We start from the raw sequence: 57,671 nt of genomic DNA on the forward strand, positions 1-57,671 counted from the left end.
ACTGGTCGAGTCACCCACCTACCCCAACGCGCTCGCCGCGCTGGCCGGGCGGCGGGCCCGGATCACCACATACGGGCTGTCCGCGGACGCCGGCGGTTGGGAGTCGGACCTGCTGCTGGGCAGCCTGCGGCAGACCCGGCCCAAGTTGGCGTACCTGATCCCGGAGTTCCAGAACCCGACCGGACACCTGATGCCCGCCGCGTTGCGCGAGCGGGTGGTCGCCGCCGCCCACGCCGTGGGCACCGACCTGATCGTCGACGAGTCCTTCGTGGACCTTCCGCTGGACGGAGCCGAGCTGCCCCCGCCCACGGCCACGTTCGACAGGCACTCCCGGGTGGTCAGCATCGGGGGGATGAGCAAGCCGTACTGGGGTGGCCTGCGGATCGGCTGGGTACGCGCCTCCGCGCCGCAGGTGCAGCGGCTGGCCGCCGTGCGGGTCGGCGTGGACATGTCCAGCCCGGTGCTCGACCAGTTGGTCGCGGTACGCCTGCTCGCCGACGCGGCAGCCATCGTCGCCGACCGCCGGGCGCAGCTCGCCGCCCAGCGCGACGCGTTGCTCGACGCGCTGGCGCACCGACTCCCGGACTGGCGGGTGACAGTGCCACGCGGCGGTGTGACCCTCTGGGCGGAGCTGGACGGCCCGGTCTCCAGCGCGCTCGCCCGGGCCGCCGAGGAGGTCGGCGTCCGTCTCGCGCCCGGCCCCCGGTTCGGTCTGGACGGCACCCTGGAACGCTTCCTGCGGCTGCCGTTCACCCTGCCGGCCGCCGAGCTGGTGGAGGCCGTGGAGCGCATCGCCACGGTCCGCTACGACCTGGACCGCAGCGGCCGGCAGCGATGGCCGGAGCCGTCGGTCATCGCCTGAACACCGGCGGACAGCCGATCGAGACGCCGATGGCCCCACACCCGAGCGGGTGCGGGGCCACCGGCGGTCCGTTGCTACAGCTCGGCGAGGGTGCCGGCGTACATCTTGTCGATCTCGGCGGCGAAGTTGCTCTCCACGCCCCGCCGCTTGATCTTCAGTGACGGAGTGATCTCGCCGTCCTCGATGGTCAGGTCACGCGGCAGGATCGCTACCTTCTTGATCGTCTCCCAGCGGTTCAGCTTGGCGTTGAGCTGGGCGACGTACTCCTCGACCATCGCCTGCGCCTCCGGCGAGGCGACGATCTCGGTGTAGTCGCGGCCCTCCAGCGGACCGCCGGCCACCCAGCCCCGAATGGCGTCCGGGTCGAGCGTGACGAGCATCGTGCAGAAGTTGCGGGCCTGCCCGACCACGACCGCCTGCGAGGTGTACGGGCAGATGGCCTTGAACATCCCCTCGATGTGCGACGGCGCGATGTACTTGCCGCCCGAGGTCTTGACCAGGTCCTTCTTGCGGTCGGTGATCCGCAGGTATCCCTGCTCGTCGAGCGTGCCGATGTCGCCGGTGCGCAAGAAGCCGTCCTCGGTGAAGGCGGCGGCGGTCTCCTCGGGCAGGTTGTGGTAGCCACGCATCACCGGCCGACCGCGGACCAGGATCTCGCCGTCGGTGTCGATCCGACACTCCAGGTCGCCCATCGCCTGCCCGACGGTGCCGATCCGCAGACCGGCGGGCGGATTCACGAAGTTGCCGGCGCTGGTCTCGGTGAGGCCGTAGCCCTCCGAGATGGGCAGGTTGGCGGCGGCGAAGAAGGTGGCGATCTCCGGGCTGAGCGGCGCGGCGCCGGAGACCAGCACCCGCATCCGACCACCGAGGCGGGCCTGGAGCTTGCTGAACACCAGCTTCTCGGCCAGCCCGTAGCGTAGCTTCACCCCCGCCGGCACCGGCTTACCGGCCTGCTCCAGCGCGACCTTCTCCTTGCCGACCTGGACACCCCAGGCGAAGATCTTCGCCTTCGCGCCGCCGGCGCCCTGCGCGGTTGTCACCGCCCGGTTGTAGACCTTCTCGAAGACCCGGGGAGCGCCGCACATCAGCGTCGGTCGGATCACCGCGAGCAGGTCGACCAGCCTCTCCACCCGCCCGTCGACGTAGGTCGGCAGGCCGACGTGGATCGCGCCGCAGAGCAGCGTCTTGCCGAACGAGTGCGCCAGCGGCAACCACAGATATTGCAGGTCGTCGTCGCGCAGCAAACCGACGTCGGCCTGCGCCACCGCCTCCCAGCACCAGCCGCCGTGCAGCAGCTCGACACCCTTGGGCTGGCCGGTGGTGCCGGAGGTGTAGATCAGGGTGGCCAGGTGGTCGGGACCGATGCCGCCGACGAGCATGTCGATCAGGTCGGGCTCGGCGGCCAGCGCCCGGGTGCCCCGCTCTTCCAGCTCGGTGAGGGTGAGCTGGGGGATCGCGGCGTTCGGGTCGGGGGTGCCGTCGAAGAGCACCACGTGGGTCAACGCCGGCAGGTCCGCGCCCGCGATCTTGGCGGCCTGCGCCGGGTTCTCGGCGAAGAGCACCCGCGAGGCGGAGTCGGCGATGATGTACGTCGCGTCCGCCGGCTCGGTGGTCGGGTAGACGGTGGTGGTCGCCCCGCCTGCGCACATGATGCCGAGATCGGCGACAACCCAGTCCAGCCGGGTGTTGGCGAGGATCGCGACCGGGTTCTCCTGGCCCACGCCGAGCGCGTGCAGGCCGGCGGCGACGGCCTTGGCGCGCTGGCCGACCTGCTCCCAGGTCAGCCAGTCGGGCCCCGAGTCGTCAGGGGTAGGGGACGCGAACGCGTGCCGGTCGGGGGTGGCCGCCACGCGCTTGAGGAACATGTCCGGGATGGAGCGGTACGGTACATCGAGAGCCATCGCTGTAGCCGCCTTCGGGGGTGGTGGCGTGACGGTCGTCACGTCATAGTGGTTACCGAAGAGTATTGCCTGATACCGGGCATCGGCTAGTGCCGGTGATCGTCCGGCGACCCCGTCGCGCCGACCGGCGCGATTGATCAGGCGTAGCGGGCGGCCACGACTGACCAGTCGTAGGTGGCCCGGACCCAGTTGCGCCGCGCGGCCAACGGCGAGCGCAACGCCTCGACACCGCTGGCCAGCAAGCCCTCCTCGGCCGCCAGGTACGCCGCCAACCCCCGGTTGAAACGGTCCGCCGCCGCCCGCAGCGCGTCCGCCTCGTCGAGGCCGCCCTCCTGGGCGATGACCGTCACCAGGTTGTGCGCGTCCGGGTCGGACCGGCTCTCCTTGCCGTACGAGAAGAGGTCGTTGCACCAGCAGACCAGGTCCACGGCCAGCAGGTCCAGGGCGGTCAGCGCCGGATCGGTCCGCCGGTACGGTCCGAGCGGCTGCTCCGACGCGAGGTCGGTCAGGGTGAGACAGGGGTGTACGCCGCCGATGTGTCGACGTAGTTGGACGTACTCCGTCACCCCGGGCACCCGCCGGCGTTCCCGGTTGGTGGCCTCCCAGAGCAGCGCGAGCAGATACTGGCGTACCTGGCTGACGAACCGCAGCAGCATCGGCGCCCGGCCCTCGGCCCGGGTCCGGCGGCACAGGTCGTGCAGCGCGACGCCCAGCGGGCCGGCCTCCGGCGGCAGCAGGGCGCCCGGGGCGCCAGCCCGGTCCAGCACGTCGAGCAGGGCGGCGATGACCGGTGCGAGCCGCTCCGGATCGGCCCCGAGACCGTCCTCGTCGCAGGCGTCGTCCATGACGAAGAGCCAGGAGATCAGATCGGTGAGGAGCCGAAGGCCCCGCACCGGCCCGTCCGGGCAGGCTCGGCCCGCCAGACCGGCGGCGTCCGCCCGTTGCAGTCGATGAATTTGACCGGAGTTGACCAGCCCGAAAGCGCGCGCCCACTCGACGCTTTCGTTGGCTACCCGATCCGTGGACTTGTGGCGCCCCGCCGTGAAGGAGGGTTCCCGTAGCGCCGAGATTGCGAAACTTCGCATTCGTGTGCCCCCACATCGTGCCGCCCCGGCGCGGAACGGCGCGCTGAAGCGTACGGGAGGAGGTATCGGCGCGCATCGCTGGGACTGGGGCATTCGTCCCGCTTGCTGTGACCGATTAAGTGCAGTAAGTCACATGCCCAGGTTGGCGTTGCGCAACTGTCGAGCGGACGACACCGAGCCGTCCAGCTGGACCCGGGCCACCCGCTGGCGTCCGGAGAGGAACAGGGTCAACTCGGCCGGGGCGCCCACCATTCGCAGCCGTTCGCCGCCCCGGCCGACGGAGACCTCGCCGTACCCGGGCGCCTGGACGTAGAGGTCCGCCGGGAAGCGTCGCAGCGTCAGCCGGGCCATCGGGGCGGCCCGCTTCCACAGGGTGGCCTGCAGGTCGCGGGACAGCTCGCGGGGCTGCCATCCCGGGACGGCCCGCCGCACGTCCTCGTGGTGGATGAAGAACTCCATCGTGTTGACCAGCTCGTCGGTCAACGGGTTGCTGATCGGGCTCCACAGCGGCGGCCGACGTACCTGCGCCACCAGCTCCGGGTAGGGACCGGCGGCGAGCCGGCGGCGGACCCGCTCGGCGTACCCCCGCAGTGGCGCCAGCATGATCCCGGCGGCCGCGTCCAGACGGCGCTCGCGCAGCACCAGGTGCGCGGCCAGGTCGCGGGTCGCCCAGCCCTCGTTGATCGTCGGTGCGTCGGGCCCGAGGGCCAGGAGGAGATCGGCCAGCGCCTCGCGCTCGGCTCGGGCGTACCGCGACATGGGCCGATCGTAGGCCCGGACCTTCGAAGCCGCGCGCCGAGCGGGACCGGGTCGTTCCGTGGCGCCCGGACGCCCGGTACGTGATGGTCGACATATCCCGTCCGGGTCGGCAGTGCCGGCCCGCAACGGTAAGGATGAGGTAGATAATTGTGGCTTACGGCGGGGGAGAGCGTGGCGAGCAGGACAAGCCGGGACGTGCTCGGCAGAGGGCTGGGGGTTCTGCGGCAGGCGATCCGGGAACAGCCACGGATCTTCACGGTCGCCGTCGTCGGCAGCGTGCTGTTCGGCTCGATGGTCATCGTCAGCGCGTACGTGGTGGGTGCGGTCGTCGGCGACGTGGTCGTGCCGGCGGTCGCGCGCGGCGAGGTCGGCGTCGGCGCCCTGACGCTGGCGGCGGTCGCGCTGTTCGGGATCAGCGTGCTGCGGGTGGTCGGCATCTTCGGCCGTCGGCTCGGTGCCGGCTACATGCAGTACCGGCTCCAGGCCGCCTACCGTCGCCGGGTCACCCGCCGCTACCTGGACCTGCCGCTGTCGTGGCACCACCGCAACGCCACCGGCACGCTGCTGTCGAACGCCAACTCCGACGTGGAGGCGGCCTGGTATCCGATCGCCCCGCTGCCCTTCGCGGTCGGCACGCTGGTGATGCTGGTCGGCGCGATCATCTCGCTGTTCGTCACCGACTGGGCTCTCGCCCTCGTCGGCCTTGCCGTGTTTCCCGCGCTGTTCGCGCTCAACGTGGTCTACTCCCGCCGGATGGCGCCCCGCCAGGCCCGCGCGCAGCGGTTGCGCGCCGAGGTCAGCGGCATCGCGCACGAGAGCTTCGACGGCGCGCTGGTGGTCAAGACGATGGGCCGCGAGGCGCAGGAGACGACCCGGTTCGCCGGCCGCGCCGGTGAGCTGCGCGACGCCCTGATCGCGGTCGGCCGGCTGCGGGGCGTCTTCGACCCGCTGCTGGAGACGCTGCCCAGCCTCGGCATCCTGGCCGTCCTGGTGGTCGGCGCGTTCCGGCTGCGCCAGGGCGCGATCAGCGTCACCGAGTTGGTCAGCGTGGCCTTCCTCTTCACCGTGCTGGCCTTTCCGGTGCGGGCGATCGGCTGGGTGCTGGCCGAGCTGCCGCGCAGCGTCGCCGGCTGGGACCGGGTGCGCCGGGTGCTCGACGCCACCGGCGAGATGCCGTACGGCCAGCGGGTACTCGACCCGGCCACCCCCGGCCCGGCCACCCTCACGTTCACCGACGTGCACTTCTCCTACCCGCCGGCCGAGGCCCACCAGCCCGGTGCGCAGGTGCTCGGGGACGTCGCCTTCACCGTCCCGGCCGGCCGCACTGTCGCCCTGGTCGGGCCGACCGGCGCGGGGAAGTCCACCATCGCCTCGCTGGCCGTACGCCTGGTCGACCCGGACTCGGGCACCGTCGCGCTGGACGGCGTGGACGTCCGCGACCTGACCGCCGCCTCGCTGGCCGGCACCGTCGCGCTCGTGGCGCAGGTGCCGTTCGTCTTCGACGACACCGTACGGGCCAACATCGCCCTGGACCGGGACGGCATCGGGGACGAGGACGTGTGGGCGGCGCTGCGCCTGGCCGAGGCGGACGGGTTCGTCGCGGCGCTGCCCGACGGGCTGGACACGATGGTCGGCGAGCGGGGCACCTCGCTCTCCGGCGGGCAGCGGCAGCGGCTCACGCTGGCCCGCGCGCTCGCCGGGCGGCCGCGCCTGCTGGTGCTCGACGACGCGACGAGCGCCGTCGACCCCCGCGTGGAGGCGGCCATCCTCGCCGGGCTGCGCGCGTCGGCCGGCGAGCCGGGGGTGCCCGCCGCGTCGATCCTGGTGGTGGCGTACCGCCGGGCCACCATCGCCCTCGCCGACGAGGTCATCTACGTGGAGCAGGGGCGGGTGGTCGCGCGGGGCACGCACTCCGAGCTGCTGGCCACCGTGCCCGGGTACGTGGACCTGGTCACCGCCTACGAGCAGGCGGAGGTCGACCGCGCGCAGGAACGCGCGTACGACGACGAGGTGGCGCCGCTGCCGTCGGGCCTGGAGATCGAGGTGGACCATTGAGTACGACGGTGACGACGACCGACGAGCGTGACGCACGGACGGAGACGACCTGGCAGACGCTGCGGCGGGGGCTGGCCCTCTCACCGGAGCTGCGGACCGGCCTGGCCGCCACCCTGGCCCTGGCCCTGGTCTACATGGTGGGCCGGGTGGCCGTTCCGGTGGCGGTGCAGCAGGGCATCGACCGCGGCATCGTCGGTGGCCTGAGGCTGGACGTCGTCTGGTCGGTGGTGGTGGTCACCGCGGCGATCCTCGTGGTCACCACGGCCTGCGGCTACCTGATGATGCGCCGGCTGTTCACGGTCAGCGAGACGGCGTTGGCGAACGTGCGGACGCGGGCGTTCCGGCACGTGCACGACCTGTCGATGCTGCACCAGCAGTCGGAGCGGCGCGGGTCGCTGGTCTCGCGGGTGACCAGCGACGTCGACCAGATCACCCAGTTCCTCCAGTGGGGCGGGGTGATCCTGCTGGTCAACCTGGGTCAGTTGGTGGTGACGACGGCCGTGATGCTGGCGTACTCCTGGCAGTTGACCCTGGTGGTGCTCGTGGCGTTCCTGCCGGCGGTGCTCGTCATCCGCCAGTTGCAGCGCCGCCTCGGCGCGGCCTATGCGACGGTGCGTCAGCGCACCGGCGCGTTGCTGGGCACGATCGGTGAGAGCGTGGTGGGCGCGCCGGTGATCCGGGCCTACGGCATCGCGGGGCGTACCGAGCGGCGGCTGGACGAGGCCATCGACGCGCAGCGTGTGGCGCAGCAGCGGGCGATCCGGATCAGCATCGTGGGCAGCTCGGTCGGCGAGCTGGCCGCCGGGTTGGCGCTGGCCGGCGTGGTGGTGCTCGGTGTGACGCTGGGCGTGGACGGCACGCTGTCGATCGGCCAGCTGACCGCGTTCCTCTTCCTGGTGACGCTGTTCATCCAGCCGGTGCAGATCGCCACCGAGGTGCTCAACGAGGCGCAGAACGCGATCGCGGGCTGGCGGCGGGTGCTGGACGTGCTGGACGTCGCTCCGGACGTCGCGGACCCCGGGGAGCAGGGCCGGAACCTGCCGATCGGTCCGCTGGACATCCGGTTCGCCGGGGTGCGGTTCGCCTACCCGGGTGGGCCGCCGGTGCTGCACGACATCGACCTGGAGATCCCGGCGAAGAGCCGGGTGGCGGTGGTCGGCGAGACGGGCAGCGGCAAGACGACCTTCGCGAAGCTGCTCACCCGACTGATGGACCCGTCGGCGGGGGCGGTGCTGCTGTCCGGCGTGCCGCTGGCGCAGGTGCGCTTCGACTCGCTGCGCTCGCGGGTGGTGATGGTGCCGCAGGACGGGTTCCTCTTCGACGCGACGGTCGGGGACAACGTGCGGTTCGCCCGGCCGGAGCTGACCGACGAGGAGTTGACGGCGGCGTTCACGGAGTTGGGCCTGGCGGACTGGTTGGACGGTCTGCCCGCCGGCCTGGACACACCGGTCGGGGAGCGTGGCGAGGCGCTGAGCGTGGGGGAGCGGCAGCTCGTCGCGTTGGCCCGGGCGTACGTGGCCGACCCCGACCTGCTGGTGCTGGACGAGGCGACCAGCGCGGTTGATCCGGCCACCGAGGTGCGGTTGCAGCGCACGCTGGACGCCGTCACGCGCGGGCGTACGACACTCGCCATCGCGCACCGGCTCTCCACCGCCCAGGCCGCCGACGAGGTCATCGTCGTGGACCGGGGGCGCATCGTGCAGCGCGGCCCGCACGACGAGTTGGTCCGCGACGCCGACTCGGTCTACGGGCTCCTGTACGCCTCCTGGCTGGAGCAGACCCGGTAACAGGTCGGTGTCCGCGGGCATTCGCTGGTGGACGGGGTGGTCCTGGTGCTCTACGCTCCGGTTAGGTAAGGCTAACCTTTGAAGGAGGTTGCGCCATGCGGCCCAGCCCCGCCGAGATCGTCCGTACCCTCGTCGCCGGTCGCCTGCCCGGCCTCGTCCACCTGGCGCGCCGCCCGGGCCCGCACCACGCCCGGCACGTGACCGACCCCGACGGGCGGGTTCTGCTGCTCGTTCCCGTGGCCAGCCACCTGGGCGCCGCGCTCCAGCCCGTCGCCGGGGGCGCCGACGTCGCGGTGGTCCTGGACGTCCTCGACCTGCCGCCCGCGGCCGGCGCTCCCGGTCTCGGACGGGCCTGGGTGTCCGGCTGGGCCGCCGAACTGCACGACGACGAGGCACGCCGGGCGGCGGTCGACTTCGCCGCCGTCGAGCCGACCGGTGACCTGCTCGACGTGGGCACCCGCTTCCGGCTGTTCCGCTTCGAGGTGGCCGAGGTCCGCTGGGAGCGCGCCGGGGTCGTCCACCGGATCGACCCGGGGGAGTACGCCGAGGCGGAGCCCGACCCGGTGCACCCGTTCGAGTCGCTGCTGCTGGCCGACTTCGCCGAGCGCGAGCCCGCCGCTGTCACCGACTACCTGCGCCGGCAGCTCGGGCTGACCGAGCAGACTCTGGACGGACCGCCACGCGTGGTGCGTGTCGACCGGTACGGGCTGGTGGTGGCCCTCGGCCGACCCGGCGCGCGACGACGTGTCCGGCTGGCGTTCCCATGCCCGCTGACCGGCCCGGACGAGTTGGGCCGGCTGCTCCCGCCGCTACGCCGCCCCGCCGACGCCCAGCCGCCCCGCTGAGCGGCCACGCTCGGCCGCGTTCGCCCGCGCCGGACGCCACGTGCCACGCTGGTCGTGCGCTGCCGGCCGCGCGGTGCCAGCCGCGCGCGCCGGCCGCGTGACAGCGCCCGTCGGTCGGCTAGGCCGGCAGCGGTCCGGTCAGGTACCGCTGGACGGTGGGACCGATGGTCGCGACCAGGGTCTCCGGATCGGCCGACGCCACCGGCTCCAGCCGCACCACGTGCCGGATCATGGCCAGACCGATCAGCTGGGTCGCGACCAGCGCCCCGCGCAGCGGCAGCTGGGCCGGATCGACGTCGAGCTGGTCGAGCACCCGACGGAGCACCTGCGTGGTGACGAACTCCCGCAGCAGGCGCGCGGTCCACTCGCTGCTCACCGCCGAGCGCAACAGCGCCACGCCCGCACTGCCGGCCGGAGAGTCCCAGATGCCGACGAAGGTGCGGACCAGCCGCTCGCCGACCGCGTCCTGGTCGCCGGCCAGCACGGCCGGGAGCAGCGCGGCCGGGTCCACGGGGAAGTTCATGGCGGCGCGGAAGAGCTGGTCCTTGGTGCCGAAGTAGTGGTGCACCAGCGCCGGATCCACCCCGGCGGTCGCGGCGATGGCACGGATCGGGGCGGCGTCGAAACCCCGCTCGGCGAACGCCGCCCGCGCCGCCTCGAGAATGGCCTCCCGGGTGTCCGGGTTGCCGGGTCGCCGACCGGTACGCCGCGCCATCGCCGCCCCTCGCTCGTCCGCTGACACCGCCGGTCGCCCCGACGGTGGGTGGCGGCCCGCGCCACGCGGGCCGCCGACCGGTCAGCCGGTGCGCCGCCGCAGGGTCGCCGCCGCGAGCACCAGCGCCAGCACCACCGCGCCGAACACCACGCCCACATCCCGCCACATGGTCGCGGTCGGCTCGGCGTGGGCGCCGACCTCCTGCAACGCCTCGATGGCGTACGTCAGGGGGAGCGCGTCACTGAGCCCCTGGAGCCAGCCGGCCATCTCGGCGCGGGCAACGAACAGCCCGCAGAGCAGGAGCTGGGGGATCACCACGACCGGGAGGAACTGTACTGCCTGGAACTCGGTGCGGGCGAAGGCGCTGCACAGCAGGCCGAGGGCGACCCCGAGCACCGCGTCGAGCACCGCGATCCCGATCACCAGACCGCTGCTGCCGAGGGTTCGCAGATCGAAGACCCAGTACGCCAGGCCGGCTGCCAACGTGGCCTGCACGGCGGCGGCCAACCCGAACGCGATGCCGTACCCGAAGAGCAGGTCGAGCTTGCCCAACGGGGTGGTGAGCAGCCGCTCCAGCGTGCCGGACGTGCGTTCCCGCAGCATCGCGATGCTGGTGACGAGGAACATGATCACGAACGGGAAGGTCCCCAGCATCACCAGGGCGACCCGGTCGAACACCGACGGCTGCCCGGGCAGTGTCGGCTTGTCGGCGTACATGTAGTAGACCAGCGTGAGCAGGACCGTCGGCACCACCACGAGCAGCGCGATCGTCCGCCGGTCGTGCCGGAGCTGGCGCAGGACACGGCCGATGGTCGCCGCCAGAATTCGTACGTTCATGACGGCATGCCTCCCGTCGACGCCTTCTCCTCGCCGGCCCGGATCAGCCGCAGGAACGCCTCGTCGAGGTCGTCCACGCCCGCGGCGGCGCGGATCGCGTCCGGGCTGTCGTCGGCGATCAGGCGACCCTCCCGGATCAGCAGCAGCCGGTCGCAGCGGGCTGCCTCGTCCATCACGTGGCTCGACACCAACAGGGTGGTGCCGGCCGCGGCCATGGCGTGGAACCGGGCCCACAGGTCGGCCCGCAGCACCGGGTCCTGGCCGACGGTCGGCTCGTCGAGGATGACCAGCTCCGGGTCGCCGACCAGGGCGCAGGCCAGCGAGGCCCGACTGCGCTGACCACCGGAGAGGGTGGCGACCAGCTGACCGGCCGCCTTGGCCAGACCGACGGCGGCTACCGCCTCGTCGGCCTCGGCCCGACCCCGCCCGTACAGGGCCGCGAAGTAGCGGGCGTTCTCCCGTACGGTCAGGTCGGCGTAGACGCTCGGCGCCTGGGTGAGGTAGCCCACCCGGTGCCGCAGCGTCGGGCTGCCCGCCGGCTGGCCCAGCACCGTGACCGTCCCCGAGGTCACCACCTGCACGCCCACCATCGCGCGCATGAACGTGGTCTTGCCGCTGCCGCTGGGCCCCAGCAGACCGGTGACGGCGCCGCGCGGGACGGCGCAGCTGATGCCGTCCAGCACCCGCCGTCCGCCCCGATCGACCACCAGGTCGTGGACGCCTATGGCGTCGTCCATCGCGCACCTCCGAGAAACTCATCATCCGTTGAATTCCACGCTAGAGGGGTCGGTGTCGCCCGCGCAACGCCCGCCCGGCCGACCGCGCCCGCCGTCGCGCCAAGTGTGAGAACGGGCAGTAGGCTTCGGACCGGACAGCAGGTCCGGCAACGGGCATTGCGCGCCGATCGGGCGTACGGCACGATGGCGCCGTGGGTCACGCTCCGTTACCGCACAGCGGATTTCTCGAGGACTGGGCCGCGCGGTTGCGAGACGCCGCCGAACGGCCGGTCGTCGGCATCCTGCTGCGCGGCAGTCACGCCCGGCGGGCGGCCACCGCGCACAGCGACGTCGACCTCGACGTGCTGGTCGGTGGCTCGCCGTACGCCGCCCGTCGCGCCTACCTGGCCGAGACGGCCGGCCGGCTCACCCACGTCTCGGTGGCGGCGCGCGACGTCCGCTCCTGGGTGCACCGGCTCGGCGAGCCGGCCGACTGGGCGTTCGGACTGCCGGTCAGCGCACCGGCTCGGCTGCTCTGGGCAGACCCGCACTGGCGGCCCCGGATCGACCTCCCGGTGCTCTGCCAACCCGCCGAGCCACCCCGGCTGGAGGAGCTGATCGCCCTGCTCGGCAAGGCCGCCGCCGCGCGGGCCGCCGCCGACCGCCTCGGGGTGCGGCTCGCGGTGGCGGACCTGGCCCGCCTCTGCCCGTCGGTGCTGCGCCCGGCGAACCCGTCGGTGCGGGTGTCGTCGCGTCGGGCGGCGTTCGCGGCGGCCCTGGAGCTGCCGGTCGCCCCGGCCGGCTACCGCGAGGACATGCTGCTCTGCCTCGGCCTGCGTCCGGGCGCCACCGGGCAGCTCTGGGCGGCTGCCGTGCGGCTGGTCGCCGGCATCCTCCCGCTGATCCGCCCGTACGCGGGGGAGATCGCCGACGTGTCCGGCGCCGACCTGGCCGACGCCCTGGTCGACGGCCGCCTCGACCGTTACGTGGCCCAGCTGGCGTCGCCCGTGGGCCATCGGCCGAAGCCTCGGCGGGAGTCGTCACCGGTGCCCACGCCGCGTGCGGGACAATGGGAAACTGTGCCCGTACCTGACGCGCCGGTGACCGGCGTACCCAGCGAACCGAGTGGCCCGGTGGCGTCGGCGCCGGTCCGTCCGTCCCGGCTCGACCCGGCCATCGCGGCCCAACTGCGCCGCAGCGCCGACGGCCTGGTCGCCGCCGTGGTGCGCGCGCACGACTCCGGCGAGGTGCTGATGGTCGCCTGGATGGACGACGAGGCGCTGCACCGCACCCTCACCACCGGCCGGGCCACCTACTGGTCGCGCAGCCGGCGGGAGTACTGGGTCAAGGGCGCCACCTCCGGGCACCACCAGTACGTGCGCTCGGTCGCCCTGGACTGCGACGGCGACGCGCTCCTGGTCAGCGTCGACCAGGTCGGCGCGGCCTGCCACACCGGGCACCGGACGTGTTTCTTCACCGAGCTGCCGGTGACCGGGGCCGGCGCATGACCGACGGCGCGGTGAGCCCCGACCTGGCCACCTTCACCGAGCTGGCCGCCCGCTGGCGCGTCGTACCGGTCACCCGACGGCTGCTGGCCGACGCCGAGACCCCGGTGGGGGTCTACCGCAAGCTCGCCGGCGGGCCCGGCACGTTCCTGCTCGAATCAGCCGAGCAGGGCGTCGGCTCGGCGGGCACGGCCTGGTCGCGGTACTCGTTCATCGGCGTCCGGAGCAGCGCGACCCTCGTCGAGCGCGACGGCGCGGCGACCTGGCTGGGTCAGCCGCCGGCCGGGCTGCCCATCGACGGCGACCCGGTGCGGGTGCTGCGCGACACCGTCGCCGCGCTCGCCGGCCCGCCGCACGGCCCGGGCGACGGCCTGCCGCCGCTGACCGGGGGCATGGTCGGCTATCTCGGGTACGACCTCGTCCGCCGTTTCGAGCGGCTGCCCGAGCTGACCGAGGACGACCTCGGCGTGCCGGAGCTGGGCATGATGCTGGCGACCGACCTGGTGGTGCTCGACCACTACGACGGCTCCGCGATCCTGGTCGCCAACGCGGTGCTGCCGCCCCTGGACGCCCCGGGCCGCGACGCGCACGTCACCGCCGCGTACCACCACGCGGTGGGCCGGCTCGACGCGATGACCACCGCGCTGTCCCGGCCCATCCCGCCGATGATCTCGACGGTCGAGCGTCCACCGGCCGGCGAGGTGCTCTGTCGTACGCCCGAGGGTGGTTACCTGAAGGCGGTGGACGCGGCCAAGGAGGCGATCCGGGCCGGCGAGTGCTTCCAGATCGTGCTGTCCCAGCGGTTCGAGCGGGCGACGCGCGCCGACCCGCTGGACGTCTACCGGGTGCTGCGCACCAGCAACCCCAGCCCGTACATGTACCTGCTGCGCTTCGACGGGTTCGACATCGTCGGCTCGTCGCCGGAGGCGCACTTGAAGGTGACCGCCGGTGCGGACGGGCGGCGACGGGCGCTGCTGCACCCCATCGCGGGCACCCGGCCGCGCGGCGGCACCGCCACGGCCGACGCCGGGCTCGCCGCCGAGCTGCTCGCCGACCCCAAGGAGCGGGCCGAGCACGTGATGCTCGTCGACCTGGGCCGCAACGACCTGGGTCGGGTCTGCGAGCCGGGCAGCGTCCAGGTGCCGGAGTTCGCGACCATCGAGCGGTACAGCCACGTGATGCACATCGTCTCCACCGTGACCGGCACGCTGCGTGACGACCGTTCCGCGTTCGACGCGCTCGCCGCGACCTTCCCGGCCGGAACGCTCTCCGGCGCGCCCAAGGTCCGGGCCATGGAGATCATCGAGGAGTTGGAACCGGTTCGCCGGGGCGTCTACGGCGGCACGGTCGGCTACTTCGGCTTCGGCGGCGACCTGGACATGGCGATCGCCATCCGGACCGCGCTGATCCGCGACGGCCGCGCCTACGTACAGGCCGGCGCGGGGGTGGTCGCCGACTCGGAACCGGCGGCCGAGGAGCAGGAGACCCGCGACAAGGCCGCCGCCGTGCTGGCGGCGATCGCCGCGGCCGAAACGCTGCGGGCGGCTCGGTGAGCGCGAGGAGTGCAGCGCAGCGGAGCCCCGCAGTCGCGAACGAAAGGCAAGTCCGGTGAGCGCGAGGAGTGCAGCGCAGCGGAGCCCCGCAGTCGCGAACGAAAGGCAATTCCGGTGAGCGCGAGGGGTCGGCGTGAGCTGACGTACGCGATGCTGCTGTGTCTTGCCGGCGCGGCCCTGGCGCTGTGGGCGGCGACCCGGGGCTGGTCGGTCGAGGTGACCGCGCGGCCGGCGCCGCTGCCGCCGGTGCGCGCGGCCCGCAGCGGCGCCGCCCTGCTGCCGTGGCTGCCGGCGTTGGCGCTGGTGGCGCTGGCCGGCGGCGGCGCGGTGCTGGCGACCCGGGGTCGGGTACGGCGGCTGCTGGGTGTGCTGCTCGGAGTTCTGGGCCTGGCGGTGGCGGCCGGCGCCGCCTACGGGCTGGTCGCCGATCTCGGGGGTGTGGTCAGCCGGCAGTGGCCAGCGCTCTGCCTGGTCGGCGGTCTGCTCGTCGCCCTGGGTGGCGGGTGGACGGCGCTGCGGGGTGGCGGGTGGCCGGCGATGGGTGCCCGGTACGAGCGGCCGGCGCGGACCGTCACGGAGAGTAAGCCGACGACGGCTACCGCTGCGGGCCCGATGGCCGGCCGGCGCACCACCGAGGCGTGGGACGCGTTGGACCGGGGTGAGGACCCGACCGCCGGCTGATCAGCCGACCGGCTGTCGTTCGCGCTGCGGACGGGTGGCGTCGGCGCGGGCGGCGGTCAGCTCGGACACCAGGCGGTCCAGCTCGGCGCGTCGGTCGGCGCGGGCCCGGTCGGCGCAGACCGCCTCCCAGGCGTTGCCACGTGCCGTGCGCATCCGGCCGTCGCCGACGACGGCCCGCTCCAGGGTGTGCACCACCCCGACGGCGAGCGAAGCCATGGTCCGGGAGATGGTGGTCAGTCCGATGCTGGAGTTCGACTCGGCAATGTTCATGGCTCACTCCGCACGAGGAGTTCGGCGACGGTCGGGCAGGCGCTTCGTCGAGTCTGCCCGAGGACGATGGTCGACGGCCGACGTTTCGCCGGGGTGACCGCCCGGTCAACTGTCCCGCCACACCCGCGACCTGGGACCGGCCGTTCGGCCTTGAGCTTGCTCACAGCATCGACCGCTGTCGCTCCCGACGAGCGGCGATCCGCGAGGGGTGGCATGATCGATGGGTCGGCCCGGTTCGACCGGAGTCGCCGGGCTCTCGTCGTGTGACGGCGATCGATACCGGAGGTGGCGCTGCGTGACATCCCGTTCACGGCAAGTCGGCCATTATGCCGCAGCCCTTTTCGTGAGCAGCGCCATACCCCCGGCTCCCGGCCTCGGTCGGCTGCCCCTAGCATCGGCCCATGACACCCGGAGAGGGGAGTCCGTTGGTGACTGCTGAGCATGCGCACGCGGAGGGGGACGAGGCCGGTCAGGCAGCGTCCGTAAGCGTGCTCGACGAGATCCTGGCTGGCGTGCGCGAGGACGTCGCCCGTCGCCAGGAGCAGGTTCCGTTGGAGCGGATCCGTGAACTGGCCGCGGCCGCGCCGCCGCCGCTGGACGCGTACGCGGCGTTGCGTAAGCCTGGCGTCGCGGTCATCGCCGAGGTCAAGCGCTCCTCGCCGTCCAAGGGCCGGCTGGCCGAGATCGCCGATCCGGCCGACCTCGCCGTCGACTACGCGGCGGGCGGCGCGCGGGCCATCAGCGTCCTGACCGAGGGGCGCTGGTTCGGCGGTTCGCTGGACGACCTGGCAGCCGTCCGGGCCGCGGTCACCGTGCCGGTGCTGCGCAAGGACTTCGTGGTCTCCAGCTACCAGGTGCACGAGGCGCGTGCGCACGGCGCCGACCTGGTCCTGCTGATCGTGGCCGCCCTCGAGCAGAACGTGCTGATGGGCCTCCTGGAGCGGATCGAGTCGCTGGGCATGACCGCGCTCGTCGAGGTCCACGACGAGGAGGAGGCCGACCGGGCCCTGGAGGCCGGCGCGCAGGTGATCGGGGTCAACGCCCGTGACCTGCGTACGCTTCAGGTGGACCGGTCGGTGTTCGAGCGGATCGCGCCCGGCCTGCCCAGCAGCGTCGTCAAGATCGCCGAATCCGGCGTGCGGGGGCCCCACGACCTGATCCGGTACGCCTCCGCGGGCGCGGACGCGGTCCTGGTCGGCGAGGGACTGGTCACCCAGAAGAGCCCGCGGGAGGCGGTGGCCGAGTTGGTCAACGCCGGCAACCACCCGGCGACGCCCCGGCCGGTGCGCTGACCGCGCCGGTGTGACGCCCCACCGAGAGGATTTCCGATGAGCGCCGATGCGCTGGCCCCGGTGGCCGGTTCGCAGCCCGACTCCGCCGGCCACTTCGGCCGCTTCGGCGGTCGGTTCGTGCCCGAGGCCCTGGTGGCCGCGCTCGACGAGCTCGACGGGGCATGGCGTACGGCGATGGCGGACGAGTCCTTCCGGGCCGAGTTCGGCGCCCTGCTGCGCGACTACGCCGGCACGCCGTCACTGCTCTACGAGGCCCGACGGTTCTCGGCGAAGGTCGGCGCCCGGGTGCTGCTCAAGCGCGAGGACCTCAACCACACCGGCGCGCACAAGGTCCGCAACGTGCTCGGCCAGGCGCTGCTCACCAAGCGGATGGGCAAGACCCGGGTGATCGCCGAGACCGGGGCGGGCCAGCACGGCGTCGCCACCGCGACCGCCGCCGCCCTGTTCGACCTCGAGTGCGTGGTCTACATGGGCGAGGTCGACACCGAGCGGCAGGCGCTCAACGTGGCCCGGATGCGGATGCTCGGCGCCACGGTCGTCCCGGTCACCACCGGCTCGCGCACCCTCAAGGACGCGATGAACGAGGCGATGCGTGACTGGGTGGCGAACGTCGACGCGACCCACTACCTGATCGGCACCGCCGCCGGGCCGCACCCGTTCCCGGCGATGGTGCGGGACTTCGTCCGGGGCATCGGTGACGAGGCCCGCCAGCAGTGCCTCGACCTGACCGGCGCGCTGCCGGACGCGGTCACCGCCTGCGTCGGCGGCGGCTCCAACGCGCTGGGCATCTTCCACGCCTTCGTCGGCGACGAGGACGTGCGGCTGTACGGCTTCGAGGCCGGCGGGGACGGGGTCGACACCGGTCGGCACGCGGCCAGCATCACCGGCGGGTCGGCAGGCGTGCTGCACGGCACCCGCACGTACGTGTTGCAGGACGCCGACGGGCAGACCCTGGAGTCGCACTCGATCTCCGCCGGTCTGGACTACCCCGGCGTCGGGCCCGAGCACGCCTGGCTGCACGACAGTGGCCGGGCCAGCTACCTGCCGGTCACCGACGACGAGGCGATGGCCGCCTTCGAGCTGCTCTGCCGCACCGAGGGCATCATCCCGGCGATCGAGAGCTCCCACGCGCTCGCCGGCACGTTGACGCTGGCCCCGAAGCTCGCCGCCGAGCTGGGCCGGGAGCCCACCATCGTGGTCAACCTCTCCGGTCGGGGCGACAAGGACGTGCACACCGCCGGGGACTACTTCGGCATCCTCGACAAGGAGCGCTGAGATGAGCCGCATCGGGGTGGCGTTCGACAAGGCCCGGGCCGACGGACGGGCCGTGCTGGTGGGCTGCATGCCGGCCGGGTTCCCGACCGTCGAGGGCAGCATCGCGGCCATGACGGCGATGGTCGAGGCCGGCGTCGACGTCATCGAGGTGGAGATCCCGTACTCCGATCCCGTGATGGACGGCCCGGTCATCCAGAAGGCCAGCGACATCGCGCTGGCCGGCGGCGTCCGTACGGCCGACGCGCTGCGCATCATCGAGGCGGTCGCGGCGACCGGCGCGCCGGTCGTCACGATGACCTACTGGAACCCCGTCGAGCGGTACGGCGTGGACGTGTTCGCCCGCGACCTGGCCTCCGCCGGCGGCACCGGCCTGATCACGCCGGACCTCATCCCCGACGAGGCGGCCGAGTGGCTGGCCGCCTCGGAGGCCCACGGGCTGGACCGCACCTTCCTGGTGTCGCCGTCGTCCACCGACGCCCGGCTCGCGATGACCGTCGAGCACTGCCGGGGCTTCGTCTACGCCACGGCCGTCATGGGGGTGACCGGCGCGCGTGCACGTACCTCCGATGCCGCTCCCACGCTCGTGTCCCGGGTTCGTGGGGTCACCGACCTGCCCGTCGGCGTCGGTCTGGGGGTGGGCACCGGCGCGCAGGCCAGCACCGTCGCCGGGTACGCCGACGGAGTGATCGTCGGCAGCGCGCTGGTCCGGTGCGTCCTCGACGCGTCCTCCGAGGCCGAGGGGCTGGCCGCGCTGCGTGCCCTGAGCGCCGAACTCGCCGAGGGCGTCCGCAACCCCGCCCGCTGAGTCCGCGCCGCTGGTCGTCGGGCCTGCCTCCCCACAACGAGCGTGATGCCTGTGAGTCATCTTGATGACTCACAGGCATCACGCTCGTTGTGGATGTGCGTCTCCGGGGCGTAAGTCACCCCGCATGCCGGGCCCGCGGCTGTGCCGTCGGGCGGTGCGGAGTCAGGGCAGCAGCGACGGGTCGCTGGCCGTCTCACCGCGCTGCTCCGGCGGCGCGGGGGTGGCGGTGTCGAGCGTCGAGGCAACAGCACGGAGTACGCCGGAGCGTCCGGCGAGCGCGTCGGTGACGGCTGCCCGGGTCAGCGGGGTGACCGCCTCGGGCAGTGCCGAGGGGTCGTGCCAGGAGAGCCGGCAGCCCGCCGGTGGGTCGGCGTCCGGCCGGCCCTCGGCGACACGGGCGCGGAACACGTGCACCAGGATGTCCGGCAGCGGCCCGGCGCGACCGGCCGGTCTGATCGCCGTCGGACCGGTGAGGTGGTAGACGCCGACCAGGTCGACCAGGTCGATCTCCCAGCCGGTCTCGGTGCGGATGTCGCGCAGCGCCGCCCGCACCGGGCTCTCCGCCGGACGGAGTCGGCCACCGGGCAACGCGTACCGGCGCTCGCCCCGGCCCTGCCGACAGAGCAGCACCCGGCCGGCGGCGTCGGCGACGACCGCGGCGACCGCCCAGGTGAGCGCGCTCATGGACAAAGAGCCTACGGCGGCGCAAACCAGAAGTCATTCCGATCGCGGCGCGGCGGCCCGGGGTGCCGCCGCAGGGGTGCGCAGCGGTAGCGTGTGCACCCGTGACCATCGCCTCGCTGTCCCCCCAGGCGGCCCTGCCCAGTCCCAGCACCGCGGTCTGGCAGCTCGGGCCGGTCCCGATCCGGGCCTACGCGCTGTGCATCATCGCCGGCATCGTGCTTGCCTGCTGGGTGACCGAGCGCCGGATGCGCCAGCGGGGCGTCGCTCCGGGCGCGGTGCTCGACATCGCCGTGTGGGCGGTGCCCGCGGGCATCATCGGCGCCCGGATCTACCACGTGATCACCTCGCCGGAGAAGTACTTCGGGGCCGGTGGCGAGCCGCTGAAGGCGTTTGCCATCTGGGAGGGCGGTCTCGGCATCTGGGGCGCCGTCGCCGGCGGCGCGATCGGCGCCTGGATCGCCGCCCGGCAGCTCGGCATCCCGTTGAGCGTGGTGGCCGACGCGCTGGCCCCCGGGCTGCCGCTGGCCCAGGCGGTCGGTCGGCTCGGCAACTGGTTCAACAACGAGCTGTTCGGCGACCGGACCACGCTGCCCTGGGGCCTGCAGATCCACCGGATGGACCCGGACAACCCGGGGCACGCGCTGCGGGACGACGCCGGCCAGCCGATCCTCGAACCCGGCCTCTACCACCCGACGTTCCTCTACGAGGCGCTGTGGAACCTCGGCGTGGTCGCGCTGGTCCTCGTCCTGGACCGGCGGTTGCGGCTCGGGCGGGGCCGGGCTTTCGCGCTGTACGTGATGGGCTACACCGCCGGCCGGTTCTGGATCGAGCTGATGCGCACCGACGAGGCGAACCACATCCTCGGCGTACGGCTCAACGTCTGGACCGCGGCCCTGGTCTTCCTCGGCGCGCTGGCCTACTTCGTGCGGGTCCGCGGCCCCCGGGAGTTCCTGATCCCGGTCGGCGCGGCGGCCACCCCCACGCTGCCCACGACGTCCGATCTGTCCCAGGTCGACCTCTCCGAGCACGAGACCAGCGCGCGTGCCGCCGCCCCGGACGGTTACCGGGTGGTCAGCGAGGAGCAGTACGAAACCTGGCGGGACACCGGTGTGGCACCGCCGGAAACCGCCGACGAGGTACGCCGCGACGGCGCCGAGCCGCTCGACGACGAGGCGGCACCCCACGAGGCGGGCGACGACGAGACCGCCGACGGCGACCGCGCCGACGGGTCGACGGACGGTACGCCCGAGGCACGCGACGAGGCCCGGGCCGACGCCACCGGCGCGCGCCCGGCCGACCGGGACAGCTGAGCGGAGGCGGCACCGATGCGAAGCGCGGTGGTGGTCGGCGCCGGGGTCGGAGGCCTCGCGGTCGCCGGCGCGCTGGCCCGGTCCGGGTGGCAGGTCACCCTGCTGGACCGCGCTGAGCGGGTCCGTCCCGAGCCGACCGCCGTGGTGCTCTGGCCCAACGGTGTCCGCGCGTTGCAGGCCCTCGGTCTCGGCGCCGGTCTGGCCGCCATCGCCACGCCGCTGCCCGACGGCGGGGTACGCCGCCCGGACGGGCACTGGCTCGTACAGCCCCGGCCGACGCCGGCCGACCGGATGCCGGTGGTGGTGCACCGGGAGGACCTGCACGACGCCCTGATCGCCGGCCTCGGTGACCGGGTCGAGTTGCGCACCGGGGTGACCGTGCGCCACGTCCGCGTCGATCCGGGTGAACGGCCGGGCGTGAACGACGGACGGCACACCATCGAGGCCGACCTGGTGGTCGCCGCGGACGGCACGGACAGCGTCATCCGTCGCCAACTTGCCCCGGAAGCGGGCGTGGTCAGCTCCGGCTGCGCCGCCTGGCGGGCCGTCATCCCCTGGTACCGGGCACCCCGGCTACCCGCCGACCAGCCCATCGCCGGCGAGGTGCTGGGCGCGGGCTACCGCTTCGTGGCCGCCTCGTTGGGCGAGCGGGGCTCCTCGGGTGGCTCCACGCGCGGAGGTATCTACTGGGTGGCCACCGCCGCCGGCGCTCCCCGACCGGAGCCGCCGGAGACCCAGCTCGCTCTCCTGCGCCGCTGGTACGCCGGCTGGCCCGCGCCGATCGCCGCGTTACTCGACGCCACCGACCCGAGCGACCTCGTCCAGCAGGAGGTCCGCGAACTCCGTCCACTGCCGCGCGCCTACGGCTTCGGGGTCGGGCCGGGTGGGGTGGTGCTGCTCGGGGACGCGGCGCACGCCATGCCGCCGCACCTCGGGCAGGGCGCGTGTCTCGCGTTCGAGGACGCCGCCACCCTCGCCTCACTGTTGCGCGAGGCCCGGCTGCCGGACGCCGTGCAGACGTACGACCGGGTGCGTCGTCCGCGGGCGGCGACCGTGGTCCGGCAGACCCGCCGCATGTCCGCGGTGCTCCAGACCCGGGGCCGGTTGGCGCTGCGGGCCCGCGACGCCGCGCTCGGCACGATCAACTCGCGGCTGCTCTCCAGCGCCGCCGCGTCCGCGGCGCAGTGGCGTCCGCCGGCCTGACCGGTCGCGCGTGGCAGGGCCTCAGCGCGGTTCAGGGGATCAGGGCGGCGGGTTCGGCGATGCAGGCGGTGCCGATGCGGCGGAAGCCGACCCGCAGGTAGACCCGGGCGATGTCCTCGCTGCCCGCGGAGAGGAAGACCAGCCCGGTGCCGGCGGCGAGCAGTTCCCGGGCGAGGGTGGCGGTCAGCGCGGCGCCCATCCCGCGACGTCGGGCGGCCGGCAGGGTGGCCACCCCGGCGATCTCCGCGACGTCGTCCACGCGCATCGCCATGCCGCTGGCCAGCGCGCCCTCCGTCGGCGTGCCGGCCAGCGCCGAGATCCGTCGGCCGTCGGCGATGCGGGCCCGCTCCTCGTCCAGTGCGGCGAGCTCCAGCTCGGTGACCGCCGCGTCCCGCTGGGCCGGTCCGGCCTCGCCGGGCGCGGTGCCGGGGACGCCGAAGGCCACGGCCGCCACGGCCCGCCGGGCGGCCACGTCCGCGGCGAAGTCGGGCGAGTCGGCAGCCAGCACCCGCACGGGTACGTCGGAGAGCGTCGCCGGGTCGGGCAGGGCGGCCGGGTCGAGGACCATCAGCGGGGCCTCCAGCACGGACAAACCGGCCGAACGGGCCACCGCCAGCAGCTCCGGGGCCGTCTCGTGCACCCACTCGAAGGCCTCCGGCAGGCCCAGCTCCCGCTGGCGTTCGCGGACCGAGGCCACGTCGGCCAGCGACGGCGTCTCGGTGGCGCCGATCCGGGGGCGGGCGTAGAACGGCCAACCCGCTCCGCCACGGACGAACAGCACCAGCGAGCCATGCTCCTCGACACGGGCGACGTCCCGGGGCACCGAGTCGTAGAAACGTTCCAACCGGTCGAAGACGTCCTTGCGCACCGAATCCACCGCGCGAGACTACACGTCCCAGACTCTGGACGGTGTGATCAATCTTGAGTGGCCTTGCGACCCCAGCCCTAACGTAGACTCAATAGACCCACGGGCCGACGTCGTCCCCACCATGATCCAACCTGAGTGACGACAGGAGGCCCGGTGGCTCAGCCGTACGCGGATTCGACACAGCCGCACCCGCACAGCCCGCAAGCGTCCCCGACGCCCGGCCCCCGCCCTGAGGCCCAAGGCCTCTACGACCCGGCGCAGGAGCACGACGCCTGCGGGGTGGCCTTCGTGGCTGACCTGTACGGCCGCCGGTCCCATTCCGTCGTGGCCAACGGGCTCGGTGCCCTCTGCCGCCTGGACCACCGTGGCGCCCGGGGCGCGGAGCCCAACACCGGCGACGGCGCCGGCATCATGATCCAGGTGCCGGACGCGTTCCTGCGTGCGGTCGCCGACGTCCCGCTGCCGCCGGCCGGCGAGTACGCCACCGGTCTGGTCTTCCTCCCGGACGACGACGCCGCCGAGGCCCGCGCCCGTCGGGTGGTCGAGAAGTACGCGCTGGTCGAGGGCGCGGACCTGCTCGGCTGGCGGGACGTGCCGGTCGAGCCGGAAGGGCTCGGCGAGACCGCCCTGGCGGCCATGCCGCGGGTCCGGCAGGTCTTCGTGGCCGCCCACCGCCTCACCGGCTCGCCCGCCGGGCCGGCCGGCACCCCGCTGCGCGGCATCGAGTTGGACCGGGTGGCGTTCTGCCTGCGGAAGCAGGCCGAGCGGGAGACCGCCGAGCGCGGCGTACCGGCGTACTTCCCGTCGCTGTCCAGCCGCACCATGGTCTACAAGGGCATGCTCACGCCCGACCAGCTGCCGGCGTTCTACCCCGACCTGCGTGACGAGCGCGTCGACAGCGCGATCGCCCTGGTGCACTCCCGCTTCTCCACGAACACGTTCCCGTCGTGGCCGCTGGCGCACCCGTACCGGTTCATCGCCCACAACGGCGAGATCAACACGATCCGTGGCAACCGGAACTGGATGCAGGCTCGCGAGGCGCTGCTGCGCTCGCCGAACGTGCCGGGCAACATCCGCCGGGTCTTCCCGGTCTGCACCCCCGCCGCCTCCGACTCGGCCAACTTCGACGAGGTGCTGGAGCTGCTGCACCTGGCGGGCCGGAGCCTGCCGCACGCGGTGCTCATGATGATCCCCGAGGCGTGGGAGAACGACCCCGGCATGCAGCCGGACAAGCGGGCGTTCTACCGCTTCCACGCGAGCCTCATGGAGCCGTGGGACGGGCCGGCGTCGGTCGCCTTCACCGACGGCGAGATCGTCGGCGCGGTGCTGGACCGCAACGGGCTGCGCCCGGGGCGTTGGTGGCAGACCGACGACGGTCTCGTCGTGCTGGGCTCCGAGGCGGGCGTACTCGACCTCGACCCGGCCCACGTGGTCGCCAAGGGCCGCCTCCAGCCGGGCAGGATGTTCCTGGTCGACACCGTGGCCGGCCGCATCGTGCACGACGACGAGATCAAGTCCGAGTTGGCCGCCGCCGAGCCGTACGCCGAGTGGCTGCACGCCGGGCTAATCGAGCTGGACGACCTGCCGGCCCGCGAGCACACCGTCTACACCCACGACTCGGTACGTCGTCGCCAGCAGGCCTTCGGCTACACGCAGGAGGAGCTGAAGGTCCTGCTCGCGCCGATGGCCCATACCGGCGCGGAGCCGTTGGGCTCGATGGGCACCGACACCCCGATCGCGCCGCTGTCGACCCGCCCGCGACTGCTCTACGACTACTTCCACCAGCTCTTCGCGCAGGTCACCAACCCGCCGCTGGACGCCATCCGCGAGGAGCTGGTGACCAGCCTGGCGTCGACGATCGGGCCGGAGGGCAACCTTCTCGACCCCAACGCGGCGAGCTGCCGGCAGATCGTGCTGCCGCATCCGATCATCGACAACGACGAGCTGGCCAAGATCCTCTCCATCGACGAGGACGGTGACCTGCCCGGCTTCAAGGCCGTCCGGGTCTCCGGCCTGTACCGCGTCCGGGAGGGCGCTGCGGGGATCAAGGCGCGGCTGATCGAGATCTGCCGGCACGTCTCCGAGGCCATCGAGGACGGCGTCCGCATCCTGGTGCTCTCCGATCGGGACACCAACGCCGATCTCGCGCCGATCCCGTCACTGCTGCTCACCGCCGCCGTGCACCAGCACCTGGTCCGCGAGCAGACGCGTACGCAGGCGGCGTTGATCGTGGAGTCCGGCGACTGCCGGGAGGTGCACCACGCGGCGGTCCTCATCGGGTACGGCGCGGCGGCGGTCAACCCGTACCTGGCGTTCGAGTCCGTCGAGGACATGATCGCCACTGGTGCGCTCGCCGGGGTCGAGCCGGCCGCGGCGGTGCGCAACTATGCCAAGGCGCTCGGCAAGGGCGTCCTGAAGATCATGTCCAAGATGGGCATCTCGACGGTCTCGTCGTACTGCGGCGCGCAGGTCTTCGAGGCGGTCGGCCTGGACAGTCGACTCATCGACAGGTACTTCCGGGGCACTCCGAGCCGGATCGGCGGCGTCGGGCTGGCCGGTGTGCACACCGAGGTGGCCGCCCGGCACGCGCTGGCCTGGCCGCCGGCGGGCACCGCCGACTCGGACCGGCTCGAGGTCGGTGGCGAGTACCAGTGGCGTCGCGAGGGTGAGCTGCACCTGTTCAACCCGGAGACGGTCTTCCTGCTGCAACACGCCACCCGCAGCCGGCAGTACGACGTCTTCCGCCAGTACACGTCCAAGGTGGACGGGCTCGCCGCGCAGGCCGGCTCGCTGCGGGGTCTGTTCACCCTGCGCACCGGGGTCCGTCCGCCGGTGCCGATCGAGGAGGTCGAGCCGGCCACCGAGATCGTCAGGCGGTTCGCCACCGGCGCCATGTCGTACGGCTCGATCTCCGCCGAGGCGCACGAGACGCTCGCCATCGCGATGAACCGCCTCGGCGGCAAGTCCAACACCGGCGAGGGCGGCGAGGACGTCGATCGGCTGCACGACCCGCTACGCCGCTCCTCGGTGAAGCAGATCGCCAGCGGCCGATTCGGTGTCACCAGCGAATACCTGGTCAACGCCGACGACCTTCAGATCAAGATGGCCCAGGGCGCGAAGCCCGGCGAGGGCGGCCAGCTCCCCGGTAACAAGGTCTGGCCGTGGATCGCCCGTACCCGGCACGCCACCCCCGGCGTCGGCCTCATCTCCCCGCCGCCGCACCACGACATCTACTCCATCGAGGACCTGGCCCAGCTCGTACACGACCTGAAGTGCGTCAACCCGGCGGCCCGGGTGCACGTCAAGCTGGTCAGCGAGGTGGGCGTCGGCACCGTCGCCGCGGGCGTGGCCAAGCTCAAGGCCGACGTCATCCTGATCTCCGGTCACGACGGCGGCACGGGCGCGTCCCCGATGAACTCGCTCAAGCACGCCGGCACCCCCTGGGAGTTGGGGCTGGCCGAGGCGCAGCAGACGCTGCTGCTCAACAAGCTGCGCGACCGGGTCACCGTGCAGGTCGACGGCCAGCTCAAGACCGGTCGGGACGTCCTGGTCGCGGCGCTGCTCGGCGCGGAGGAGTTCGGTTTCGCGACCGCGCCGCTGATCGTCTCGGGCTGCGTGATGATGCGGGTCTGCCACCTGGACACCTGTCCGGTCGGCATCGCCACCCAGAACCCGGTGCTGCGCGAGCGGTACACGGGCACCCCGGAGTTCGTCGAGAACTTCTTCCTGTTCCTCGCCGAGGAGGTCCGGGGATACCTGGCCGAGCTGGGTCTGCGGTCGATCGAGGAGGCCATCGGGCAGAGCGAACTGCTCGACGTGGCCCCGGCGGTGTCGCACTGGAAGGCCCACGGGCTCGACCTGGCCCCCGTCCTGCACCTGCCGGAGCTGCCCGCCGGCACCGCCCGACGCGGGGTACGCGCCCAGGACCACGGTCTGGAGCAGGCCCTGGACAACGAGCTGATCGCGCTGGCCGCCCCGGCGCTGTCCGAGGGAGCGCCGGTCCGGGTCGAGGTGGCGGTGCGCAACGAGCACCGCAGCGTCGGCGCGATGCTCGGCGGCGAGGTGACCCGCCGCTTCGGCGGCGACGGCCTTCCCGAGGACACCATCGAGTTCGTGCTGCACGGCACGGCCGGCCAGTCGTTCGGCGCGTTCCTGCCGAAGGGCGTCACCCTGCGGCTGCACGGCGACGCCAACGACTACGTGGGCAAGGGCCTCTCCGGTGGGCGCATCGTCGTCCGTCCGGACGCCGCCGCGCCGTTCCTGGACCCCGACGCCGAGCCGGGGCAGCGCGCGGAGGACCAGATCATCGCGGGCAACACCATCCTGTACGGCGCGACCGCGGGCGAGGTCTTCCTGCGTGGCCGGGTCGGGGAGCGCTTCGCGGTCCGCAACTCCGGAGCGGTCGCCGTCGTCGAGGGCGTCGGCGACCACGGCTGCGAGTACATGACCGGCGGCACCGTGGTGGTGCTCGGCGCGACCGGCCGTAACTTCGCCGCCGGCATGTCGGGCGGAATGGCGTTCGTGCACCGGTTGGACCGGTCCCGGGTCAACGCGGAGCTGGTCGACCTGGCGCCGTTGCGTGAGCAGGAGCAGACGCTGCTGCACGAGCTGGTCCAGCGGCACGTCGCCGAGACCGGTTCGGCGGTCGCCGAGGAGCTGCTCAAGCGCTGGCCGGAGGCGGTGGCCGAGTTCACCGCCGTGGTGCCCCGCGACTACCGCCGGGTGCTGGAGATCATGAAGGCCGCCGAAGCCGCCGGCCACGACGTCGACGACGCGGTCATGAAAGAACTGGCCGCGCCGGCTGTGCCGGAGATGCCGGTGCCGCCCGCCCCGCGGGTGGCGGCCCAGGAGGTGGCTCGTGCCTGACCCGAACGGTTTCCTGCGCTACGACCGGCGGTTGCCGGCCCGCCGCCCGGTGCCGGTGCGGATCAGCGACTGGCGCGAGGTCTACCCGCCGGCCGGCGAAGAGCTGGTCCGCGAGCAGGCCACCCGCTGCATGGACTGCGGCATCCCGTTCTGCCACAGCGACACTGCCGGCTGCCCACTTGCGAATCGAATTCCGGACTGGAACGACCTGGTGCGGACCGGCAACTGGGACGCCGCCGTGGAGTCCCTGCACGCCACCAACAACTTCCCGGAGTTCACCGGCCGACTCTGCCCGGCACCCTGCGAGGCGGCGTGCGTCCTCGGCATCGCCGGCGGTCAGCCGGTGACGATCAAGCAGGTCGAGGTGGAGATCGCCGACGCCGCGGCGGCGCGCGGGTTCACCCCCCGCGCGGTTCCGACGCCGTCGGGCCGCTCGGTGGCCGTGGTCGGCTCCGGGCCCGCTGGTCTCGCCGCCGCACAGCAGCTCGCCCGCGCCGGTCACGCCGTGACCGTGTACGAGCGTGACGACGCGATCGGCGGCCTGCTCCGGTACGGCATCCCCGACTTCAAGTTGGAGAAGCGGCACATCGACGCCCGGTTGGCGCAGCTCACCGCCGAGGGGGTGCAGTTCCGCACGGGCATGAACGTCGGTGTCGACGTCACCGCCGAGCAGTTGCGCGCCGAGCACGACGCGGTGCTGCTGGCCTGCGGGGCGTTGCAGGGCCGGGACACTCCGGAGACCCCGGGGCGGGCGCTTCGGGGCGTACACCAGGCGATGGCGCACCTGGTCGCGGCGAATCGGGCGGTCGCCACCGCGGCCACCGACGAAGCCGGCGTGGTGCCCACCGGGGAGCGCCGGCTGGCGCGGGCGGTGCTGCCCGACGGCACCCCGATCGACGCGGCCGGCAAGCACGTCGTGATCATCGGTGGCGGCGACACGGCTGCCGACTGCCTCGGCGTCGCGCACCGGCAGGGCGCTGCCGGCGTACACCAGCTCGACCTGTACCCGCAGCCGCCGCAGGAGCGCGACGAGGCGCGGGACCCGTGGCCCACGTGGCCGTGGCTCCTGCGCAGCTACCCGGCGCACGAGGAGGGCGGCGAGCGCGTCTTCGCGGTCGCGGTGCAGGAGTTCGTGGACGACGGCACCGGCCAGGTGCGTGCGGTGCGGATCGCCGAGGTGACGGTGGAGAAGGTCGACGGCCGACGGGTCGTCACCGTGGTGCCGGGTTCCGAACGGGAGCTGCCCGCCGACCTGGTGCTGCTGGCGATCGGCTTCGAGGGCACCGAGCGGCAGCCGCTGCTGGAGCAGTTCGGGGTGGCCCGCAACCCCCGGGGCGCCATCGACGCCCGGGACGACTGGCAGACCGACGCCGACGGCGTGTTCGTCGCCGGGGACATGCACCGGGGCGCCTCGCTGATCGTCTGGGCCATCGCCGAGGGGCGCGCGGTGGCCGCCGCGATCCACGGCTACCTGGGCGGTGTCGGCGCGCTGCCGGCACCGGTCGGCCCGGCCGCGCAGCCGCTCGCCGTCCGCTGAGATCGTCCGGTCGGCGCGGCGGACAACCGTCGCGCCGACCGGAGGACGAGGCACTGAGACTGCGGTCACCGAATCCGGGACCGGACGTCACGAAGATCATCGTTACGCTGCGATCATGGACAACGAGGAGCGGTTGCGGCGTACCCGTCGCTGGCTGTGGATCGTGCTGATCGGCCTGTTCCTGAGCGGCGTCACCGCGTTTCCGCTGGAGATCGAGGTGCGTTGGTTGCTGCGCGCGCTGGACCCGCTCGCCGGCCAGTTCCCGGCGCTGGTCGGCTGGATCGATCGGGTCCACACGGGACTCGTGACCGCGGACCGGGACTACCCGTTCCTGCTCTACGGCACCGACTGGCTGGCCTTCGCCCACCTGGTGCTGGCGGTGGCGTTCTGGGGGCCGCTGCGTGACCCGGTGCGCAACGTCTGGGTGGTGCAGGTCGGCATGTTCGCCTGCGCGGGGATCGTCCCGTTGGCGCTGATCTGCGGCCCGATCCGGGACATCCCCTGGTTCTGGACGCTCGTCGACCTGTCCTTCGCGGTCGGGGCGTTCCCGCCGCTCTGGTTCGCCTACCGGCACATCCGCGCCGTCGAGGCGAGCACGGCCGCGGCGGCGGGGCCCCCGGCGACCGTGGGCCGTTCGGTGGCGCCGGCGTCCTGAGCCGCCCGCCTGAAGCCGGTCGCTGGTGACGACTCCGGCCCGGGGGCCAGCCCCCCACGCGCGTCCTTTGCTCTGCTTCACTCCACGCAACACCGCACGTCCGATAGTCGGACAACCGGTGTTGCGTCCGTTGAAGCAGAGCAAAGGACGCGTGGGGGAGGGCGACAGGCGCAGCGGTGGTAGGTGAGATCGCTGCGGCGGGACCAGCGGGGACGCGGAAAGGCCCGCCGCCTCGGCGACGGGCCTTTCCGGGTGACGACTGCCGCTAGTGCGACAGCAGGTGGTGCGCCTCGTGGGACTCGCGGATCTTGGCCCAGGACTTCGGTTCGGCCGGTGGCGCGGCCTTGCGTGCGGCGCTGGCCACGTCGGGACGGCCAGCGGTGAACAGCCAGGTGGTGAACAGCTTGTCCAGGTCCAGACCGGAAATCCCCTCGGCCAGGGCCTGGAACTGCTCGATGGTGCCGTTGCCGTACCGGTGCTCGGCCGTCCACGCCGGCAGGATCGCGAAGAACGCGTCGTCGCCGACGGCCAGCCGGAGCTGGTGCAGGGTCATCGCGCCCCGGTCGTACACCGCGTCGTCGAAGACCCGGTCGGCGCCCGGGTCACCGGGCAGCACCTGCCAGAAATCGTCGTCGGCGGGGTAGCTGGCGTAGGTGAAGTCGAAGACCTCCTGCGCGGTGCCCTCGCCCTGCTCCTCCGACCAGAGCCACTCGGCGTACGAGGCGAAGCCCTCGTTGAGCCAGATGTTGCGCCACTCGGCCACCGAGACCGAGTCACCGAACCACTGGTGGGCGTTCTCGTGGGCCACCACGTACGTGTTGGCGCCGCGCCGCCAGAAGCCCGGCCCGTACACCGGGCGGGTCTGCGTCTCCAGGGCGAAACCGATGCCGTCCACCGGCCCGGCCACGCCACCCTGCGCCTCGAACGGGTACGGGCCGAAGATCCCGCTCTCCCAGTCGACGATCTCACCGGTCCGCTCGATGCTGGCCCGCGCGGCCGGCCCGAGCGCGCCCAGCGAGGTGCTGTACGCGTTGATCACCGGCTGGCCGCCCGGCGTGGTGTCGGTGACGATGTCGTACTGGCCGATGGCCATGAAGGCCAGGTAGGGCGCGGTGGGGGAGGTGGTCCGCCAGATCCACCGGGTGCGGTTGCCGGCCTCGGCCGCCGGCGGCCTCGGCTGCACGCCGTTGCTGATCACCTCGACACCGGTGGGCACCGACACGGAGATGTCGAAGGTCGCCTTGTCCAGCGGGTGGTCGTTGCTCGGGAACCACCACCACGCCGACTCGGGCTCGTTGACCGCGAGCGCCCCGTCATCGGTACGCGTCCAGCCGCTGTAGCCGCCGACCAGGGTCTCGGACGGAACGCCGCCGTAGCGCACCACGATGGTGAGCTGCTCGCCCCGGGTGATGGTGCGGGCCGGGGTGACGACCAGCTCGTGCGTGCCCGCGGTGCTGGCGCCGGCCTCCCACCCGTTGACCCGTACCGACTCGACGTCGAGCAGGAAGTCCAGGTTGAACGCAGAGAGGTCCTGCGTCGCCGTGGCGAGGATCGTGGTGGTGCCGGTGAGCCGGTCGGTGGCCGGGTCGTAGCGCAGCCGGACGTCGTAGTGCGAGACGTCGTAGCCACCGTTGCCGTAGTCGGGGTAGTAGGTGTCGCCCAGGCCGGGCGCGCCGGGTTGCGGCACGGCGGTGACGACGGGACGGCCCCAGGCCGTCGGGGCGGCCGAAGCGGACGCGCCGGTGAGCATGGTGCCGGCGGTGGTGAGGGTCAGGGCGGCGGTGGCCGCCGTGAGGACTCGACGCACGAGGTGGACTCCCTCCATCGGGTGTTCGCACCGCAAACCTAATCGACAACTGTGAACGTCGCTGGCCCGACAGGCGCGCAACGTGTCACAACCGTCGGCCGCCACGACCCGAAAGCGCGGGTCGGTTACTGTCCCGGTGTCACCGCTGTCCGTTAGGGTTTCCGCGGACCGGACGGCCGTGGCGTGGGAGGCACAACGTGGGCAGGCTCGCGTCGGTGTACGGCCAGGCGGTCACCGCCCACCGGGCGGCCCGTTCCCACCTGGACGCGGCCCGGGCCGTGCTCGGCGCGGCGCCGCCTCCGACGCCGCAGGCCGGTGGGGCCGACCTCGTCGCCCGACTCGCGCGCCTCGGCGCCGCGCTGGCCACCCCCACCCCCGGCGCGGCCACCCTGACCGACGACCCGGTCGCGTTACGGATCGGCGAGGCGTCCACCGAGGACGGCGGGTTCGCCGTGCTGGTGCCGCTCGGCGGCGGCCACCACCTGGCACTGGACACCGACGCCCGGGACGGGCGGGTCGCGGCGCTGCTGCGGGCGGTGGTGCTGCGGCTGGTGGCCACCGCACCGCCCGGTCGGGTCCGGGTCGCCGGCATCGACACCGCCGCGCTGGGCGCGACCTTCGGTTCGTTGCGCCCGTTGCTCGACGCCGGGGTGCTCGACCCGCCGGCCACCAGCGAGACCGAGGTGGCCGCTCTGCTGGACACCGCCGAACGGCACGCCCGCGCCGCCCAGCACGCCGAACCCGCCACGCGGCAGTTGCTGCTCGTCGTCGCCACCGCCGCGCCCGCGCCACGCGAGCTGGCCCGACTCGCCGCGCTCACCCACGCCGGCCCGGCCGCCGCCGTCTGCGTGCTCCTCGCCGGGCATCCGTCCCGGCTGCCCGGCGAGACGTCGCCGCCGCTGGGCAGCACCACCGCCATCCGGCTCGCCGAGGGGTACGCACAGGTCGGCGACCCGGCCGGCATGCCGTTCAGCGCCGACGGCAGCGGTCTCGCCGCACCCGTGCTGCTCGACGGCGATCCGCCGCCGGCGTCGGTCCGCGCGCTCGCGGAGCACGTCGGCGCCGCCGCCCGTCGCGCCGACGCGCTGCCGTTCGCCGCGCTGCTGCCCGAGCGACGCTGGGCCGAGTCCGCGGCCAACGGCCTGCGCACCGTCGTCGGCCGGGCTGGCCCGGCACCGCTGACCGTCGCCTTCGACGACGCCACCCCGCACTGGCTGGTCGGCGGGCGCACCGGCGCGGGCAAGACCGTCTTCCTCCTCGACGTCCTGTACGGGCTGGCCGCGCGCTACTCGCCCGCCGAGTTGCAGCTCTACCTGCTCGACTTCAAGGAGGGCGTGAGTTTCACCGAGTTCGTGCCCACCGGTCGCGACCCGTCCTGGCTGCCGCACGCCCGCGCGGTCGGCATCGAGTCCGACCGCGAGTACGGCCTGGCGGTGCTGCGCGAGCTGCGCCGCGAGGCGCAGCGGCGTGCCACCGCGCTGAAGCGGCACGGTGTCACCAAGCTCGCCGACCTCCCGCGGGACAATCCGCTGCCGCGCGTCGTGGCCGTCATCGACGAGTTCCACGTGCTGCTCGCCGGCAACGACGCCCTGGCCCGCGAGGCGGTCGACCTGCTGGAGGAGTTGGCCCGCAAGGGCCGCTCGTACGGCATCCACCTGGTGCTGGCCAGCCAGAGCATGACCGGGATCGAGGCGCTCTACGGTCGGGCCGAGGCGATCTTCGGGCAGTTCGCCCTGCGGGTGGCGTTGCCCGGCGGCGGTGGCGTCCTCGACCAGCTCAACGACGCCGCCGCGGCCCTGCCGATCGGCGCGGCCGTGGTCAACACCGCAGCCGGCGCGGTCGGCGCGGACACCGTCGTGCGCTTCCCGGACGCGCACGCCGCCGCCGGCGACCTGGCCGCGCTGCGCCACGAGCTGTGGCAGGCCCGGCCGCCGGGCTCGCGGGCCCCGGCGGTCTTCAAGGGGTACGAGGCGGCGCGCGTCGAGGACGATCCCACCTTCGCCGGACTGCGCCCCGGTGGCCGACGTCCCATGGCGCTGGTCGGCCGGACTGTCGACGTGCACGGCACCACCGCACTGTTCCTGATGGACACCACCCCCGGCCGGCACCTCGCCGTCGTCGGCACCACACCGGCCGGCGCGGACGTGCTGCGCGCCGCGACGCTGAGCCTGGCCCGTCAACACACCCCCGGTGACGTCCGGTTCCAGGTGGCCTCGTTGGTCACCGCCGCCGACCCGGTCGCCGCCGAGACCGAGGCCACGCTGCGGTCCGCCGGCCATCCGGTGCACCGCCTCGACGCGGCCGGGCTGCGCGACCGGATCGCCGCGCTGGCCGCCGAGCCGGCCGGCCGGGAATACCTGGTGGTGTTCGGGATGGACGCCGCCGCGCCGGTGCTCGGGGCGTCCGACCCGGTGACGTTCCGCTCCGGCCTGGACGACCTGCGTGCCCTGTTGCGCCAGGGGCCGGCCCAGGGCGTGCACCTGCTCGGCTGGTGGCGTGGCCTGCGCCGGCTCTCCGACGACCTCGGCGGCACCCAGAACCGGGACGACATCGCCTGCCTCGTCGCGCTCAACGTGCCCGGGCCCGAGCTGGCCCTGCACCTCGGGGTGCACGACCTGGCCTACACGCCCCGCGCCGACCGGGCGCTGCTGATCGACAGGCACGACCAGCGGACCAGGCTGATCGTGCCGTTCGCCCGCGACGGGCACGACTCGGACGGGGAGCGTTGAGGGTGTCCTTCGAGGAGTACGCGGCGCTGGCCCGACAGCTCGCCGACCACCGCCGTGCCGGTGAGCGGGATGCCGCCGCCGAGTCCGAGCGTCGCCGTGACCTGTACGCCGCCGCCGACTACCTGCACCAGCGGCTGACCGCCCAGGGCCAGCGTCTCGACCAGCTCGGCCGCGCCATCGGCGTCGACCAGCCGCCGACGCCCGAGACCTCCGCTGCCCCACCCGACCCATGGGCACCGCCCATCCCGCCCACTGCGCCTGGCCCCTCCGCCCCGCCGGCGTCGGCCGCGTCGAGCCCGTGGGCCCCGCCCGGCTCGTCGGTCCCGCCCGGCTCGTCGGTCCCGCCCGGCTCGTCGGCTGCGCCCGGACCGAGGGACGGGGATTTCGCCGGCGCAGCCGGCGCGCCGGGGCGGGCGGGTGTCGGGGCGTACTCCGAGCTGCCGGCGGGGCAGGCGCGGCTGGCGCTGCCGACGGCGGTGAGTTCGGCGGGCGTCGGGCTGCCGACGCAGCGCGCGGCGGTGGTCGACCCGGTGGTGGAGCTGGAGCTGGCCCGACGGATGGCCGACGAGGCCGACCGGCACGGGCAGCAGGCCGAGCTGCTGGCCCAGCGGCCGGCGCTGCTGCCGACGTGGTCGCCGCTGGCGCGGGCGGTCGCCGTCTACGCGGCCTGCGGGGCGGCGGGCGGGGTGTTGATGCTGACGCTGGTGCTCGCGTCCGGGATCGGCCTGGTCGACGGTTTCACCCTCGGCGCGTGGATCTGCGCGGGCCTGCCGGCGCTGGCGTTCTTCGGGGGCTACCTGGTGCTGGGCCGGTGGGGGAGGCCCGCCATGGTGGCCGGCACGCCGCCGCGCTACCTGCCGCTCGGATTCGCGATCTGCTTCCTGCTGGTGCCGCTGGGCTACTGCGCCTACCTGGTGCTGTTCCGCGCCCTGCGCTGACGGCGTTGATCCGGGCTGCCGCGAAGGACGTCAGCCGCCCGCGCGGGCCGACGGAGTCGCGCGCCGCAGTTCGGTCAGCTCGTGGTCCAGCAGGTCGGCCAGTCGCTCGAAACGGTCGGGCCGATTTTCGCGGGTGATGCCCCGGCTGGGCATCTCGACAGTCATCAACAGGTACAGGTGCAGGCGGTAGAGGCTGAGCCGACGCAGGGCGGCCTCGTCGAAGGCCACCGGATCGGTCGCGGCGGCCCGGTAGCCCCGCAGGAACGGGCTCTCGGGTTCGTCCTCCACCCGTCGGTAGATCAGGGGCGACACCAGGTCCATCAGCGGGTCGCCGAAGAGGAACCGCTCACCGTCGACGATCCCGCGCAGGCGCAGGTTGCCATCGGTCTCGGGTTCGGCGAGCACGTTGCCGTCCCAGCCGTCGAAGTGCAGCAGCGTCGGCCGGCGTACCTCGTCCAGGACCGACGCGTACCGCTCGGGCAGTTCCCGGATCCGGCCCGGGGAGGTGGGCAGCCGGACGTCCCAGTCCGCCGCGTCGGCGAGCAGCCCGTCGAGCATGGCGGTGAACGCCTCGCGCCACGTCGCGCCGCTCGCCCGAGGGCCGTCGTACCCGTAACGGTCGCCGGTCACCCGGTGCAGCGCGGCGATCGCGGCTCCGAAGTCGTACCGGGCCGGGCCGTCGTCGAGGCGCTGCGCCGACTCCGACCACTCCCGCAACGAGCGACCCGGCAGCAGGCCCGTGAACAGCCACTCGCCGAGCTCCGGATCGTTGCCGTGGTGCAGCAGCGGTGGCACGGGCACCTGCGGCGCGTGCGCGGCCACGAGTCGGAAGTACCGCGCCTCCGCACCGCAGAGGCCCCGCTCGTAGCGCAGCAGCGGCGCGTCGGCCGGCGGGGCCACCTTCAGCACCACCTCGCGCCCGCCGTCGAGCGCCACCCGCCACACCGTCGCGAAGCCGCCGCCCGTGATGGGCGCACAGTCCACCATCGAGTGGCCCGCGCCGAAGGACGCCTCCACGTAGCGGCGCACCTGATCACGGTCCAGTGATCGCTGTGTGCGGCTCAGTGCCTCCACCCCGGCGTACCTTCCTCCCCGTCGCGACGCCCGCCAGACTGCCAGATTCGTCGGCCGGTCGGGGTTTCTCGATCACTTGATGCGTACCAGTTGGCGAGCGTCTGCGGTGACTGGTACGCATCAAGTGATCTTCGCGAACGACGTCCCGCAGGTCGCGATCGGGCAATCGGGCGGTCGCACTCTGTGCGCGGATCTCGTACGCTCCCTTGTGGTCTCCGCCGGTGCGGTGGTGGAGGCGATGGTCGACCAGGGGGAGGATGCGCGTGAGCGCAGCACAGATCATCGCGAGGTTGGCGGCGGCGTCGCAGAAGCTCGACGAGGCAAAGGCCAAGACTGCGGCGGCAGCTCAGGACGCGGCCGAGGCGCGGAGCCTCGTCGCCGGCGCGCTTGAAGGCGTCGCGGCCGGGCCGCTGGTCGGCATGATCGACGCCTACCGCCAGGCGTTGGCGCAGGCCGCCCAGGGCGGCGAGCCGGCCAAGCAGCACGTCCAGGAGACGATCGCCAAGGTCCGCGCGCTGGGAAACTGACCACGCTGTAGCGGACGGAGATCGTCGCTGGCCAGGGACGTTCACGGCACGGCCAGCGACGCGCACTCCGGTAACCGTCAGCGGGTGACGCGGACCTCGCCCTCAAAGTGAGGCGAGTAGTCGCAGTCGACAGGGGTGCACAGCGCCACATTCCCGGTGGCGAGCGCGATGCCCCGGTTGAAGGCGAAGCCGCCGCTCTCCGCGTAGACCCGGCCGATCACGGCCTGCGGGACGCCGGTGCAGGTGAACATCGTCCCGCCGCTGCCGTACGCGACGTTGTCGCCCGAGCGTTGACGCAGACTGAATTCCGCACCGCCGTCTCGACCGGACTCGCAGGTCACGGTGAGGGTGATGTCGACGGCGACCCCGCGTGCGACCAGTTTCGCCGAGGTGACCTCGACGGTGGTGGCCGCGCTCGCCGGGGTCGGTGCCAGCACTGCGCACAGGGACAGTCCGAGTAGGGCGACGGTGGTGGTGACACGGCGCACGGCGGTCCTCCTCAGTGGAGTGGCTGCGTTCCACGGTCACGGTAGCCATCGCCGGCAATTGCCACCATCGATCGATCGTGCGGGTGCTGGGTAGCCGTCGGATGGGCGGGTGAGCGTGATGCCTGTGGGTCATCTTGATGACGCACAGGCATCAGAGGCTCAGGGGACATCGCTCCCCGGGAGCCGCGCAACGGCCCGGCGGAGGTCAGGCGCGCGAGCGGGGCAGGCAGCACTTCTTGTACTTCGTGCCCGAGCCGCACCAGCAGGCGTCGTTGCGGCCCGGCGGCCAGGAGGTGACGCCCGCGTCGTCGAGGCTGTCGGCGTACTCGTCGAGGGTCTCCTCGTCGATGGCGTCGGCGCCCGCGAAGGCCGCGAGACCCTCGACGCTGCCCGCCACGATGCCCAGGTCGCCGCCGCCGAGGCCGGACGCGTCGACGAGGGCGCGCTCGATCTGGGCGCGGTGCTCGTCCCAGGTGGCCGGGTAGCTCTCGGCCAGTGCCGGCCAGCGCGCCAGCAGCGCCTCGAACTCCGGCTTCGGCCAGAACAGCAGCGTCGCCGGACCGTCGTCGAGGGCGTCGGCGGCGTGGCTAGCGGCGTCGCGCAGCCGGTCGGCGAGGTTGTCGTACTCGTCGTGCGGGAGGCCCATCTCCTCGCGCAGGTCGTGCCGCCGCTGGGCCAGGCCGTAGATCATGGCGGCGGCCGTGTCCTGGGCGTCGTCGGACCCGTGCTGATGGGTGCGACTGCGGTTCACCATCGTGTCGAGCGCCTGGGTGAGCCAGTCGACAGCCGTCTCGGCGTGGCCGGACTCGGCCAACTCCTGGACCAGTTGGACGGCGTCGGGGTCGGTCTCCAACAGCGGACGCAGGTCGCCCAGTTCGGCCAGGCCCTCGTCGACCCGCCCGAGGCGCAGCAGCAGCCCGCCGCGCACGGCGCGGACGAAGGTGTTGTCGTCGGGCTGCTCGGCGACAGCGCGGGTGGCCAGCGCGAGAGCGTCCGCCAGGTCACCCGCCTGCTCCAGGATGTCCGCGGCGACCAGCAGCGCGTAGCCGGTCTCGGCGGGGTCGGCGACCCTGCCCTCGTCGACGGCGCTCACCAGTTCGGTGACCAGCGCCGCCGGGTCGGGGCTCTCCGATCCCAGGGAACCGATCTCTTCGATCCGCTCGGTGGTCAACATCTCGGGCATGGGCACATCCTGGGCGACGACGGGCGGGCGGCCAGCGTACTCCGAAGCATGTCGCAGCCCGGGCGGCGAACCGCCCGGGCTGCGACGCGGACCTCAGCGGGTCGCGGGCATGGTGGCGAACTCGCCGGCTAGCTCGGACTCGACGATCGTCGCGGCGGACGGCCGGCGACCGGCCGACGCCCGCCGGGCGGACGGGACGGCGAGGGCCGCGAGCGCGGCGGCGAGGGCGATCGCGGTGAGGAGGAGAAATCCCGCCGTGAAGCCGGCCTCCCGGGGCAGGCCGCTGGCCTGCGGGTGGGCGGTGATCACGCCGCTGACCACTGCCGCGCCGATCGCGCCGCCGATGGTACGGATGTTGGCGTTCATGCCGGTCGCCACGCCGGTCTGGCTGGCGGGCACGCTGGCGACGATGAGGTTGGCCATCGACGCGAAGGCCAGGCCGATGCCGAGGCCGACCAGGCCGCCGGCGACGCCGACCTCCCAGCGGGTGTCGTGCGCGGCGGCGAGCATGGCGGACGCGGCCACGTTGAACGCCGCGCCGGTGGCGAGCTGAGCCTTGGCGCTGAACACGGCCTGGAGCCGGCCGGCGAGGATGCCCGCGACGAACATCGCGACGAGCATCGGCAGCATGAGCAGACCGGCCTGGCTGATGCTGGCGCCGAAGCCGTAACCGGCTGCGGTCGGGGTCTGCACGAACTGGGGCAGGAACGCGTACACGGAGAACATCGAACCGCCGTAGAGCAGGGCGACCAGGTTGGTGGTCCAGACGCCGGGCAGGCGCATCATCCGCATGTCGATCAGTGGGTTGGCCGAGCGCAGTTCGGCGGTCAGCCAGCCGGCCAGCAGCACCACGGCGAGGGCGAGCAGGCCGAGCACCCGGGTGCTGGTCCAGCCCCAGGCCGCGCCCTGGCTGATCGGCAGGAGCAGCGCGACCAGCCAGCCGGAGAGCAGCAGGGTGGCGCGCCAGTCGATGCGGCCCGGGGTACGCACCGGTGACTCCGGCACGAAGAGGCGTGCGGCCACGGCGGTCAGCCCGACCACGACCATCGGGATCCAGAACAGCCAGCGGTAGTCCAGGGTGCTGACGATCGGGCCGGCCAGGACGACGCCCAGGCCACCACCGACGGCGACGATCGCCGAGATGGCGGCCACCGCGGTGGAGACCCGCGCGGCGGGGAACTCGTCCCGGATGATGCCGAACGACAGCGGGAAGACCGCGCCGCCGATGCCCTGCACGACCCGGGCGACGATGAGAACGCCGATGTTCGGCGCGATGGCTGCCACCAGGCAGCCGAGGGCGAGGGCGGCGAGCGAGACGACGAGCATCCGCTCCTTGCCGATCATGTCGCCGACCCGCCCGAGGATCGGCGTGAAGATCGACGCGGAGAGCAGGTAGGCGGTCAGGACCCAGGTCACGGTGTTCTGCGAGGTGTGCAGGTCCTGCTGGATGGTCGGCAGCACCGGGGTGATCAGCGACTGGAGCATCGCGAAGAAGCCGGCGCCGGCCGCGAGCACGGTGAAGGTGAGCCGACGCGAGCTGCGTCGGGAGGTCACTGCCACGAGAGGAAACTCCTGAAATGGTACGGAAGGAGGTGTGTCGCCCGTCGTCGGAGGCGGGCGGGTTGTCGGGTCCGGGCGATCGGGTGGCCAGGCGGATCGGGCGGGTCCCGAGGTAAGCTATCCGGAGGCAGGCCTCCGGGAATTCCGGAGGGGTGCCTCCACTAAGCTAGCGGAGGGTTGCCTCCGGATGCAACCAGGACGAGGTGACACACGTCATGACCACGGCGGGGCAGGTGCCCGAGGTCTTCGCGCAGCGGCCCAAGCGGGCCGACGCGCGGCGTAACTACGACGCCCTGATCGCCGCGGCGCGCGACGCGTTCGCCGAGAACGGCGCGGCCGCCTCCCTGGAGGACGTGGCCCGTCGGGCCGGGGTGGGCATCGGCACCCTCTACCGCAACTTCCCGACCCGGCGGCACCTCTTCGAGGCCGTCTACGTCGAGGAGGTCCGGGCGCTGAGCCGCTCCGCCGAGGACCTCTCCGAGCTGCCACCGTGGGACGCCCTGGTCGCCTGGCTGCACCGCTTCGTCGCGTACGTCGCCACCAAGCGGGCCCTCGCCGAGCAGTTGCTGCACGACTCGGAGATCTTCGGGACCTGCCGGACGGAGATCTACGCCGCCGGTGAGCCCCTGATGCGTCGCGCCCAGGCGGCCGGCGTGGTCCGCGACGACATCGGCTTCGACGACGTGGTGCGGCTGATCAGCGGGCTCACCATGGCCCAGTTCCCGTCGCCCGAGCAACGCGACCGCGTCCTCGGTGTCGCCCTCGACGGGCTACGCCCCGCGGCCGCCGCCCGCTGACGACATTCCCTCGTCGACCAGCACCAGCCACTCGTCGTCGAACCGTTTGACGACGGTGCCCGCCGGCCACCGGTGACCGGGATCGACGGCCGCCCGAGCCTGCTCGACCTGCGGCGGTCGGCTGAACTGCGTGTCGCGGAAGCTGGCCGTGCGGTGGAAACGGGCCCGGCCGAAGTTCGCGGCGTCGGTGAAGCGGGCGCGATCGAAGAGCGCCTCCGCGCCGAAGATCGTCCAGCGGAACAACGCCATGTGCGCGAAGCGGCCCGAGTGGAAGCTGGCCGATCCGCCGAACTCGGTGTGCTCCATCGACAGGGCGCCGTCGAACACCGCCTCCTGGAAGGTGGTGGCGTCCTGGAAGCGGGTCGCGTCGAAGCTGGTCGGCTGACCGAACGTCGCGCGGCGGAATGAGGTCGGCCCGACGAAGTGGGACCGTCGGCAGGACAGGCCGTCGGTGAACTCAACCCCGTCGAAGCTGGCGAGGCCGCGCACGCGGATGTCGTCCAGCACGACCTCACCGCCGGCCGTGAGGTCGTCGAACACCACGTCGCCGAGGGTCGCCGAACCGAGCAGCAGCCGCCCCCTCGTCGTCGCGCCCGCGAAGGTGGTCGTGCCGGTGAACGTCGCCCCCGTGAAGGTCGCGTCGACGAGCGTGCAGCCCGCGGCGTCGAAGTCGACGAGCGCGGCGCCGGTCAGGTCCAGCACGACGTCCGGCCAGTGCCCCGTTTCGTCCTGGGCGCGCAGGTGCCGGGTCAGGACCCGCTGCGCGGTGCGCCGGACCTCCGTCTCGCGCGGTTCGTCGTCCGGCGGCGACATCCGCAGGTACGCGCAGAGCACCGCCGCGATCGTCGACCGCTGCGACGGATTGTCCTGGCCGAGGCGTTCCAGCGCGTGCAGTCCGCCGAGGCGTACGGCGGCGCTGTCGTTGCCCAGCAGCTCGACCGCCCGGGTGTAGAGCTCGGTCAGCCGCCGTTCGGCCGCGTCGTGTTCCGCCGCCGTGGACTGTCGGTCCTGGTGGCGCTGCGCGGCGTCGGCCACCGACTCGGCGTGCGCCTGCACCCGGTCCCGGTGCGCCTGGTCGCGGGCGGCGACGGCCTCCTGGTGGCGCTGCGCCCGCTCGGCGATCCACTGCCGGCGGGCGGCCAGCAGCAGGGCCAGCCCTCCGCCGGTGCCGGCGACAACGGTCAGGCCGGTGCGGATCGCGTCGATGCGTAGCGTGGCCCGGATGTCCGGCTGGATGGCCCGGTCGGCCTCGGTGAGCAGGAGGCCGAGAACCAGCCAGCCCAACGCGGCGGCGAGCAGCAGGCCGACGAGCACCAGCCACCACGGCATCACCCGCAACTGGCGTTCGGGGGGTTCGTCGGCAGCCACGGCGACAGCATGCCACCGGTCGTCGCGGGGTGGGGGAGCGTGGTGCCGGGGCGTCCGCTGTGGAGGGCGACCGGTTTGCCGGTTTGCGCCGTCGACGGGACAACGGGTTACCGGCGCGTAACAAGCCATTGACGTTGCCGAATTGTTGCAGGCATGATCGTCGCACGGTCGACCGGACACCCCCACCCACCTGCCCGGATCGTCGGGCGCCTCCCCCCGGAGGTGCAGCCATGCTGCTCCGAAAGACCGTCCTCGTCGTGTCCCTGGCCGCCGCCGCCCTGCTCGCTTCGGCTGGCACCGCGTCCGCCGCCCCCGCCCCCGTCGCTCCGGCCTCCTCCTCGGCCACCACCACCACCGCTGCCGCCGCCAACCCGGTCATCGTGGTCGGCGGGCTCAGCGGCGTCGCCGTCGCGTACGAGCCGATCGCCGCCCGGCTGCGCGCCGACGGCTACCGGACCTACATCTACCAGCTTCCCGGGCTGGGCCTCGGTGACATCCCCGCCTCGGCTCGGGCGTTCGCCGGGTACGTCGAGCAGGTGCGCGCCAGTACCGGCGCGACGAGCGTCGACCTCGTCGCCCACTCCGAGGGCGGTCTGGTCAGCCGCTACTACCTCAAGCGGCTCGGCGGCACCGCCACCGTCGGCAGGTACGTCAGCCTGGGCACACCCCAGTACGGCACCTACGTCGCCAACATCGTGGCGTTCCTCGGCCTCGGCAGCTGCGCGGGCATCGTCGCCTGCCAACAGATGACCATCGGCTCGGCGTTCCTCGCCGACCTCAACGCCGGCGACGACACCCCCGGTTCGGTGCGCTACACCACGATCCGGACGGTGCAGGACGAGCTGGTCCGCCCGACCGGCAACGCCATCGTCAACGACGGCGCGACGAACGTACTCGTCCAGGCGTACTGCCCGCTGCGGGTGGTGGGGCACCTGGGCCTGGTGCTCGACGGTACGGCGTACACCATCGTGCGCGGCGCCCTTGTCGACGGCCCGGTGCGACCCAACTGCCTCGCGGTCTGACGGCTCGTCGGTGCGGTGGTCCCGTGGGGGCCGCCGCACCAGGCCCGCGACGGCGAGTGTCGGTTGCGTGACGATCCCGCAAAACGGTGTGGCAGGCATCAGGTGTCCTCGATAACCTGCTGCGGCCGTCCACTCCCGACAGTGGATGCCATCGTCGAGAGGGAGCAGCAGGCATGACCGAGCCGCACCGCGTGCCGCCGGAGAGCACACCGCCGACAGTGCCGCAGCTCGACGTCCGGGCCGCCGAACCCCCGGCCGCCGACGCCCCGCCGCCCACCGGCGGGTTCGCCGACCGGCCACCGGGTTACCCGAGCGCCCTGGTCTGGCTGCGCGCCGGGATCATGCGGGACTGGCGGGGCGTGCTCGGCGCGTTCGTCGCCACCTGGTTCTACCTGCCGATCGCGTTGCTCCTGGCGTTCTGGGGTGGTCTCAGCTTCGCCGCCGTCGGCCTCTTCGCCGGCGGCGCCGGCGCGGACGACCAGATCCCCACGGTGCTGCGCGACGCGCCGCTGATCGGCTCGCTGCTGGACGCGTTCCTCAGCCGCTCCGGCGGGATGCTGGGCGGCGTGGCCGGGTTCGTGGTCGGGTTCCTCGCCGGGTTCCTCGCCGTGCTGGTGCTGCCCTGGCTGACCGTCGTGGACGAGCCTCTCGCGCTGCTCACCGGCCTGATCGGCACTGTCGTCGCGGCGGCGCTGATCGGCGTCGTCTACACGCTGTACCGGGTGCTGCTCGAGCCGAGCCTGCTGGTGGTGTCCGGTGCGCGTCAGCCCAGCCGCCGCGAGAACGCGCGACTGCGCCCGATCCTGGACGACTGCGCGCGACGCCTCGGCCTGCCCAGTGTGCCCCGGCTGCTCATGGAGGACGACCCGGTCCTGAGCAACGCCCGCACCTACGCCCGGCACGTGGTGGTCACCACCGCCGTGCTCACCGAGCCGGACGACGAGGTCGCGGCGCTGCTCAGCCACGAGCTGGTGCACTGGCGCACCGGGGACGAGATCACCAGCGCCTTCGTGCGCGGCGTCGGCCTTCCGCTCACCCTCGCCCACGCCCTGCCGACCTGGCTGATGCGGACGTTCCCGCACCCGGCCACCAACTTCGTGGTGTTCCTGTTCTTCTGGCCGGTGCTGCTCACCATGCGGTACGTGGTGCTGCCCCTGCACGCCCGCGACGTACGGGCCGCCGAGTACCGGGCCGACCTCGGCGCGGTGCTGACCGGGCACGTCGACGGGCTGCGGCGCATCCTGGAACGGCGGCTCTCCTTCGAGAGCGGGCGCAGCGGCTGGGACGAGGCGGTCTGCGCCACCCACCCGCCGCACGAGCTGCGGCTCGACGCGCTGGAGCGGGCGTCGGTGGCGGGTGCGCCCGCCCAGGCCGGCGTACCCGCCGACCTGGCCGCGTCGGTCACCGCCGAGCGGCTCTTCGGCCACAGCGGCCCGGTCGGCTCCCGCCGCACCTGGCTGCTGGTCGGCGTCCTCGCCCTGGTCGCCTGCCTCGGCGCCAGCGGGCTGAGCGTGATCCAGTGGGCGTTCTTCCGTCCCCAGGCGACGGTCGACGGATTCTTCTCCGCGCTCGCCGACCGGGACAGCGAGGCCGCGCTCGACCACCTCACCGACTCCGGCGACGGCACCGACCACAAGCTGCTCGCCCAACTGCTGCGCGGCAAGGGCTACCAGCCACCCACCGACGTCGAGGTCAAGACGGTGGAACGCGAGGACGACACCGCCACCGCGACGGTGGCGTACCGGTTGGGCGACGCGCCGCAGACGGCCACCCTCACCCTGCACCGCACCGAGGAGACCACCGCCGGTCTGTTCCACGGTTGGCGGTTGGCCGGTGGGCCGATCCCGCTCAACTCGTCGATCGCCGAGCCGGGCGTACGCCTCAACGGGGTGGAGCTGCCGGTCGCCACCGAGGGCCCGCCGCTGGTGCTGCTGCCCGGCCTCTACAGCGCGACCGGCCCGTCCAGCGCGCTGAGCGAGACGCCCACCGAAACCCTGCTGGTCGGCCCGGGAGAGGGCTCGGCGATCCTGGACCTGGCCCCGGTGCTCAAGCCGACGGCGGTCGAGGCCGTCCAGACCCGGGTACGCGCCTGGCTGGACGAGTGCGCCAAGCAGACGATCGCCGCCCCGCCGGGCTGCCCGTTCCGCTACTACGGCGGGTCCGCGCAGAAGGTCACCTGGAAGATCCTGGAGTACCCGAAGGTCGCGGTCGAGCTGGCCGGCCCGAGCACCGCCCGGGTGTCCACCCCACTGGAAGGTCAGGGCCGGGTGCAGGTCAGCGGCACCACCACCTACTTCGGCGCCAGCTCACCGTTCAGCGACGACAGCGCGCTGACCGTTTCGGGGCTCGCCACCGCCGACGGGGACGCCGTCACCTTCCAACCCGCCTCCGACTGACCGGGAGACCCACCGTGACCGACAGCGACACCGCGCGGCTGCCCATCCGGCTGACGATCAACCCCCGGCAGCGGCAGCCCGCGGCGGTCGACCTGCTGACCTGGATCCACCGCCGTCCGGAGTACCGGCCGGTGGTCCGGGCCGCCGGTGGTGGCGGGGGACGGCCCGGCTTCAGCGACGCGGTGATCATCGCGGTGCTGGCCCAGGGGCTGCTGCCGGGGCTGTTCAACCTGTTGCAGTCCTGGGTCGACCAGCAGCGCACCGAGGCCAGCATCCGGATCCAGTCCGGGGACACCGAGGTGGAGTTGCAGGTGAGTGGGCGCACCGACTCGGCCCGCCTGCTGGCCCAGGCCACCGAGGCGTTGCGCGCCGCCCGCGAGCCCGGCCCGGACGCCGCCGACTGAACCGGCGGCGTCCGGACCAGCGACTCAGCTCGCCTTGGCCAGCGCCTCGAACTCGTCGTCGGTGAGCCGTACGTCCGCGGCGCCGACGTTCTCCTCCAGGTGCGCCACCGACGACGTGCCAGGGATCGGCAGCATCACCGGCGACCGGCGCAGCAGCCACGCCAGGGCGAGCTGCGCAGGCGACGCGCCGTGCGCGTTGGAGATCGCGTCCAGCGGGCCGCCCGGCCGGGCCAGCTCGCCGGTGGCGATCGGGTACCACGGGATGAACGCCAGGTCGTTGCGTTCGCAGTAGTCCAGCACGTCCTCGGCGCTGCGGTTGGCGAGGTTGTACTCGTTCTGCACCGAGACGATCTCGGTGATCGCCCGCGACTGCTCGATCTGCTCCACGCTGACCTCGGACAGCCCGATGTGCTGGATCTTGCCCTCCTGCCGCAGCAGCGCCAGCTCACCCAACTGGTCCGCCAGCGGCACCTGCGGGTCGATCCGGTGCAGCTGGTACAGCGGGATGCTGTCCAGGCCCAGGTGCCGCAGGCTCAGCTCGCACTGCTGGCGCAGGTACTCCGGGCGGCCCACCGCACGCCAGTCACCCGGGCCCGAGCGGGTCAAGCCGGCCTTGGTCGCGATGACCAGGTCCTCGGCGTACGGGTGCAGGGCCTCGCGGATCAGCACCTCGGACACGAACGGCCCGTACGAGTCGGCGGTGTCGATGAACGTCACGCCCAGCTCGACCGCCCGGCGCAGCACGCGCAGAGCCTCGTCCGGGTCCTTCGGATCGCCCCACACACCCGGGCCGGTGAGCTGCATCGCCCCGTACCCGAGCCGGTTGACGGTGACCTCGCCACCGATCCGGTACGTGCCGGACGCCTTCGCGGGCTGCTTGCTGATGTCGGTCGCCATACGCACATCCTTCCTCGTCTTCTCCGTGGCGGGGCGGAGACGCCACCGGACCACCTCGTGATCGTTCCCCCGGAGCGGCCCGCCATGCCGTCGCCCGCCCGATCGTGTGTCGGGACACGACAACGATGACCCCTAGCGCCCGTCGTGTCCGGTCTGCTACGCCTGATCCGAGTCCGTGCGGCCGGCCGGGGGAGGCGCGATGTGGCGACGGTTCAGACCTGACCCGGTGGGTCGGCTACGGGACCGACTGGACCGCTTCGCCGCCACCGGCGACCCTCGGGCGGTCCTCGACTCCGGCGCGATCCGCGATGCCGAGGCCGTCGTCGACCTGGTGACCGAGACGCCCACGGACCGGCCGCTGCCCGAGCGGGTCGCCGAGGGCGTGTCCCTCCTGGCCGGTCTGCACTGGTACCGCTACCGGCTGCTGCCGGCGGGCGAGGCCGCCGACGACCTCGACCAGGCGCTGCGGCTCACCGAGTTCCTGCTGCGCTTCGCGCCGGAACGGGTGCCCCCGCCGCTGCTGGCGTTACTGCGCGCCCAGCACGCCCCCGGGGGGTCGCCGCGGCCCGCCCGCGCGGCCACCGCCGTCCGCGACGACGCGTCGAACGCCCGGTACGTCGAGGCCGTCCTGCTGATGGCCGCGGCCGAGAACAGCCGTGACTACCGAACGGCCGACCAGGCCGAGGCGCTGCTGCGGCAGGCGTTGGCCGGCACACCGGCGGGTGCGCCGGAGCGCCTGCACTACCTGTCGGCCCTCGGGCGGGTCCACCGCGACCAGTTCCAGCATCTCGGCCGGCGGCGCGCCCTGGCGGCGGCCGTCGAGGCGCACCGGGAAAGCCTGGAGGCCACCGGCGTCGGCGACCCGGAACGTCCCGTACGGCTGTTCAACCTCGGCAACGTCCTGGGTGACACGTACGAGGTGGACCGCGACCCCGCAGCGCTGGACGAGTCGATCACAGCGCTGCGCGATGCGGTGCGGACCGCTGCCCCGGGCGCGCCGGTGCGCACGATGGCGCGGATGAACCTCGGCCAACGACTGCGCGACAGGTGGCGGCTGCACCGCCGGCCGGGCGACCTCGACGAGGCGGTCGACGCCTTCGCCGCGGCCCGGGACAGCGCCGATCCCCGGGTCGCCGCCCTGCACGGCGCGGCCCTCGCCGAGCGGTTCCTCCGCGACCGCCTGCCCGCCGAACGGGACGCCGCCATCGAGGCGTACCGGTCGGCGTTGACCGGATTCGGTGGGCTCGACCCGCAACTCGCCGGCACCGCCCAGGTCGGCCTCGCCACCCTGCTCGCCGAGCGGCACCAGGCCGCCGCCGACCCGGCCGACCTCGACGCGGCGATCGACGCGTACCGGGCGGCCGCCGGGTCCGGGACGACACCCGACGGGATGGACGGCGGCGAGCTGCGGCACGCCTCGGCCGGTCTGCTGGTGAGCCGGTACGAGCTGCGGCGGCGGGCCGACGACATCACCGAGGCGGTGCGGGTGCTGCGTGCCGGCGTGGCCGCCGCGCGAGGCCCTGAGCAGCGGGCGCGCCGGCTCGCCGACCTCGGCCGCGCGCTCGCCCTGGGCCACGCCGACCTCGACGGGGTGGACGCGCTGCGCGCCGGCCGTGACGCGTTGACCGAGGCTGAACGGCTGCTGCCCCGTACCGATCCGCTGCGTCCGCACATCCTCAACAACCTCGGCAACACCCTGCGCGAACTCGCCGACGTGGCCGGGGAGCCGGCGCTGCTGGAGTCGGCCGCGGTCGCGTTGCGATCGGCAGTGGCTGCCGCCGCGCCGGACGACGCGTCCCTGCCCCGCTACCGCTCGAACCTCGGTCTGGTGCTGCACGCGCTGTTCGGCTCCACCCAGGACCTGGCGACCCTGACCGAGGCGATCCAGGTGTTGGCGCAGGTGATCGACACGACGCCGCCCGGTCACCCGGACCGCCTGCCGGCGCTGACCAACTACGGCTCCGCCCTGAACCGCCGGGTCGAACTCTTCGTCGACGGCGCGCTGCCCGCCGGTGACGGGTCCGCCGACGAGGTCGCGGCCGGCGTCGCCGGGGACTCCGAGGCCGCCGTGGTCGCGCTGCGCGAGGCCGCCGAGCTGGCCGAACACGAGGCCGACCCCACCGAGTACGCCCAGACGGTCGGCACCCACGCGCTGGCCCACCTGCTGCGGCACCGCCTGCACGGTGACCCGGCGGCGCTGGACGAGGCGGTGCGGCTGCTCGATCTACTGAGCCGGCGGCCACTGGCCGACGCGGACCGGCACCGGATCCTCACGAACCTCGGCAACGCCCTCCTGCTGCGTCACCAGGCCGGCCACGCCGACGCCGACACCACCGCCATGCTGGCCGCCTACCGGGGGGCGGTCGACGAACTGACCCCCGAGCATCCGGCCCGCACCATGTGCCTGAGCAACCTGGCCACCGCCCTCGAAGCGGTCGCCGCGGCCGCCTCCGATCCCGACGCCGTGGCGACGGAAACCACCAGCGCGGGTTCCTCCGAAGCGGGTGGTTCCGGCGCGGGCGGTTCGGCCGCGTTGGCCGAGGCGACTGCCGCGCTGCACGCCGCCGCCCAGGTCGAGTCCGCGCCGTCGCTGCTGCGGGCGTCGGCCGCCGGCCGGTACGCGTCGCACGCCGCCCAGGCCGGTGACCTGTCGGCCGCGCTCGACGGGTACACCACCGCCATCGAGCTGATCGACCTGGTGGCCTGGCACGGTATGGACCCCGACGACCAGACCCGCCTGCTCGGGCGTTTCCCCGGACTGGCCAGCGACGCCGCGGCGGTCGCCATCGCCCTGGACCGCCCGGAGCGCGCGGTCGAACTTCTCGAGTACGGCCGGGGCGTGCTGCTCACCCGCGCCCACGACGCGGGGGCCGACCTGGCCGCGCTCCGCGCGCAGGCCCCCCGCCTGGCCGCCCGCCTCGCCGACCTCCAGGCCGCCCTCGACGACTTCCCGGCGCCGCGGGCGGGAATGCCAGTGCCGCCGGGTCCGGTGTCGGCTGTTCAGGTGGTGTCGACGGCCGGGTTGACTGGCGAGGGCGTGTCGGGCACCGGGGTCGGAGCGACGCCGGAGCAGCGGTACGACCTCGCCACCCGCCGCCGTCACCTGCTGAGCGAGATCCGCGACCGCCCCGGCTTCGCCGAGTTCCTCCGTCCGCCGCCCTTCGTCGAGCTGGCCCGAGCCGCTGCCGCCGGCCCGGTGGTGCTGGTCAACGTCGCCTCGCGGCGCTGCGACGCGCTTGTCGTCGCCGACGGTCAGGTCACCGTGGTGCCGCTGCCGGAGCTGACCCTGGCCGAGTTGGTCGTCCGGACGGTGAGCTTCCTGACCGCGATCGCGGAGCTCACCGAGCCGCCGCCGGCGGACGTACCGCAGCCGCAGGTGCGCCGTCGGCACGCGGTGGCCCGCGCCGGGGTCGCCCAGACCCTGGACTGGCTGTGGCGCGTCGTCGCCGCACCCGTACTCGAGGCGGCCCTTCCCGCCGACACCACGCCCGCGGCCGGGTCGTCGCCCGGGGTGGTCGGTGGCGGTCCTCGGCTGTGGTGGTGTCCCACCGGCGTGCTCACCCTGCTGCCGCTGCACGCGGCCGGTCCGCTCGATCGTGGCGAGGGGGTGCTCGACCGGGTCGTCCCGTCGTACACGGCCTCGCTGCGGGCGCTGACGCACGCACGGCGGGGCGGCACGGACCGGCCCGGGCCGGTCGACGCGGCGCTGTTCGTCGGCATGCCGCAGACGCCCGGCCTGGCCGATCTGCCCGGCGTCGCGCGGGAGGAGGAGATCGTCCGGCGGCACGTCCCCCGGGTACGTTCCCTGCTCGGCCCGGTGGCCAGCCCGGCGGCGGTGCTCGCCGCCCTGCCCGAGCAGCCCGTCGCGCACCTGTCCTGTCACGGTACGCAGGACCTGCGCGCCCCGGCCCGGGGACGCCTCGGGCTGGCGGGCGGCGCGCTGAGTGTGCGGGACCTGTGGCGCCCGGCTGGCCGCCCGGCGGCGTTGGCAGTCCTCTCCGCCTGCGAGACGGTACGCGGCGGAGCAGCCCTGCCCGACGAGGCGCTCACGCTCGGCACGGCGTTCCAACTGGCCGGCTTCCGGCACGTCATCGGCGCACTGTGGTCCATCTCGGACACGTTGACGGTGCGGCTCTGCACCGACCTGTACGACGGATTGGCGGTGCCCGGAGGGATCGACCCGGATCGCGCCGCCGTGGCCCTGCACGCGGCGGTCCGTCGCCTCCGCGCCGCCCTGCCCGACCATCCGGACACCTGGGCCGGCTACGCCCACCTCGGCCCCTGACCTCCCGGACGGTGGCGAGCGGATCGGTCGCCGCGCCCTGCGCGGCGGCTCGGAGCGCAGCCGGGCCGCTCAGGTCGCGTCGACCGGCAGGCTGACGGCGGGGGAGCGGGCGGCCGGGGAGGCGGGGGCGTACCAGGTCACACCGACCGCCGCGACCAGCAGCGTGGTGCACAGCAGTACCAGGCCCACACCCGTGCGCAGGGACCGGACCGCCGCCACGGCCTCCAGATGATCACCGAGAGGGGCCGGCGGGAGAGCCGCCACCGGGGTGACCGTCAGCCGGCCGTGCGCGGCGCGCAGCAGCGCGAGCGCTCCCGCCACACCCGCGACCAGCGCGGCGAGCAGCAGCACCCCGACCAGCGCGCCCCAACCCGGCGCGAGCGTGCTCACGTCGGAACGGCCCCGGATCAGGCTGAACCCGACCAGCGCCACCAACAGGCCACCGAGGCCGTTGCGCCAGGCCACCGCCGCCGCTCGTACGCGCTCCAACTCGCCGCGCAGCAGGCCGGCCAACTGCTGCGCACGGCGCAGGTCGGCCACCGTCGCGGGCGGGCCGGGACGAAGACGGATCACGCCTCGACCTCCAGCCGCAGCGTCCAGTACGCCCCGCAGCCCCGCAGCCCGGCGGGACACCCCGGGTGCTCGGCCTCGCACTCGCACAGCAGCGTCCGGTAACCGCTGTCGGAGATCGCGGCGTCCTTGCGGTACACCTCGTCCACGAGGGTGGTGGTGCTCGTGTGGCCGCACCGGGGGCAGCGCCCGCTGAGCACCACCGCGAACTCGAACGCCTCGGGACGGAAATCCGCTGCGGCCCGCGTCGCGTAGGCCTCGTCCGTCACCTCGGCGTACGGCAGCGGGCTCGACACCGGCTCGTCGTCGCGCATCCCGACCTCCCGCCACCGACACCTGGACCGTCCACCGTAGCCGGTGACCACACCGGCACAGGTCGACGTGCCGTGTCCGCATCTCCGCGCACCCCGGGGACGGGCCGGGGCAGTTGCGCGGAGCGACCGGTGCCGCCCTCGTCGGCGTGCGACGCTGGGCGCGTGCCGGTGACGCCGGCCCGGGCGGCCGGCCCGGTGCGTGCCGGCGTGACGGCGGAGGGAGGACCATGGGGCAGGTGCCGCAGGTCGACTTCGCGCTCGACACGTACGAGTGCATCGTGATCTATCCCGGCGCGGCCGGACGGGCCCTGCCCCCGGAGACCGTGCAGCGGTTGCAGGCCGAGCACGCCGAGCACATGCAGGCGTTGCAGCGCCGGGGCATCATCCTGGTCGCCGGCTCGGTGGACGGCCCGGCCCGTACGCCGGAGCCGCCGATCGGATTCGGGCTGGCCCGCACCGGCAGCGTCGAGGACGTACGCAGCGTGCTGGAGGCCGACCCGGCGGTGCAGGCCGGCCTCTACCGGGTGGACGTGTTGACCTTCCTCTGCCCGGCTGGTTCGCTGGAGTTCCCGCTGGTCAAGACCAGCGGCTGACCGTCGGCCCGTCGAGGGTGTCGTACTGGTGACGGTGGCGCGGCACGCGTCGGTGCTACGGTCGCGCGAACCGGGCGTGCCCGGGCCCGGCCGGGCTGCCTTCGAGGGCCGCCGGGAGCCGCCGCCGGGAGCGCCCCGACACCGCCCCAGCGCGGAGGCGTACGATTCCCGGCGCGCGGTCGCCGTTGCCCGTCGCCACAACGTTCCGGTGCGCTTGCGCCCGCCGGCCCGACGCGTGCCACGCGTCGTTGGACACCTGTTCCACTGCCTGCAAGGGGTCGGCCCCGAGTCCGACCCGAAGGAGAGACTAGCCTGATGGGCGTGACACGCCGCGCGAAGATCGTCTGCACTCTTGGTCCCGCCACCTCGTCGCCGGAGCGCATCCGGGGCCTCGTCGAGGCCGGCATGAACGTGGCGAGGCTCAACTTCAGCCACGGCAGCCACGAGGACCACGAGGCCGTCTACCGGCTGGTCCGGGAGGCGTCCGAGGCCGCCGGCAAGCCGGTGGCGGTCCTCGCGGACCTTCAGGGCCCCAAGATCCGGCTCGGCAAGTTCGCCGACGGCCCGCACGAGTGGCGCACCGGTGACTCGGTCGTGATCACCGGCGACGACATCCTCGGCACCAAGGAGCGGGTCTCCTGCACCTACACCAGGCTGCCGCACGAGGTGAAGCCCGGTGACCGGCTGCTGATCGACGACGGCCGTGTCGCCGTGGAGGTCACCGACGTCACCGGCAACGACATCCGTTGCCTGGTCACCGAGGGCGGCCCGGTCTCCAACAACAAGGGCGTCTCGCTGCCCAACGTGGCGGTCAGCGTGCCCGCGATGTCGGACAAGGACGCCGAGGACCTGCGCTTCTCCCTGGGGCTCGGCGTCGACCTCGTGGCGCTGTCCTTCGTCCGTTCGGCCGAGGACATCAAGCTCGTGCACAGCATCATGGCCGAGGAGGGCGTGTTCCGGCCGGTGCTGGCCAAGGTCGAGAAGCCGGAGGCCGTGGAGCACCTTGAGGCCATCGTGCTGGCCTTCGACGGCGTGATGGTCGCCCGCGGTGACCTCGGTGTCGAGATGCCGCTGGACGAGGTCCCGCTGGTGCAGAAGCGCGCCGTGCAGCTGTGCCGGGAGAACGCCAAGCCGGTCATCGTGGCCACCCAGATGCTCGACTCCATGATCGAGAACTCTCGCCCCACCCGGGCGGAGGCGTCCGACGTCGCCAACGCGGTGCTCGACGGCGCGGACGCGGTCATGCTGTCCGGCGAGACGAGCGTCGGTAAGTACCCGGTGCTCACCGTCAGCACCATGGCCAAGATCGTGACGACCACCGAGGCGGGTTCGATCGGCGTGCCGCGGTTGCAGCACGACCCGCGTACGCACGGTGGCGCGCTCACCGTCGCCGCCTCGTCCATCGCCCGGGCCATCAACGCCAAGGCGCTCGTCGCGTTCTCGCAGACCGGCGACACCGTGCGGCGGCTGTCCCGCCTGCACTGCGACCTGCCGCTGCTGGCCTTCACCCCGGTCCCCGAGGTGCGCGACCAGCTCGCCCTCACCTGGGGCGTCGAGACCTTCCTCATGCCGTTCGTGCAGCACACCGACGACATGTTCCGCCAGGTCGACCAGGCGCTGCTCGGCCTCGACCGGGCCAACCCCGGCGACTACGTGGTGATCGTGGCGGGCAGCCCGCCCGGCACCCCCGGCTCGACCAACACGCTGCGCGTACACCAGCTCGGTTCGCTGGTCGACGCCGCGTCGGCGCGGGCGCTGCAGTGAGCGACGGTCGGGTCGCGGTCGGTCAGGCAGCTGTCGACCAGCTGCTGGAGGTGCTGGACCTCGACCCGACCGGGGAGATGGCCTTCCGGGGGATGAGCCCCCCGGTCGGCCCACAACGGGTGTACGGCGGCCAGGTTGCCGGTCAGGCCCTGGTCGCCGCCGGCCGCACGGTGGACCCGGAGCGGTTCGTGCACTCGCTGCACGGCTACTTCGTCCGCCCCGGCGACCCCGTCGAGCCCATCGAGTACCAGGTGGAGAACATCCGCGACGGCCGGTCGTTCTCGGTGCGCCGCGCGGTAGCCCTCCAGCACGACAAGCCGATCTTCTTCATGTCGGCGTCGTTCCAGCGGGCCGAGGAGGGGTTGGACCACCAGGCTCCCGCCCCGCTGGACGTACCCCCGCCGCAGGACGTGCCGACCATGTCCGACCGGCTCTCCCGTTACCCGGAGCGCCTGGGTATGTGGGGGCAGATCCCCCGCCCGATCGACGTGCGCTACGTGGGGGAGCCCGGTTGGGTCCGTCCCGGTGACCGGCCGGCCGACCCGCACCAGCGGGTCTGGATGCGCATCGACGGCAAGTTGCCCGACGACCCACTGCTGCACGCGTGCGCCCTCACCTACGCCTCCGACCTCACCCTGCTGGACTCGGTGCTCTCCGTGCACGGCGAGGTGTGGGGGCCGGGTGGCGTGGTCGGCGCGAGCCTGGACCACGCGCTGTGGTTCCACCGGCCGTTCCGCGCCGACGAGTGGTTCCTCTACGACTGCTGGAGCCCGTCCGCGTCCGGCGCGCGCGGGCTGGCGACCGGCCGGATGTTCACCACGGACGGCCGGCAGATCGCCAGCGCCGTACAGGAGGGTCTGCTGCGCCGCGTCGGCGCCTGACCCGACCGGTCACGCCTGGTGGATGGCCTCGCCGGCGATCTCGATCTGTACGGTCTTGCCGACCAGGACGCCGCCGCTCTCCAACGCGACGTTCCAGAGCAGGCCGTAGTCCTCCCGGTTGATCTCGGCGGTCGCGCTGAATCCGAAGATGTTCTGTCCGTACGGATCCTGACGGGCGCCGCCAAAATTCACCTGAAGGTCCACCGCGCGGGTGATTCCCTTCACCGTCAACTCTCCGGTGAGCACAAATCGATTGGGCTCGGACTGCGGCGGGGGATTGTGACTTCTGCCTCGTCCGCCAAGCCGGTGGTTACGCAGGCGTGCCCAGTAGAAAATCGGGTCTTCGTTGCTCTGCCATTTGATGCCCGTGCTTCGATATTCGAGAGTGGTGTAACGCTCCACATCGAGGAAGTCCGCGCTTTTCAGGTGGGTGTCCCGGTCGGCGCTTCCGGTGGAGATGCTCGCCGACGCGATGGTGGCCGTCACCCCGGAGCGCAGCGGATCCTCCGCCACCGTGATCTCCGCGGTCGCCTCGGCGAACTCGCCGCGTACGGGGCTCACCATCATGTGCCGGGACAGGAAACCGATCCGCTTGTGCGCCTGATCGAGGCGGTAGGTGCCGGCGATCGGGATGGTCATGCCATCCCAGGTGCGTGTGGCGACATCGGCCATCGTGTTGCCTTTCCCCCGGGTCTTATCGATGTCTGGCCCGAGCCCCAGAAACCGGTCGGGCAGGCATGGTGCCCGCCCAGCATAAGGACGCTCGGAATCGGCGTTTCGAGCCCCACCGGGTAGTGGATCATTCGCTCCGGCGCTATTGGCTATTCGTCGATGCGTGACCGATCGGCCGAGGGCCGCCGGTCCCGGCGGATGACCTGCGGGCTAACCTTGCCGGCATGCGTCTCTCCGCCCGGGTCGACTACGCCCTCCGCGCGGCCGCCGAGCTCGCCGCGACGGCCAGCGGCCCCGGGCGGGGCCGGCCGGTCACCGCCGACCAGATCGCCCGCGCGCAGGAGATCCCGCCCAAGTTCCTGGAGAGCATCCTGTTGCAACTGCGCCGGGGTGGCATCGTGCACGCCCAGCGTGGTCCGGAGGGCGGTTACTGGTTGGCCCGTCCGGCCGAGGAGATCTCCCTCGCCGAGGTGATCCGGGTGATCGACGGGCCGCTCGCGCACGTCCGGGGGCAACGCCCCGAACAGCTCGGCTACCACGGCCCGGCCCGTGCCCTCCAGGAGGTCTGGATCGCGCTGCGCGCCAGCGAGCGCGAGATCCTCGAACTGGTCAGCGTCGCCGATGTGGCAGCGGGCACGCTGCCCGCCCGCGTCACCGAGCTGGCCGCCGACCCGCGCGCCTGGATCTGAGTGGGCAGCGGGCACCACGCCCGCCCCTCGTGAGCGCGGCCGAGCCGACGTCCCATCCCCCGGTCGGGGGCTTGACCCGGGCTGCCCCGTGCCGCATTGTCGACCAAGTCGATAGGAGATACCGAAAAGTCAGGGGGCGCTCATGCGCAAGCTGTTGGTCCTCGCTCTGGTCGGGCTCGTCGCACAGTTGATCGATGGTTCGCTCGGTATGGCGTACGGGTTGACCTCGTCCACGTTGCTGCTGGTCGTCGGGGTCGCTCCCGCGTCCGCCTCGGCGTCGGTGCACCTGGCCGAGATCGGCACCACGCTCGCGGCCGGCGTCGCGCACTGGCGGTTCGGCAACGTCGACTGGCGGGTCGTGACCCGCATCGCCCTGCCCGGCGCGGTCGGCGCGTTCGCCGGGGCCACGCTGCTCAGCTCGATCTCCACCGAGTCAGCCGCGCCCTGGATGGCCGCCATCCTCTTCACCCTGGGCACGTACCTGCTGGTGCGCTTCGCCCGACCGCTGCGGACCGGCCGGGTCGGCGGACGGCTGCGCGGACGCTTCCTTGGGCCCCTGGGCCTGGTCGCCGGCTTCGTCGACGCCACCGGCGGCGGCGGGTGGGGCCCGGTCGCCACTCCGGCGTTGTTGGTCTCCGGCCGGATGG

The 57,671-nt window shown here is 73.3% G+C and carries 47 protein-coding genes and 1 pseudogene (2 of these 48 cut by a window edge); 29 read left to right on the forward strand and 19 right to left on the reverse strand.

Annotated features, from left to right (window positions below):
* Positions 1 to 862, forward strand: the 3' portion of a protein-coding gene (locus ABZU91_RS09960; RefSeq protein ID WP_355236752.1) for a PLP-dependent aminotransferase family protein. Its footprint begins 596 nt before the window's first position; only the last 862 of its 1,458 coding nucleotides appear in the window; its start codon lies beyond the left edge, outside the window; the stop codon is at positions 860 to 862.
* 74 nt (positions 863 to 936) lie between these two features.
* Here ABZU91_RS09960 and ABZU91_RS09965 read toward each other — a convergent pair whose 3' ends face one another.
* The 3 genes from ABZU91_RS09965 to ABZU91_RS09975 form a co-directional block, all read right to left on the reverse strand.
* Complete coding sequence (locus ABZU91_RS09965; protein ID WP_355236755.1) at positions 937 to 2,763, reverse strand: long-chain fatty acid--CoA ligase; 1,827 nt, start codon at positions 2,761 to 2,763, stop codon at positions 937 to 939.
* Between the two features lie 137 nt (positions 2,764 to 2,900).
* Entirely contained in the window at positions 2,901 to 3,848 is a 948-nt protein-coding gene (locus ABZU91_RS09970) for a terpene synthase (RefSeq protein WP_355236758.1), read from the reverse strand.
* A gap of 129 nt (positions 3,849 to 3,977) precedes the next feature.
* Entirely contained in the window at positions 3,978 to 4,607 is a 630-nt protein-coding gene (locus tag ABZU91_RS09975; protein WP_355236761.1) for a TIGR03085 family metal-binding protein, read from the reverse strand.
* Between the two features lie 171 nt (positions 4,608 to 4,778).
* Between ABZU91_RS09975 and ABZU91_RS09980 the strand changes: the two genes are divergently transcribed.
* The 3 genes from ABZU91_RS09980 (at position 4,779) to ABZU91_RS09990 (ending at position 9,294) form a co-directional block, all read left to right on the forward strand.
* Positions 4,779 to 6,662, forward strand: a complete 1,884-nt coding sequence (locus ABZU91_RS09980) for an ABC transporter ATP-binding protein (RefSeq protein WP_355236764.1) — start codon at positions 4,779 to 4,781, stop codon at positions 6,660 to 6,662.
* Between the two features lie 8 nt (positions 6,663 to 6,670).
* Positions 6,671 to 8,449 carry an ABC transporter ATP-binding protein gene (locus tag ABZU91_RS09985; protein WP_355236767.1) on the forward strand — a complete coding sequence of 593 codons (1,779 nt, stop codon included), beginning with the start codon at positions 6,671 to 6,673 and terminating at the stop codon, positions 8,447 to 8,449.
* Positions 8,450 to 8,544: 95 nt separating this feature from the next.
* A complete protein-coding gene (locus ABZU91_RS09990) occupies positions 8,545 to 9,294 on the forward strand; it encodes a DUF2470 domain-containing protein (RefSeq protein WP_355236770.1) in 750 nt (249 codons plus the stop codon).
* Between the two features lie 118 nt (positions 9,295 to 9,412).
* On the opposite strand, the gene ABZU91_RS09995 is transcribed toward ABZU91_RS09990, so the two are convergent.
* From ABZU91_RS09995 to ABZU91_RS10005, 3 genes are all read right to left on the reverse strand, one after another.
* Positions 9,413 to 10,009 (reverse strand): TetR family transcriptional regulator, encoded by a 597-nt coding sequence (locus ABZU91_RS09995; RefSeq protein WP_355236773.1) that lies wholly within the window; start codon positions 10,007 to 10,009, stop codon positions 9,413 to 9,415.
* An 81-nt stretch (positions 10,010 to 10,090) separates the two neighbouring features.
* A complete protein-coding gene (locus tag ABZU91_RS10000; RefSeq protein ID WP_355236776.1) occupies positions 10,091 to 10,846 on the reverse strand; it encodes an ABC transporter permease in 756 nt (251 codons plus the stop codon).
* A complete protein-coding gene (locus ABZU91_RS10005; protein ID WP_355236779.1) occupies positions 10,843 to 11,583 on the reverse strand; it encodes an ABC transporter ATP-binding protein in 741 nt (246 codons plus the stop codon). Before ABZU91_RS10005 ends, ABZU91_RS10000 begins: the two co-directional genes overlap by 4 nt.
* Before the next feature lie 554 nt (positions 11,584 to 12,137).
* Between ABZU91_RS10005 and ABZU91_RS10010 the strand changes: the two are divergent.
* From ABZU91_RS10010 to ABZU91_RS10025, 4 genes and pseudogenes are all read left to right on the forward strand, one after another.
* Positions 12,138 to 12,461 (forward strand): annotated as a pseudogene (locus tag ABZU91_RS10010) (phosphoribosyl-AMP cyclohydrolase); the annotation flags it as partial.
* A 180-nt stretch (positions 12,462 to 12,641) separates the two neighbouring features.
* Complete coding sequence (gene hisI / locus ABZU91_RS10015; RefSeq protein ID WP_355237007.1) at positions 12,642 to 13,070, forward strand: phosphoribosyl-AMP cyclohydrolase; 429 nt, start codon at positions 12,642 to 12,644, stop codon at positions 13,068 to 13,070.
* Positions 13,067 to 14,620, forward strand: coding sequence for an anthranilate synthase component I (locus tag ABZU91_RS10020; protein WP_355236782.1), 1,554 nt, complete (start codon positions 13,067 to 13,069; stop codon positions 14,618 to 14,620). The genes hisI and ABZU91_RS10020 overlap by 4 nt, the downstream gene beginning before the upstream one ends.
* Positions 14,621 to 14,734: 114 nt before the next feature.
* Entirely contained in the window at positions 14,735 to 15,301 is a 567-nt protein-coding gene (locus ABZU91_RS10025; protein WP_355236785.1) for a Trp biosynthesis-associated membrane protein, read from the forward strand.
* Here ABZU91_RS10025 and ABZU91_RS10030 read toward each other — a convergent pair whose 3' ends face one another.
* Entirely contained in the window at positions 15,302 to 15,571 is a 270-nt protein-coding gene (locus tag ABZU91_RS10030; RefSeq protein ID WP_355236788.1) for a hypothetical protein, read from the reverse strand.
* A gap of 488 nt (positions 15,572 to 16,059) precedes the next feature.
* Between ABZU91_RS10030 and trpC the strand changes: the two genes are divergently transcribed.
* From trpC to trpA, 3 genes are read left to right on the forward strand one after another with little or no spacing between them, the layout of a single operon-like run.
* The gene (trpC, locus tag ABZU91_RS10035; protein WP_039906616.1) at positions 16,060 to 16,863 is read left to right on the forward strand and encodes an indole-3-glycerol phosphate synthase TrpC; all 804 of its coding nucleotides are present in this window, start codon (positions 16,060 to 16,062) and stop codon (positions 16,861 to 16,863) included.
* Positions 16,864 to 16,899: 36 nt separating this feature from the next.
* Positions 16,900 to 18,138, forward strand: a complete 1,239-nt coding sequence (trpB, locus tag ABZU91_RS10040; RefSeq protein WP_355236791.1) for a tryptophan synthase subunit beta — start codon at positions 16,900 to 16,902, stop codon at positions 18,136 to 18,138.
* Between the two features lies 1 nt (position 18,139).
* Complete coding sequence (trpA, locus tag ABZU91_RS10045; protein ID WP_355236794.1) at positions 18,140 to 18,943, forward strand: tryptophan synthase subunit alpha; 804 nt, start codon at positions 18,140 to 18,142, stop codon at positions 18,941 to 18,943.
* 162 nt (positions 18,944 to 19,105) lie between these two features.
* Here the strand turns inward: trpA and ABZU91_RS10050 are convergent, their stop codons facing one another.
* Positions 19,106 to 19,627 carry an NUDIX hydrolase gene (locus ABZU91_RS10050; RefSeq protein WP_355236796.1) on the reverse strand — a complete coding sequence of 174 codons (522 nt, stop codon included), beginning with the start codon at positions 19,625 to 19,627 and terminating at the stop codon, positions 19,106 to 19,108.
* A 101-nt stretch (positions 19,628 to 19,728) separates the two neighbouring features.
* Here ABZU91_RS10050 and lgt point away from each other — a divergent pair, with 101 nt between their 5' ends.
* Positions 19,729 to 20,937: a prolipoprotein diacylglyceryl transferase gene (gene lgt / locus ABZU91_RS10055; RefSeq protein WP_355236799.1), complete on the forward strand. Its 1,209-nt coding sequence runs from the start codon at positions 19,729 to 19,731 to the stop codon at positions 20,935 to 20,937.
* 15 nt (positions 20,938 to 20,952) lie between these two features.
* Entirely contained in the window at positions 20,953 to 22,140 is a 1,188-nt protein-coding gene (locus tag ABZU91_RS10060) for an FAD-dependent monooxygenase (protein WP_355236802.1), read from the forward strand.
* Positions 22,141 to 22,171: 31 nt separating this feature from the next.
* On the opposite strand, the gene ABZU91_RS10065 is transcribed toward ABZU91_RS10060, so the two are convergent.
* Positions 22,172 to 23,017 (reverse strand): GNAT family N-acetyltransferase, encoded by an 846-nt coding sequence (locus ABZU91_RS10065; RefSeq protein ID WP_355236806.1) that lies wholly within the window; start codon positions 23,015 to 23,017, stop codon positions 22,172 to 22,174.
* A 144-nt stretch (positions 23,018 to 23,161) separates the two neighbouring features.
* On the opposite strand from ABZU91_RS10065, the gene gltB reads away from it, so the two are divergent.
* The 3 genes from gltB (at position 23,162) to ABZU91_RS10080 (ending at position 30,066) form a co-directional block, all read left to right on the forward strand.
* Positions 23,162 to 27,874 carry a glutamate synthase large subunit gene (gene gltB, locus ABZU91_RS10070; protein WP_355236809.1) on the forward strand — a complete coding sequence of 1,571 codons (4,713 nt, stop codon included), beginning with the start codon at positions 23,162 to 23,164 and terminating at the stop codon, positions 27,872 to 27,874.
* Complete coding sequence (locus tag ABZU91_RS10075) at positions 27,867 to 29,411, forward strand: glutamate synthase subunit beta (RefSeq protein WP_355236812.1); 1,545 nt, start codon at positions 27,867 to 27,869, stop codon at positions 29,409 to 29,411. Before gltB ends, ABZU91_RS10075 begins: the two co-directional genes overlap by 8 nt.
* Positions 29,412 to 29,526: 115 nt before the next feature.
* Complete coding sequence (locus tag ABZU91_RS10080; protein ID WP_355236815.1) at positions 29,527 to 30,066, forward strand: hypothetical protein; 540 nt, start codon at positions 29,527 to 29,529, stop codon at positions 30,064 to 30,066.
* Positions 30,067 to 30,331: 265 nt separating this feature from the next.
* Here the strand turns inward: ABZU91_RS10080 and ABZU91_RS10085 are convergent, their stop codons facing one another.
* A complete protein-coding gene (locus ABZU91_RS10085) occupies positions 30,332 to 31,873 on the reverse strand; it encodes a M1 family metallopeptidase (protein ID WP_355236818.1) in 1,542 nt (513 codons plus the stop codon).
* 197 nt (positions 31,874 to 32,070) lie between these two features.
* Between ABZU91_RS10085 and ABZU91_RS10090 the strand changes: the two genes are divergently transcribed.
* Together ABZU91_RS10090 and ABZU91_RS10095 are read left to right on the forward strand one after the other, a co-directional pair.
* The gene (locus ABZU91_RS10090; RefSeq protein ID WP_355236821.1) at positions 32,071 to 34,602 is read left to right on the forward strand and encodes an FtsK/SpoIIIE domain-containing protein; all 2,532 of its coding nucleotides are present in this window, start codon (positions 32,071 to 32,073) and stop codon (positions 34,600 to 34,602) included.
* 2 nt (positions 34,603 to 34,604) lie between these two features.
* Positions 34,605 to 35,540: a hypothetical protein gene (locus tag ABZU91_RS10095; RefSeq protein WP_355236824.1), complete on the forward strand. Its 936-nt coding sequence runs from the start codon at positions 34,605 to 34,607 to the stop codon at positions 35,538 to 35,540.
* A 30-nt stretch (positions 35,541 to 35,570) separates the two neighbouring features.
* Here the strand turns inward: ABZU91_RS10095 and ABZU91_RS10100 are convergent, their stop codons facing one another.
* Positions 35,571 to 36,569 (reverse strand): aminoglycoside phosphotransferase family protein, encoded by a 999-nt coding sequence (locus ABZU91_RS10100; RefSeq protein ID WP_355236827.1) that lies wholly within the window; start codon positions 36,567 to 36,569, stop codon positions 35,571 to 35,573.
* Positions 36,570 to 36,871: 302 nt separating this feature from the next.
* Between ABZU91_RS10100 and ABZU91_RS10105 the strand changes: the two genes are divergently transcribed.
* Positions 36,872 to 37,141, forward strand: a complete 270-nt coding sequence (locus tag ABZU91_RS10105) for a DUF6244 family protein (protein WP_355236830.1) — start codon at positions 36,872 to 36,874, stop codon at positions 37,139 to 37,141.
* Positions 37,142 to 37,218: 77 nt separating this feature from the next.
* Here ABZU91_RS10105 and ABZU91_RS10110 read toward each other — a convergent pair whose 3' ends face one another.
* The 3 genes from ABZU91_RS10110 to ABZU91_RS10120 form a co-directional block, all read right to left on the reverse strand.
* Complete coding sequence (locus ABZU91_RS10110) at positions 37,219 to 37,629, reverse strand: hypothetical protein (protein WP_355236833.1); 411 nt, start codon at positions 37,627 to 37,629, stop codon at positions 37,219 to 37,221.
* Positions 37,630 to 37,834: 205 nt separating this feature from the next.
* Positions 37,835 to 38,812 carry an SEC-C domain-containing protein gene (locus ABZU91_RS10115; RefSeq protein WP_355236836.1) on the reverse strand — a complete coding sequence of 326 codons (978 nt, stop codon included), beginning with the start codon at positions 38,810 to 38,812 and terminating at the stop codon, positions 37,835 to 37,837.
* A gap of 93 nt (positions 38,813 to 38,905) precedes the next feature.
* On the reverse strand, positions 38,906 to 40,372 hold the full coding sequence (locus tag ABZU91_RS10120) for an MFS transporter (RefSeq protein WP_355236838.1): 1,467 nt from the start codon (positions 40,370 to 40,372) through the stop codon (positions 38,906 to 38,908).
* 215 nt (positions 40,373 to 40,587) lie between these two features.
* On the opposite strand from ABZU91_RS10120, the gene ABZU91_RS10125 reads away from it, so the two are divergent.
* Positions 40,588 to 41,169, forward strand: a complete 582-nt coding sequence (locus ABZU91_RS10125; protein ID WP_355236841.1) for a helix-turn-helix domain-containing protein — start codon at positions 40,588 to 40,590, stop codon at positions 41,167 to 41,169.
* On the opposite strand, the gene ABZU91_RS10130 is transcribed toward ABZU91_RS10125, so the two are convergent.
* Positions 41,143 to 42,537 (reverse strand): pentapeptide repeat-containing protein, encoded by a 1,395-nt coding sequence (locus ABZU91_RS10130; RefSeq protein ID WP_355236844.1) that lies wholly within the window; start codon positions 42,535 to 42,537, stop codon positions 41,143 to 41,145. The two genes, ABZU91_RS10125 and ABZU91_RS10130, sit on opposite strands and share 27 nt — an antisense overlap.
* 230 nt (positions 42,538 to 42,767) lie before the next feature.
* On the opposite strand from ABZU91_RS10130, the gene ABZU91_RS10135 reads away from it, so the two are divergent.
* The 3 genes from ABZU91_RS10135 (at position 42,768) to ABZU91_RS10145 (ending at position 46,359) form a co-directional block, all read left to right on the forward strand.
* Complete coding sequence (locus ABZU91_RS10135; protein WP_355236847.1) at positions 42,768 to 43,559, forward strand: alpha/beta fold hydrolase; 792 nt, start codon at positions 42,768 to 42,770, stop codon at positions 43,557 to 43,559.
* A 173-nt stretch (positions 43,560 to 43,732) separates the two neighbouring features.
* On the forward strand, positions 43,733 to 45,955 hold the full coding sequence (locus tag ABZU91_RS10140) for a M48 family metalloprotease (RefSeq protein WP_355236850.1): 2,223 nt from the start codon (positions 43,733 to 43,735) through the stop codon (positions 45,953 to 45,955).
* Positions 45,956 to 45,969: 14 nt separating this feature from the next.
* Positions 45,970 to 46,359: a hypothetical protein gene (locus ABZU91_RS10145; protein ID WP_355236853.1), complete on the forward strand. Its 390-nt coding sequence runs from the start codon at positions 45,970 to 45,972 to the stop codon at positions 46,357 to 46,359.
* Positions 46,360 to 46,383: 24 nt separating this feature from the next.
* Here the strand turns inward: ABZU91_RS10145 and ABZU91_RS10150 are convergent, their stop codons facing one another.
* Entirely contained in the window at positions 46,384 to 47,256 is an 873-nt protein-coding gene (locus ABZU91_RS10150) for an aldo/keto reductase (protein WP_355236856.1), read from the reverse strand.
* Between the two features lie 199 nt (positions 47,257 to 47,455).
* Here ABZU91_RS10150 and ABZU91_RS10155 point away from each other — a divergent pair, with 199 nt between their 5' ends.
* Complete coding sequence (locus ABZU91_RS10155; protein WP_355236859.1) at positions 47,456 to 51,541, forward strand: CHAT domain-containing protein; 4,086 nt, start codon at positions 47,456 to 47,458, stop codon at positions 51,539 to 51,541.
* A 69-nt stretch (positions 51,542 to 51,610) separates the two neighbouring features.
* On the opposite strand, the gene ABZU91_RS10160 is transcribed toward ABZU91_RS10155, so the two are convergent.
* Positions 51,611 to 52,114 (reverse strand): hypothetical protein, encoded by a 504-nt coding sequence (locus ABZU91_RS10160; protein WP_355236862.1) that lies wholly within the window; start codon positions 52,112 to 52,114, stop codon positions 51,611 to 51,613.
* Positions 52,111 to 52,425, reverse strand: a complete 315-nt coding sequence (locus ABZU91_RS10165) for a hypothetical protein (protein WP_355236864.1) — start codon at positions 52,423 to 52,425, stop codon at positions 52,111 to 52,113. The genes ABZU91_RS10160 and ABZU91_RS10165 overlap by 4 nt, the downstream gene beginning before the upstream one ends.
* A 227-nt stretch (positions 52,426 to 52,652) precedes the next feature.
* Here ABZU91_RS10165 and ABZU91_RS10170 point away from each other — a divergent pair, with 227 nt between their 5' ends.
* From ABZU91_RS10170 to ABZU91_RS10180, 3 genes are all read left to right on the forward strand, one after another.
* Positions 52,653 to 53,018, forward strand: a complete 366-nt coding sequence (locus ABZU91_RS10170; RefSeq protein ID WP_355236867.1) for a YciI family protein — start codon at positions 52,653 to 52,655, stop codon at positions 53,016 to 53,018.
* Between the two features lie 315 nt (positions 53,019 to 53,333).
* Positions 53,334 to 54,782, forward strand: coding sequence for a pyruvate kinase (gene pyk / locus ABZU91_RS10175; protein WP_355236869.1), 1,449 nt, complete (start codon positions 53,334 to 53,336; stop codon positions 54,780 to 54,782).
* Positions 54,779 to 55,663, forward strand: a complete 885-nt coding sequence (locus tag ABZU91_RS10180) for an acyl-CoA thioesterase II (RefSeq protein WP_355236872.1) — start codon at positions 54,779 to 54,781, stop codon at positions 55,661 to 55,663. Before pyk ends, ABZU91_RS10180 begins: the two co-directional genes overlap by 4 nt.
* A 9-nt stretch (positions 55,664 to 55,672) precedes the next feature.
* Here the strand turns inward: ABZU91_RS10180 and ABZU91_RS10185 are convergent, their stop codons facing one another.
* Positions 55,673 to 56,335 (reverse strand): YceI family protein, encoded by a 663-nt coding sequence (locus ABZU91_RS10185; protein ID WP_355236875.1) that lies wholly within the window; start codon positions 56,333 to 56,335, stop codon positions 55,673 to 55,675.
* Between the two features lie 224 nt (positions 56,336 to 56,559).
* Between ABZU91_RS10185 and ABZU91_RS10190 the strand changes: the two genes are divergently transcribed.
* Positions 56,560 to 57,024, forward strand: coding sequence for an Rrf2 family transcriptional regulator (locus tag ABZU91_RS10190; RefSeq protein ID WP_007462839.1), 465 nt, complete (start codon positions 56,560 to 56,562; stop codon positions 57,022 to 57,024).
* A gap of 142 nt (positions 57,025 to 57,166) precedes the next feature.
* Positions 57,167 to 57,671, forward strand: the 5' end (the start) of a protein-coding gene (locus tag ABZU91_RS10195) for a sulfite exporter TauE/SafE family protein (protein WP_355236879.1). The gene runs 518 nt beyond the window's last position; the window shows 505 of its 1,023 coding nt (coding positions 1-505); it begins with the start codon at positions 57,167 to 57,169; its stop codon lies beyond the right edge, outside the window.

It is taken from the genome of Micromonospora sp. NPDC005174 (genome assembly GCF_040608495.1).
GTDB lineage: Bacteria > Actinomycetota > Actinomycetes > Mycobacteriales > Micromonosporaceae > Micromonospora.

Excerpts from the sequence above, each read along its gene's own strand:
- ABZU91_RS10140 (WP_355236850.1), top strand. The coding sequence starts at position 43,733 with ATGACCGAGCCGCACCGCGTGCCGCCGGAGAGCACACCGCCGACAGTG.
- ABZU91_RS10030 (WP_355236788.1), bottom strand. The coding sequence starts at position 15,571 with ATGAACATTGCCGAGTCGAACTCCAGCATCGGACTGACCACCATCTCC.
- ABZU91_RS10190 (WP_007462839.1), top strand. The coding sequence starts at position 56,560 with ATGCGTCTCTCCGCCCGGGTCGACTACGCCCTCCGCGCGGCCGCCGAG.
- ABZU91_RS10060 (WP_355236802.1), top strand. The coding sequence starts at position 20,953 with ATGCGAAGCGCGGTGGTGGTCGGCGCCGGGGTCGGAGGCCTCGCGGTC.
- ABZU91_RS10000 (WP_355236776.1), bottom strand. The coding sequence starts at position 10,846 with ATGAACGTACGAATTCTGGCGGCGACCATCGGCCGTGTCCTGCGCCAG.
- ABZU91_RS10115 (WP_355236836.1), bottom strand. The coding sequence starts at position 38,812 with ATGCCCGAGATGTTGACCACCGAGCGGATCGAAGAGATCGGTTCCCTG.
- ABZU91_RS10105 (WP_355236830.1), top strand. The coding sequence starts at position 36,872 with ATGCGCGTGAGCGCAGCACAGATCATCGCGAGGTTGGCGGCGGCGTCG.
- ABZU91_RS10005 (WP_355236779.1), bottom strand. The coding sequence starts at position 11,583 with ATGGACGACGCCATAGGCGTCCACGACCTGGTGGTCGATCGGGGCGGA.
- trpA (WP_355236794.1), top strand. The coding sequence starts at position 18,140 with ATGAGCCGCATCGGGGTGGCGTTCGACAAGGCCCGGGCCGACGGACGG.
- ABZU91_RS10135 (WP_355236847.1), top strand. The coding sequence starts at position 42,768 with ATGCTGCTCCGAAAGACCGTCCTCGTCGTGTCCCTGGCCGCCGCCGCC.
- ABZU91_RS09975 (WP_355236761.1), bottom strand. The coding sequence starts at position 4,607 with ATGTCGCGGTACGCCCGAGCCGAGCGCGAGGCGCTGGCCGATCTCCTC.
- ABZU91_RS10080 (WP_355236815.1), top strand. The coding sequence starts at position 29,527 with ATGGACAACGAGGAGCGGTTGCGGCGTACCCGTCGCTGGCTGTGGATC.
- ABZU91_RS10185 (WP_355236875.1), bottom strand. The coding sequence starts at position 56,335 with ATGGCCGATGTCGCCACACGCACCTGGGATGGCATGACCATCCCGATC.
- pyk (WP_355236869.1), top strand. The coding sequence starts at position 53,334 with ATGGGCGTGACACGCCGCGCGAAGATCGTCTGCACTCTTGGTCCCGCC.
- ABZU91_RS10170 (WP_355236867.1), top strand. The coding sequence starts at position 52,653 with ATGGGGCAGGTGCCGCAGGTCGACTTCGCGCTCGACACGTACGAGTGC.
- ABZU91_RS09990 (WP_355236770.1), top strand. The coding sequence starts at position 8,545 with ATGCGGCCCAGCCCCGCCGAGATCGTCCGTACCCTCGTCGCCGGTCGC.
- ABZU91_RS09965 (WP_355236755.1), bottom strand. The coding sequence starts at position 2,763 with ATGGCTCTCGATGTACCGTACCGCTCCATCCCGGACATGTTCCTCAAG.
- ABZU91_RS10155 (WP_355236859.1), top strand. The coding sequence starts at position 47,456 with ATGTGGCGACGGTTCAGACCTGACCCGGTGGGTCGGCTACGGGACCGA.
- ABZU91_RS09970 (WP_355236758.1), bottom strand. The coding sequence starts at position 3,848 with ATGCGAAGTTTCGCAATCTCGGCGCTACGGGAACCCTCCTTCACGGCG.
- ABZU91_RS10020 (WP_355236782.1), top strand. The coding sequence starts at position 13,067 with ATGACCGACGGCGCGGTGAGCCCCGACCTGGCCACCTTCACCGAGCTG.
- ABZU91_RS10050 (WP_355236796.1), bottom strand. The coding sequence starts at position 19,627 with ATGAGCGCGCTCACCTGGGCGGTCGCCGCGGTCGTCGCCGACGCCGCC.
- ABZU91_RS10125 (WP_355236841.1), top strand. The coding sequence starts at position 40,588 with ATGACCACGGCGGGGCAGGTGCCCGAGGTCTTCGCGCAGCGGCCCAAG.
- ABZU91_RS10165 (WP_355236864.1), bottom strand. The coding sequence starts at position 52,425 with ATGCGCGACGACGAGCCGGTGTCGAGCCCGCTGCCGTACGCCGAGGTG.
- ABZU91_RS10150 (WP_355236856.1), bottom strand. The coding sequence starts at position 47,256 with ATGGCGACCGACATCAGCAAGCAGCCCGCGAAGGCGTCCGGCACGTAC.
- trpB (WP_355236791.1), top strand. The coding sequence starts at position 16,900 with ATGAGCGCCGATGCGCTGGCCCCGGTGGCCGGTTCGCAGCCCGACTCC.
- ABZU91_RS09995 (WP_355236773.1), bottom strand. The coding sequence starts at position 10,009 with ATGGCGCGGCGTACCGGTCGGCGACCCGGCAACCCGGACACCCGGGAG.